The organism is Celeribacter sp. PS-C1 (genome assembly GCF_019429625.1).
Taxonomy (GTDB): domain Bacteria; phylum Pseudomonadota; class Alphaproteobacteria; order Rhodobacterales; family Rhodobacteraceae; genus Celeribacter.
This window is the reverse complement of record NZ_JAHXRW010000013.1, coordinates 57,672-103,702: the sequence shown is the minus strand read 5'-3', so window position 1 is coordinate 103,702 and position 46,031 is coordinate 57,672. Positions and strand designations below refer to the sequence as shown.

General features: G+C 59.0%; 45 protein-coding genes and 1 tRNA gene (1 of these 46 only partly in view). 30 read left to right on the top strand and 16 right to left on the bottom strand.

Annotation, left to right across the window (positions count from 1 at the left end):
- Positions 1-429 precede the first annotated feature (429 nt).
- Positions 430-1,686, top strand: coding sequence for a PLP-dependent aminotransferase family protein (locus J5Y17_RS16530; RefSeq protein ID WP_219786675.1), 1,257 nt, complete (start codon positions 430-432; stop codon positions 1,684-1,686).
- A 68-nt stretch (positions 1,687-1,754) separates the two neighbouring features.
- Here J5Y17_RS16530 and J5Y17_RS16525 read toward each other — a convergent pair whose 3' ends face one another.
- A complete protein-coding gene (locus J5Y17_RS16525) occupies positions 1,755-2,318 on the bottom strand; it encodes a hypothetical protein (RefSeq protein ID WP_255572161.1) in 564 nt (187 codons plus the stop codon).
- A gap of 147 nt (positions 2,319-2,465) precedes the next feature.
- Between J5Y17_RS16525 and J5Y17_RS16520 the strand changes: the two genes are divergently transcribed.
- From J5Y17_RS16520 to J5Y17_RS16505, 4 genes are all read left to right on the top strand, one after another.
- Positions 2,466-2,858 carry a hypothetical protein gene (locus J5Y17_RS16520; RefSeq protein WP_219786673.1) on the top strand — a complete coding sequence of 131 codons (393 nt, stop codon included), beginning with the start codon at positions 2,466-2,468 and terminating at the stop codon, positions 2,856-2,858.
- A gap of 86 nt (positions 2,859-2,944) precedes the next feature.
- A complete protein-coding gene (locus tag J5Y17_RS16515; RefSeq protein ID WP_219786671.1) occupies positions 2,945-3,211 on the top strand; it encodes a hypothetical protein in 267 nt (88 codons plus the stop codon).
- A 10-nt stretch (positions 3,212-3,221) separates the two neighbouring features.
- Positions 3,222-3,854 (top strand): DUF1523 family protein, encoded by a 633-nt coding sequence (locus J5Y17_RS16510; protein ID WP_219786669.1) that lies wholly within the window; start codon positions 3,222-3,224, stop codon positions 3,852-3,854.
- Positions 3,851-4,378, top strand: coding sequence for an isoprenylcysteine carboxylmethyltransferase family protein (locus tag J5Y17_RS16505; protein WP_219786667.1), 528 nt, complete (start codon positions 3,851-3,853; stop codon positions 4,376-4,378). The genes J5Y17_RS16510 and J5Y17_RS16505 overlap by 4 nt, the downstream gene beginning before the upstream one ends.
- 49 nt (positions 4,379-4,427) lie before the next feature.
- Here J5Y17_RS16505 and J5Y17_RS16500 read toward each other — a convergent pair whose 3' ends face one another.
- The 3 genes from J5Y17_RS16500 to J5Y17_RS16490 all read right to left on the bottom strand — a co-directional run bounded on the left by J5Y17_RS16500 (position 4,428) and on the right by J5Y17_RS16490 (position 8,732).
- On the bottom strand, positions 4,428-6,758 hold the full coding sequence (locus J5Y17_RS16500; RefSeq protein ID WP_219786665.1) for an aldehyde dehydrogenase family protein: 2,331 nt from the start codon (positions 6,756-6,758) through the stop codon (positions 4,428-4,430).
- A gap of 46 nt (positions 6,759-6,804) precedes the next feature.
- On the bottom strand, positions 6,805-7,818 hold the full coding sequence (deoC, locus tag J5Y17_RS16495; protein ID WP_219786663.1) for a deoxyribose-phosphate aldolase: 1,014 nt from the start codon (positions 7,816-7,818) through the stop codon (positions 6,805-6,807).
- 71 nt (positions 7,819-7,889) lie between these two features.
- The gene (locus tag J5Y17_RS16490) at positions 7,890-8,732 is read right to left on the bottom strand and encodes an AraC family transcriptional regulator (RefSeq protein ID WP_219786661.1); all 843 of its coding nucleotides are present in this window, start codon (positions 8,730-8,732) and stop codon (positions 7,890-7,892) included.
- 228 nt (positions 8,733-8,960) lie between these two features.
- Here J5Y17_RS16490 and rpe point away from each other — a divergent pair, with 228 nt between their 5' ends.
- On the top strand, positions 8,961-9,671 hold the full coding sequence (rpe, locus tag J5Y17_RS16485; protein WP_219786659.1) for a ribulose-phosphate 3-epimerase: 711 nt from the start codon (positions 8,961-8,963) through the stop codon (positions 9,669-9,671).
- Between the two features lie 15 nt (positions 9,672-9,686).
- Here rpe and J5Y17_RS16480 read toward each other — a convergent pair whose 3' ends face one another.
- The 3 genes from J5Y17_RS16480 to J5Y17_RS16470 are packed head-to-tail and all read right to left on the bottom strand — an operon-like array spanning position 9,687 to position 13,829.
- The gene (locus J5Y17_RS16480) at positions 9,687-10,598 is read right to left on the bottom strand and encodes a hypothetical protein (protein WP_219786657.1); all 912 of its coding nucleotides are present in this window, start codon (positions 10,596-10,598) and stop codon (positions 9,687-9,689) included.
- The gene (locus J5Y17_RS16475; protein ID WP_219786655.1) at positions 10,595-12,820 is read right to left on the bottom strand and encodes a glycosyltransferase family 2 protein; all 2,226 of its coding nucleotides are present in this window, start codon (positions 12,818-12,820) and stop codon (positions 10,595-10,597) included. Before J5Y17_RS16475 ends, J5Y17_RS16480 begins: the two co-directional genes overlap by 4 nt.
- A gap of 1 nt (position 12,821) precedes the next feature.
- A complete protein-coding gene (locus J5Y17_RS16470; protein ID WP_219786653.1) occupies positions 12,822-13,829 on the bottom strand; it encodes a glycosyltransferase family 2 protein in 1,008 nt (335 codons plus the stop codon).
- Positions 13,830-14,026: 197 nt separating this feature from the next.
- Here J5Y17_RS16470 and J5Y17_RS16465 point away from each other — a divergent pair, with 197 nt between their 5' ends.
- A complete protein-coding gene (locus J5Y17_RS16465) occupies positions 14,027-15,031 on the top strand; it encodes a hypothetical protein (RefSeq protein WP_219786651.1) in 1,005 nt (334 codons plus the stop codon).
- 15 nt (positions 15,032-15,046) lie between these two features.
- On the opposite strand, the gene J5Y17_RS16460 is transcribed toward J5Y17_RS16465, so the two are convergent.
- Complete coding sequence (locus J5Y17_RS16460) at positions 15,047-16,105, bottom strand: AbrB family transcriptional regulator (RefSeq protein ID WP_219786650.1); 1,059 nt, start codon at positions 16,103-16,105, stop codon at positions 15,047-15,049.
- A 238-nt stretch (positions 16,106-16,343) separates the two neighbouring features.
- Here J5Y17_RS16460 and phnC point away from each other — a divergent pair, with 238 nt between their 5' ends.
- The 5 genes from phnC (at position 16,344) to J5Y17_RS16435 (ending at position 21,111) form a co-directional block, all read left to right on the top strand.
- Positions 16,344-17,183, top strand: a complete 840-nt coding sequence (gene phnC / locus J5Y17_RS16455) for a phosphonate ABC transporter ATP-binding protein (RefSeq protein WP_219786648.1) — start codon at positions 16,344-16,346, stop codon at positions 17,181-17,183.
- A gap of 55 nt (positions 17,184-17,238) precedes the next feature.
- A complete protein-coding gene (gene phnD / locus J5Y17_RS16450) occupies positions 17,239-18,138 on the top strand; it encodes a phosphonate ABC transporter substrate-binding protein (RefSeq protein ID WP_219786646.1) in 900 nt (299 codons plus the stop codon).
- A gap of 78 nt (positions 18,139-18,216) precedes the next feature.
- Positions 18,217-19,080 carry a phosphonate ABC transporter, permease protein PhnE gene (gene phnE, locus J5Y17_RS16445; RefSeq protein ID WP_219786644.1) on the top strand — a complete coding sequence of 288 codons (864 nt, stop codon included), beginning with the start codon at positions 18,217-18,219 and terminating at the stop codon, positions 19,078-19,080.
- Entirely contained in the window at positions 19,077-20,402 is a 1,326-nt protein-coding gene (gene phnE, locus J5Y17_RS16440) for a phosphonate ABC transporter, permease protein PhnE (protein WP_219786642.1), read from the top strand. The genes phnE (J5Y17_RS16445) and phnE (J5Y17_RS16440) overlap by 4 nt, the downstream gene beginning before the upstream one ends.
- A gap of 94 nt (positions 20,403-20,496) precedes the next feature.
- A complete protein-coding gene (locus J5Y17_RS16435; protein ID WP_219786640.1) occupies positions 20,497-21,111 on the top strand; it encodes a chloramphenicol acetyltransferase in 615 nt (204 codons plus the stop codon).
- A 9-nt stretch (positions 21,112-21,120) separates the two neighbouring features.
- Here the strand turns inward: J5Y17_RS16435 and J5Y17_RS16430 are convergent, their stop codons facing one another.
- Together J5Y17_RS16430 and phnF are read right to left on the bottom strand one after the other, a co-directional pair.
- The gene (locus J5Y17_RS16430; protein WP_219786638.1) at positions 21,121-22,299 is read right to left on the bottom strand and encodes an alpha-D-ribose 1-methylphosphonate 5-triphosphate diphosphatase; all 1,179 of its coding nucleotides are present in this window, start codon (positions 22,297-22,299) and stop codon (positions 21,121-21,123) included.
- Between the two features lie 107 nt (positions 22,300-22,406).
- Positions 22,407-23,120 (bottom strand): phosphonate metabolism transcriptional regulator PhnF, encoded by a 714-nt coding sequence (phnF, locus tag J5Y17_RS16425; protein WP_219786637.1) that lies wholly within the window; start codon positions 23,118-23,120, stop codon positions 22,407-22,409.
- 135 nt (positions 23,121-23,255) lie between these two features.
- Here phnF and phnG point away from each other — a divergent pair, with 135 nt between their 5' ends.
- From phnG to phnN, 9 genes are read left to right on the top strand one after another with little or no spacing between them, the layout of a single operon-like run.
- Positions 23,256-23,720, top strand: coding sequence for a phosphonate C-P lyase system protein PhnG (gene phnG, locus J5Y17_RS16420; protein WP_219786635.1), 465 nt, complete (start codon positions 23,256-23,258; stop codon positions 23,718-23,720).
- A 14-nt stretch (positions 23,721-23,734) separates the two neighbouring features.
- Positions 23,735-24,316 (top strand): phosphonate C-P lyase system protein PhnH, encoded by a 582-nt coding sequence (gene phnH, locus J5Y17_RS16415; RefSeq protein ID WP_219786633.1) that lies wholly within the window; start codon positions 23,735-23,737, stop codon positions 24,314-24,316.
- A complete protein-coding gene (locus J5Y17_RS16410) occupies positions 24,316-25,404 on the top strand; it encodes a carbon-phosphorus lyase complex subunit PhnI (protein WP_219786631.1) in 1,089 nt (362 codons plus the stop codon). Before phnH ends, J5Y17_RS16410 begins: the two co-directional genes overlap by 1 nt.
- Positions 25,401-25,724 carry a hypothetical protein gene (locus tag J5Y17_RS16405; protein ID WP_219786629.1) on the top strand — a complete coding sequence of 108 codons (324 nt, stop codon included), beginning with the start codon at positions 25,401-25,403 and terminating at the stop codon, positions 25,722-25,724. The genes J5Y17_RS16410 and J5Y17_RS16405 overlap by 4 nt, the downstream gene beginning before the upstream one ends.
- A complete protein-coding gene (locus J5Y17_RS16400; RefSeq protein WP_219786627.1) occupies positions 25,717-26,592 on the top strand; it encodes an alpha-D-ribose 1-methylphosphonate 5-phosphate C-P-lyase PhnJ in 876 nt (291 codons plus the stop codon). The genes J5Y17_RS16405 and J5Y17_RS16400 overlap by 8 nt, the downstream gene beginning before the upstream one ends.
- Positions 26,593-26,594: 2 nt before the next feature.
- Entirely contained in the window at positions 26,595-27,365 is a 771-nt protein-coding gene (phnK, locus tag J5Y17_RS16395; protein ID WP_219786684.1) for a phosphonate C-P lyase system protein PhnK, read from the top strand.
- A gap of 3 nt (positions 27,366-27,368) precedes the next feature.
- Positions 27,369-28,322: a CorA family divalent cation transporter gene (locus tag J5Y17_RS16390; RefSeq protein WP_219786625.1), complete on the top strand. Its 954-nt coding sequence runs from the start codon at positions 27,369-27,371 to the stop codon at positions 28,320-28,322.
- A 4-nt stretch (positions 28,323-28,326) separates the two neighbouring features.
- A complete protein-coding gene (gene phnL, locus J5Y17_RS16385) occupies positions 28,327-29,010 on the top strand; it encodes a phosphonate C-P lyase system protein PhnL (RefSeq protein ID WP_219786624.1) in 684 nt (227 codons plus the stop codon).
- Between the two features lie 3 nt (positions 29,011-29,013).
- Positions 29,014-29,556, top strand: a complete 543-nt coding sequence (phnN, locus tag J5Y17_RS16380) for a phosphonate metabolism protein/1,5-bisphosphokinase (PRPP-forming) PhnN (protein ID WP_219786622.1) — start codon at positions 29,014-29,016, stop codon at positions 29,554-29,556.
- On the opposite strand, the gene J5Y17_RS16375 is transcribed toward phnN, so the two are convergent.
- Entirely contained in the window at positions 29,538-30,221 is a 684-nt protein-coding gene (locus J5Y17_RS16375; protein ID WP_219786620.1) for a DUF1045 domain-containing protein, read from the bottom strand. The two genes, phnN and J5Y17_RS16375, sit on opposite strands and share 19 nt — an antisense overlap.
- A gap of 78 nt (positions 30,222-30,299) precedes the next feature.
- On the opposite strand from J5Y17_RS16375, the gene J5Y17_RS16370 reads away from it, so the two are divergent.
- The 9 genes from J5Y17_RS16370 to J5Y17_RS16330 all read left to right on the top strand — a co-directional run bounded on the left by J5Y17_RS16370 (position 30,300) and on the right by J5Y17_RS16330 (position 41,600).
- Entirely contained in the window at positions 30,300-31,445 is a 1,146-nt protein-coding gene (locus J5Y17_RS16370) for an alpha-D-ribose 1-methylphosphonate 5-triphosphate diphosphatase (protein ID WP_219786618.1), read from the top strand.
- 324 nt (positions 31,446-31,769) lie between these two features.
- On the top strand, positions 31,770-34,223 hold the full coding sequence (gene nirB / locus J5Y17_RS16365; RefSeq protein ID WP_219786616.1) for a nitrite reductase large subunit NirB: 2,454 nt from the start codon (positions 31,770-31,772) through the stop codon (positions 34,221-34,223).
- On the top strand, positions 34,220-34,540 hold the full coding sequence (nirD, locus tag J5Y17_RS16360) for a nitrite reductase small subunit NirD (RefSeq protein WP_219786614.1): 321 nt from the start codon (positions 34,220-34,222) through the stop codon (positions 34,538-34,540). Before nirB ends, nirD begins: the two co-directional genes overlap by 4 nt.
- A 132-nt stretch (positions 34,541-34,672) precedes the next feature.
- Positions 34,673-35,515: a formate/nitrite transporter family protein gene (locus J5Y17_RS16355; RefSeq protein ID WP_219786613.1), complete on the top strand. Its 843-nt coding sequence runs from the start codon at positions 34,673-34,675 to the stop codon at positions 35,513-35,515.
- Between the two features lie 60 nt (positions 35,516-35,575).
- The gene (locus J5Y17_RS16350) at positions 35,576-37,291 is read left to right on the top strand and encodes a bifunctional protein-serine/threonine kinase/phosphatase (RefSeq protein WP_219786610.1); all 1,716 of its coding nucleotides are present in this window, start codon (positions 35,576-35,578) and stop codon (positions 37,289-37,291) included.
- Positions 37,292-37,304: 13 nt separating this feature from the next.
- On the top strand, positions 37,305-37,772 hold the full coding sequence (gene cynS / locus J5Y17_RS16345) for a cyanase (RefSeq protein WP_219786608.1): 468 nt from the start codon (positions 37,305-37,307) through the stop codon (positions 37,770-37,772).
- Positions 37,773-38,300: 528 nt separating this feature from the next.
- Positions 38,301-39,869, top strand: a complete 1,569-nt coding sequence (locus J5Y17_RS16340) for a hypothetical protein (protein ID WP_219786606.1) — start codon at positions 38,301-38,303, stop codon at positions 39,867-39,869.
- A gap of 110 nt (positions 39,870-39,979) precedes the next feature.
- Entirely contained in the window at positions 39,980-40,678 is a 699-nt protein-coding gene (locus tag J5Y17_RS16335; protein WP_219786604.1) for a hypothetical protein, read from the top strand.
- Positions 40,668-41,600: a lysylphosphatidylglycerol synthase domain-containing protein gene (locus J5Y17_RS16330; protein ID WP_219786603.1), complete on the top strand. Its 933-nt coding sequence runs from the start codon at positions 40,668-40,670 to the stop codon at positions 41,598-41,600. The genes J5Y17_RS16335 and J5Y17_RS16330 overlap by 11 nt, the downstream gene beginning before the upstream one ends.
- Positions 41,601-41,613: 13 nt before the next feature.
- On the opposite strand, the gene J5Y17_RS16325 is transcribed toward J5Y17_RS16330, so the two are convergent.
- The 5 genes from J5Y17_RS16325 to J5Y17_RS16305 all read right to left on the bottom strand — a co-directional run.
- Positions 41,614-42,666, bottom strand: a complete 1,053-nt coding sequence (locus J5Y17_RS16325) for a glycosyltransferase family 2 protein (protein ID WP_219786601.1) — start codon at positions 42,664-42,666, stop codon at positions 41,614-41,616.
- A 516-nt stretch (positions 42,667-43,182) separates the two neighbouring features.
- Positions 43,183-43,257 (bottom strand) — tRNA-Gln (locus J5Y17_RS16320).
- A 169-nt stretch (positions 43,258-43,426) separates the two neighbouring features.
- Positions 43,427-43,969: an EF-hand domain-containing protein gene (locus J5Y17_RS16315; protein WP_219786599.1), complete on the bottom strand. Its 543-nt coding sequence runs from the start codon at positions 43,967-43,969 to the stop codon at positions 43,427-43,429.
- Between the two features lie 109 nt (positions 43,970-44,078).
- The gene (locus J5Y17_RS16310) at positions 44,079-45,872 is read right to left on the bottom strand and encodes a capsule biosynthesis protein (RefSeq protein WP_219786597.1); all 1,794 of its coding nucleotides are present in this window, start codon (positions 45,870-45,872) and stop codon (positions 44,079-44,081) included.
- Positions 45,856-46,031, bottom strand: the end of a protein-coding gene (locus tag J5Y17_RS16305; protein ID WP_219786595.1) for an ABC transporter ATP-binding protein. Its footprint extends 478 nt past the window's final position; 176 of the gene's 654 nt are visible here — the last part of the coding sequence; the start codon falls outside the window, past its right edge; it ends in the stop codon at positions 45,856-45,858. The genes J5Y17_RS16310 and J5Y17_RS16305 overlap by 17 nt, the downstream gene beginning before the upstream one ends.

Genomic DNA, 46,031 nt, shown 5'->3' with positions numbered 1-46,031 from the left:
CCGGCGCCAACACCGACGTCAAAGTCAGCCTCTCCTCCGCTCCGCGCTCCAACATCGAGTTCGTGCTCGTCGGCGCAAACGGTGCTGACCTGGCCGAAACCAACGTGAACAACATCCAATAAAGCGTCACCGTACTTCTTCGGAAGTGCTTCGTGTCTCGAAATTGAGTCCCTCCAGTTTCGAGATGCGCTTTAAAGGGTGGTCCAATCCGCTCTGATCTGATCGGGTGGATGAGAAATGTCGCCGGAGGGAACTCCGGCGGCATTTTTTTGGCTGTGAGATCGCTCCAATCATGCGCCTGGAACAGCTGGACGGTTTGAATAGCAGCCTGTCCTGCGACCGGGCCAATCACATTTGAAATTCCGCAAATCCTTTTGGTGGATTTCCCAAATTAAATGTGTGACATCGGGGCGCTGAATGGAGAATGTGATGAGTCTGCCAGAGAACTTTGCCGAGAACACATTGGAAAAAACAAACGCGCGTCTGACCAAACTGTTTGCCAACCGCACCGGGCGGATGCGGGCGTCTGAGATCCGCGAGCTTCTCAAACTTCTGGACCAGCCGGACATTATTTCCTTTGCCGGCGGCATTCCCGATCCGGCCTATTTCCCGCGCGAAGCCTTTGCTGAGGCGATGACCAAGGCACTGAGCGAGCAGGCGGCGGCGGTTGCGCTGCAATATTCCACGTCTGAGGGCTATACGCCGCTCCGCGACTGGATCGTCGGCTATATGGCGCGTCATGGTGTGACGTGCTCGCGCGACAACATTCTGATCACGGCTGGCTCGCAGCAAGCCTTGGATTACCTCGGGAAAATTTTTCTGAATGCGGGTGATACCGCGCTTGTGACCTGGCCGACCTATATGGGGGCGCTGGGCGCGTTCAATGCCTATGAGCCGCGGTACGATCGGATTGACCCGCAGACCAACCGTCCCACAGAGGACGTCTTGGCAGATGCCAAAGCCGCAGGTGGCGAGGTCAAATTCGCCTACCTCTCGACCGATTTCGCGAACCCCACCGGCGTGACCCTGACCGAAGATCAGCGCCGCACGGTGCTGTCCCGCGCCGAGGCGCTGAATTGCGCGGTTATCGAGGATGCGGCCTATCAGGAGCTGCGGTATCGGGGCGACGCGATCAAGCCGATCCTCGCTTTGGAGATCGAAGAGAAGGGCGATATCGATGCCTGTCGCACGATCTACCTTGGCTCTTTCTCAAAAACCCTGGCGCCGGGGCTGCGCGTCGGTTGGGCCGTGGCCGCGAAATCTGTGATCAGCCAGATGGTGCTGACGAAACAGGCCGCCGATCTTCAGACCGCAACAATCAACCAGATCGCGGTGAGCGAAGTGGCGAACGGTGTGTTCGAGGATCACGTCGCCAAGCTGCGCGAGGTTTACGGCGTGCGGCTGGATGCAATGTTGGCGGCGCTGGAGCGTCACATGCCCGAAGGTGTCGAGTGGACGCGGCCCGATGGCGGCATGTTCGTCTGGGTGACCCTGCCGCGGGGTATGGATGGGGCGGAGCTTTTGAAAGAGGCGCTCAAAGCCAACGTGGCCTTTGTGCCGGGTGGGGCGTTTTATGCCGATGGCTCGAACCGCAACACGCTGCGCCTGAACTTTTCGATGTCGGCGGCGGCGAAGATCGAAGAGGGCATTGCGCGTCTGGGTGACGTCATCCGCACCCAGATGTGAGGCAGCTCTAAACGGAATAAATAGAGGGACGAAATGGCCCCTCTTTTTATATCTGGTTCTGAGGTCTCTCAGTAACCGAAGCGGCCCAATTCGCGGTAGTCGATGCTTTCCAAAAGCGGCAAGACAACATCGCGCGGCTCGCCCGAGGCCTGCACCAAGACACGACCTTCAACCAGCGCAGTCAGGTCGCCCTCGTTGTCGAGGAATTTCTCACGCCCCACGCGCACGGTTTTCATGCCCATGGCGCCAGCGTTCGAAATCATGCCGCCCATCATAGCGATCATCGGGCTGTCGACGACGATGGAAATGGTGAATTCTTCGCCCGACTCGTTAGTGTAGCTTTGCGCCGCCGCCGTGCCGCCGCCCATCATAGCGAAGCCTGCCACGGTGGCTGTGTCCTCTTCGGCTGTCCAGCCTTCGGGGGCGGCGGGCAAGAATGCGGCCAGCTCGCCGGTTTTCATTTCTTGCATCAATTGCTTGGCGTAATCCAACTCCTCGAGCGCGTAGGTCACATCGCCCTCTTCATAGGCCGAAAGGGCGCTTTGTAGCGTGTCCGTGACCTCATCTGCCATCACGCCTGTGGTCATGAGGAGGCAAAAGCCGGTGCCGAGTATCGTGGTTTTGAGTGTCATGGGGTCCCCTCCGATGGTGATAAGTTCATAGAAGACCCGCGGGACTTCTGTCACAAGGGGAAGAATAGGGTTCGGACCTCATTGCTGTTGAGGTGTATTTGACAAGGTTGATTTTGCGGCGTGCGCCAAGTCGTGCGCCGGGAGGCCATGAGTATGATCGACATGGGTGTGATAAGCGGCATCGCGATTCCGGTGGGGCTGATCGGTGTGGCGGCTATCGCGTTGCCACTGGCGCTGACCCCGCGCGGCACCCGGTCGCAGAAACGTCTGACCGTCTCGGTCCTGTTGAGCGCTCTGGGGCTTTTCGTGCTGGGTGGGGCCTTGTTTGCCTTTCTCTACGAGGTCGATGGCGTGCCGGTGATCCAGGCGATGCGCGACGCGCCGGGGCAAATGCTTGGCTTTCTCGCTCGACGTGCGGCCATGGCCAGTCTGATCTGGCTGCCGCTTCTGGGGCTGGCTTGGCTCAGCCTCGCACGCCGCGTCGAACAGATCAAATCCGACGCGGCGATGCGCCAAGGTTTTCCGGACCAAGACACATAACCCCGTCAAATCCCTCGCGCTTTCGCGGCGCTGCAGCTAAGCTAGATATAACGGCCGGACGACCCCGGCGCGACAGGGGACACCCCATGCTGGGCTTTTTGCGGTTTCTGATCATCGGCTTTGTCGTCATGACCCTGTTCTATGGGCTCTTGACGATCTACGTCCGCTCTCTCACCCGTGAACGTCTTGAAGAGGATTGGGAAAAAGAGGGTTCCATTGGCGAGAGGGACGCTTATGTGGAGGAGGGGATCAAAGCCTATGAACGCTCCTTCCGCCCGAAACTGTTGCTCTTGGTTTATATCCTGCCGCTGATCGTCTTTGCCGCGATCTTTTATGTGACGAATTTTCTGTGAGGCCTCTCCGATGCGCTATGTGAAATGGACCCTGATCGCCCTGATCGTTCTGATTGTCGGAGGCTTTGCGCATTACACCTTGCCGCAGCATGACATCGTGCGGATCGTGAACACCTATGAGGAACGTCAGGACATTTCCGGCTGGACCACGATCTTTTGGCAGGAAGCGGGCAATGGCACCGCGACAGAACAGAGCCGCGACGTCCAGTTCATTCAGGCGGTGCGTCCGAATGGCAAAGCTGTCGTGTATCGAAACGAGGACACCGGGTGGGGTTGGCCGCCCTATTTCAAATTCGACACGGCAAACCTCTATACCGAAGCTGCGGATGCAATCTCGACCAAAGCCGCGCCGGAATGGGTTTCTGTTACCCATTACGGCTGGCGCTCGCGTCTTTTGTCCAGTTTTCCGAACGCCACCGCGATCAAACCTGTCGCGGGACCTGATGTGACCTTTATCCCATGGGCCAATATCATCATCCTGACGGTCCTGTTCCTCTTTGTGGTGACGCTTTACCGCATGTGGCAACAGTTCCGCCAACGCACCATTGAGCCGCTGGTCGATGATGTCGAAGACGTGCTGGAACTGGCTGACGAAAAGAAAGACAGCGCGGTCGATAAGGTCAAAGGGTGGTTCGGTCGATGAGCCTTGTCACTTGGCTGGTCAGCGCGGGCTATGTCGCCGGATTTCTGGCAATGACGGCGGCGGTCTCACGCCGCAGCGGGCAAAAGCTTTGGCTGTTTGACGCAGGCCAAGCCGGGGCGGCCTGGGGCTTTCGCATTGCTTTCGCCATTCTCGTACTTTGGCCTGTGGTGACCAGAGCGGAGGGTGCGCCGATCTGGATCGTGCCTTCGGTTTTCGCCGCCGCTTTCGCGCTCTATGCGCAGGCCTATATGGGCCGCTCTTGGCGTATCGGCACTAAGGAGGGCGTGATCGGCGAGATCGTCACCGGCGGGCCGTTTCGGTTTTCCCGCAATCCGGTCTTTGTCGGACAAATCGCGCTCAGTTGGTTTTTGACGCCGCTTGTGGGCCTGCCGATGGCAGTGGCCGCAGTGATCATGACGGCGTCTGCGGTGATGCAGGTGCGCTCCGAAGAGGTCGTTCTGGGCCAGAATGCCGATTGGCGACGCTACGCGGAGAATGTGCCGCGCTGGATTGGACGGGTCTGAAAGCGGATATGAAAAAAGGGGCCAAGCGGCCCCTTTTTTTGTTCTGCGGTTATTCGCCGTAAGGCACCCAGATCGTCTTGACCTCGGTCGCCTGCGCCAACCAATCCCGCGCCGGATATGCCCGGCTTAGCCCATTGTTGACCCAAGTGCGCTTCAAATTCCCGGCGCTTTCTTTCTCGATCACAGCGGAAATCTCAGTGGAGGAGAAACTCCACACCGCTTCAACATCCATATGCCCGGCCATGGTCTTGGCCAACTCAGCGTGCGGTCCGGTGAGGATGTTGACCACACCCGCGGGCACGTCGGAGGTGTCGAGCACCTGATAGAAATCCGTGGCAGCCAAAGGATAGGCCTCCGACGCCACGGCGATCATCCGGTTGCCCATGGCAATCGCGGGGGCGATCACTTCGATGAGGCCCATGAGAGGCCGGTCATCACAAAACGCACCGATCACGCCGACAGGCTCGTTCATTGCCAAAGCCACACCACGCATCGGCACAGGTTTCGCGGCGCCATCAAGCTTGTCGCACCAGGCGGCATAGGTGAAGAGCGTGTCGATCGCCTCCGCCACTTCGGCCTGGGCTTTCGCCTCGGTCGTGCCGGTCAAATAGCGGATGCGCGTGGCGAATTCATCCGCGCGGGCGGAGAGGTTTTCGCCGACGAAATACAGCACCTGCGCGCGGTTGTGGGCGGTCGCTTTGGCCCAACCTTTGGCACTCTGCGCGGCCTCGACGGCATTGCGAATGTCCTTGCGGCTGGCGATGGAGCTATGACCCAAAAGCTTGCCCTTAGGGGAGTAGATCGCCTGAGAATAGCCGCCATCGGGCCGCGCCTGTTTGCCGCCGATATAGAGCTTTGCGGTGCGATCAAGACCCAAAACCTCGACTTCGTCGGGTTTCACATGCGTCTTCGCGGGTTTCACCGGCGTGGCTTTGCCCGCAGGTTTGGTATAGGCCATCAAACCTTCCCAACCACCTTCGCGGCCAAAGCCGCTCTCGCGCACACCGCCAAATCCGGCCGCCGCATCAAACATGTTCGACCCGTTGACCCAGACGACACCGGCGACGAGTTTCGGCGCAATATCCAACGCCAGATTGACGTTCTCGGTCCATACAGAGGCCGCCAATCCATAGCGCGTGTTGTTCGCCACCTGTACCGCCTCGGCGGGCGTGCGGAAGGTGGTGGACACGAGAACAGGCCCAAAGATTTCTTCCTGCATCAAGAGCGACGAGGGCTCCAGCCCCGACACCAAAGTCGGCGGGTAGAAACAGCCCTCCGGCGCTTTCACGGGTTGATGCACGGTGCCTTCCGCGCCGCCCTTGGCCACGAGGGCTTCGATCCGTTGCAACTGCACCGGGTCCACGATGGCCCCCACATCAATGCTCTTGTCCAAAGGATTGCCGATGCGCAGATTGCCCATGCGCGCCACAAGCCGCGCGTGGAAATCCTCGGCAATGCCCTCCTGAACGAGCAAACGCGATCCGGCACAGCAGACCTGACCCTGATTGAAGAAAATCGCATCGACCAGCCCTTCGATGGCGCTGTCGATGTCGGCATCTTCAAAGACGATGTAGGGCGATTTGCCACCCAGTTCGAGCGTCAGCGATTTGCCCGACCCGGCGGTTGCCTCGCGAATGCGGCGGCCCACGGCGGTCGATCCGGTAAAGGCAATTTTGTCCACGCCCGGATGCGTCACGATCATTTCGCCCACCGCGCCGTCGCCGGTCACGATGTTGACGACCCCTTTCGGCACACCCGCCTCCTGGCAAATCTGCGCAAAGAGCAAAGCGGTCAGCGAGGTATATTCCGCCGGTTTCAACACCACCGTGTTGCCCATCGCAATCGCGGGCGCGACCTTCCACGCCAGCATCAAAAGCGGGAAGTTCCACGGTATAATCTGGCCGCAAACGCCAAGCGCCTCACGCCCCGGCAGTTCTTCGTCCATGAGCTGCGCCATACCCGAGTGGTAGTAGAAATGCCGCGCCACCAAAGCCACGTCGATATCGCGGCTCTCGCGGATCGGTTTGCCGTTGTCGAGCGTCTCCAAGACGGCAAACAAACGCGCGTGTTTCTGCACCAGACGTGCCAGCGCATAGAGTACCTTGGCCCGCGCTTTGCCGTCCTTCGCCCATTTGCTTTGCGCCTTGCGGGCGGCGGCCACTGCGGCGTCTACATCGGCCTCGGTGGCCTGCGTCAGATGCGCCAAAACCTCGCCCGTGGCCGGGTTCTTCGCCTCGAAGATATGCCCCGGCTCTGTCATTTTGCCGCCGATGAACATCCCGAATCGGTCGCCGCCATCCACCAGCCAAGCCAAGGCTTCCGCCGCGCTTTCGGGCGCTGTGCCATAGTCCATCGTGTCGAAAATCTCTTTCACGCTCATTGCCCGCGCCCCTGCTTCTTCTTGGCAAAAATACTCATGTCCGACCTCATCCGATGGCGTGACGCCACGAGGCAGAATACTGCCCGGTCACATGGTGTTCCAACTGCCGCTCAATGTCGCCCAACAAAGACGAGGCGCCAAAGCGGAACAGATGCGGCGACAGCCAATGATCGCCAAGCTCTTCTTTGATCAGCGACAGGTAGACCAAAGCATCTTTCGCCTTGGAAATCCCGCCTGCCGGTTTGTAGCCGATGCGGTAGCCGGTGCGGGTATAATAGTCACGGATCGCGCGGAGCATCACCAAAGAGACGGGCAGGGTGGCGTTGACGCTTTCCTTGCCGGTCGAAGTCTTGATGAAATCCGCGCCTGCCATCATGCAGACCTGCGAGGCTTTCGCGACATTGCGCAGTGATCCCAGCTCGCCGGTGGCGAGAATGGCCTTCACATGCGCCTCGCCACAGGTGGCGCGGAACTCGCGCATCTCGTCGTAAAGCGCCTGCCAATTGCCGGTCAGGACGTGACGCCGCGAGATCACGATATCGATCTCTTTCGCACCTGCCTTGACGCTTTCCTCGATCTCCTTGACCCGCAGATGATAGGGCGAGAGACCCGCCGGGAAGCCGGTGGACACGGCGGCGACAGGAATGCCCGTGCCGTCCAGCGCCTCCACGGCGGTTTCGACCATATCGTGATAGACACAGACCGCGCCTGTGGTGATCGCGGGCATCCCCAGCGCATCCAGAAGATCGGCGCGCACGGGATGGGCGGCCTTGGCACAAAGGCGGCGCACGCGGCCCGCTGTGTCATCGCCCGCCAGCGTTGTGAGGTCGATCATTGTGATCGCTTTCAGCAGCCAGGCCGCTTGGTGATCTTTCTTCACGCTCCGCCGGCCAGGCAACGTGGCGCAGCGCCGCTCCACGGCGGAGGTATTGACGCGTTGGCGTTCGACGATATCCAAATCCAGTTCCATGCCCGGATTGCGCGGTTCATGCACTTGCGGCAATTGCGCCTTTTCCGTCACGAGGCCTGTGGCATGCGCGGTCATATCGGGTGTGCTCATCTGCAAGCTCCGTTTTAACTTGGGTGCAAGCTTGCATGCTTAGAGGGATTTGGCAATCATTGACCATTTGGTCAAACGGGCTGAACGACGCCCTTCTGATGTTTGACGCGATACTGACGCGGCGTCATGCCGAAACGCGCCCGAAACAAGCGGTGAAAATGGCTCATGTTGTGAATGCCAATGTCATCGGCGATCTCAGCGAGCGAATCCGGCGTGCCCTTGAGTTGACGCGCGGCGAATTCCATGCGTCGCGCGTTGATGTAATCCGACGGTGTCTGCCGCAAATGCATTTGCATGGTGCGCGCCACATGTGCGTGGGCTTTGCCACATTGCGCCACGAGACCCGAGGCCCCTTCGCGGAACACAGAAGGGTCTTCGGCGCGGATCAAAGCCTCGCTGAGCCAGACGGGCATGGTGGCGTTTTCATCGCGCGCCTCGAGCAATAACTCGGCCACCAGCGGCAAAAGAAAGGCCTCGAGATAAAGCGAGCTGCGCGGCGCGGCTTCGAGTGCCTTGGCAGAGGTCGAGAGGCGCGACAAATGACGCATGTCGCGGTGGATTTGGACCGGAAGCGATCCGGGGGGCGGGAAATATTGCGCCACTTCTGGAAAGCGGTCGGTCAGTTCCTTGATCCGTTTGCGCTTGAGGATGATGTTAACGATATGGCTCTCTTCGCCGACGCCCTGAAGCGCATGAGGAAACCCCGGTGCGAGAAATACCAGATCGCCCTCGGTCAGCTTCATCTGGGAGGTCTCGGTCACAAGGCGCGCGCGTCCGTTGTGCAGCCAGAACAGCTCATAATAATCCTGATCGTGCAGTGCCTTAGGGCGCGCACGCGACAGGACGGAGCGGGAGAAGTGAAACTGTTCTCCTTTGCTCAAAATGTCGGACTGCAGCAATTGGGTGATATCCATGACGGAAAGCTAGCACATGTTTTCGGATGATTCGTGACCTTTCCTTTATTTTTGAACGGGAAATGAGGGGTGGGGGAGGATTTGCTGCATTCGCGAGCATGGCTGGCAAGAAGTCGCCGGTCACGGGCTCTGACGCCGGCTCTTCCGTGCCGAAACAGAGGAAAGGTGACAGGGGGCGGCAAACGGGTTAGATGCTGCGCGAAGACTGCCAGTTTGAGGAATCGCCCCATGTCCAGCACGACGACCAGCCAGAGCTTTGAGCGCTCGATCAAGATCGCCCCTTCCATCCTTGCCGCCGATTTCGCGAATTTCGGACAAGAGATCGAAGCTGTCGAAGCCCAAGGTGCCGACTGGATCCACGTCGATGTCATGGACGGACATTTCGTGCCGAACCTGACCTTCGGCCCGGCGATGTGCAAGGCGATCCGCCCGCATATCAAGACGGTGATGGACGTGCACCTCATGATCGCTCCGGTCGATCCGTATATCGAGGCCTTCGCAGAGGCTGGTGCCGATTTCATCACCGCCCATGTTGAGGCGGGCCCGCACATTCATCGCACCATGCAGGCGATCCGCGCCAATGGCGCGAAAGCGGGCGTAGCGCTCAATCCGGGGACGCCTGCGGAAGGCGTCGAGTACCTGTTGGATATGGTTGATCTGATCTGTGTGATGACCGTGAACCCCGGCTTTGGTGGGCAAAAGTTCATCCATTCCCAGATCGAGAAGATCAAACAACTGCGCGAGATGATCGGCGACCGCCCGATCCACATTGAGATCGACGGTGGTGTGGACCCGAGCACGGCGCCTTTGGTGGCCGCTGCGGGTGCCGACGCGTTGGTCGCGGGTTCTGCGGTGTTCAAAGGCGGCTCGGTCGTGAACCCGATCCCCTACGGCGACAACATCCGTGCCATCCGCGCCGCCGCAGAAGCTGCACGCTGATCGAAGTCCAGACGTTTATGAGACAGGTTGGAGGAGGGTGATACCCTCTTCCTGAGCCAGCGCTTCGAGGTCTTCCTCGTAGTGAGCGGTCAAAATATCGATGTCTTCGGCATCCCAGCCGGGGATGTCGCAATGCGGCGACAGAGCCTCTTCTCGGCCGTATTTTTCCATGAACGCCATGATGACATGTTCATATTGCACCGGTGTTTCCGGCGGGTGGCTGGTCAAAGAGGATTTCAGCTGCTCAAAGCCTTCTTGTGAAAGCAAGGGCTTCAGCGGCAGAATGCGTCCGGCCACCGGCACCTCCGGCGGCAGATGAAACAGATGCCTCATGACGGTCGGCCAAATCAGCGGAGCGTCCTCTTCGGCCCAGATCAGCAAGGGCACATCGGGCACGGCGGCGCGCAAGGCCGCCACTGTGTCGCGCCAACGCAGGCTTTCCGGGGCGACCTGGTCCACGAACGTACTGAGCAGACGCGGCGCAGTGCCCGACGCAAAACTGTTGTGCAGAAAAATCGCCGGATTGATCAGCGCCAGACTGATCTGAAGCTCTGCTTCGGAGAATAGCTCTGCCACGGCAGCGACGCGGTCCCCGATGCCCGGGTAGAGTATCTCACCATCGACAGATTCGCGCAGCGGCGCGGCCCAGCGGGCGTCGGCCAGAAACAGATGCTGCGCCTCTGATGTGCCCAAAAGGGCGCTGCGCACTTGCGCCTCTTCCGCAGCAATCGGCGGCAGGCCGTCGAGGGTTTCGAGCATCTTGGAAATCACTCTCCAAGCGTGGCGGGGGGCGGGGACATGCACGCCATGTTTCTTGAGCTGCGCGTGGTTCGCGGAGACGGAGCGTTGGAGATCTTGAGTGGTGGCAAAATGCACGCCGATGTGCAGCGTTACACGCGGTTTTTCGGTCTCTGTCGCGTCATTCAATGTGCCGTCTCCCCGCGTTCTACGGTGAAAAAGAATTTCTCCTCGCCCGCGCGCTCAAGAACCTCGTCAGGCACACATTCCGGGCCGGTGAGAAAGACGTTGGCGCCGAAATGGCGGTGCATGCGGCTGAGTTTCTCCATCCGTGGTCCGGTTAGCTCAGTGTAGAAATTGCTGTAGTTCTCGGTCGCGCGCAGCTCTTTGATCTTTTCCTTATGGGCCTGCACACAGGCCTCATGCATGGCGCGAATGTCGGGATCGGCCAAAAGTCGGTCGAATTCGTCCTGAAGTTTCGGGATCATCCGCTGGATCGAGCGTTCTTCCTCGAAGTTGTTGTTCATGCGGAACCAATAGGCGAGGCCTTGGTCGCGGTCCACGTGGTTCACCCGGCCCCGGTCGCGTTTCACGAGGAAACTCTCGGCAGAGCGCACAGCGTAGTGATTGAGTTGCACCACGTCATAGCCATAGGTCGAGGCATTCGAACGCCATGCGTTGCGGTATTCGCCCTCGGGCATGGGTTTGGCGGAGCCATTGTACCAGCGGATCTTGTCCCAAATCTGTGGCTTGAGGCCTTTCGGGCGATGCACGCCCAGTTTCTTGAACAACCCGACGTTTTTAAAGAGGGTTTTGAACCCCCAGGCTTGATGCGGTTTGTTGGCAAATTCAGGCGCGCAGCGGAAGAATTGCTCGATCAGGAACCGGTCTTCGTACTCATGCACATCGTTGTTGCCAAAGAGCCGCCAAGTGCAGGAAATCAGGTTCGCGTCTGGCACCACATCGAAGAGCGCTGTCATCGTGCCATCGCCCACCTTGATGTCGATGAACTCGTCCACATCCATGGAAATCGCCCAGTCGCTTTCCATGATCACCGGTTCTTTCTCGGCCTGCTGAAGCGCATGGTGCTGCGGTTTGAGGCCCGTGCCGTGAAACTTGTTGTCGCGGTGCTGGACGTAGCCTTTGTCTTGCAACAGATCGAGGAAGGTGTCGGTGCCGTCCGTGCAATCGTTGGTGTAGACCAGAAAACTCTCGATCCCGATGGCGCGGTGATAGGCCAGCCATTCGAGGATGAACGGCCCCTCGTTTTTCATACAGGTCACGATGGCGACCGAGTTGTCGCCCTTGGGCGGCTGTTCCACCTCTTCATGCGGCATGAGGATCGGTTTGTGATCCCATTCCGTCTCCGACATTTTGATCAGCGGCGCGTGTTCGATCAGCGAGGCCTTGGGCACGATTTTCGACACGGTTGCTGCGCGGTGGCGAAGCGCCATAAAGCGGTAAAACGGATAGGCCACCTCCGGTTCGACACCGCCGATCCGCACCAGTCGGAATACGGCCTGATCGTCAAGTGCCGCCATCGCGGCGCACCAACGGCCGCGGCGTTTCTTGGCGTCGAACTGGACACAGATATGATCGGCAAAGCGCACCGGATCGTCGTCACGCACCCGCCACGGGTAGCATTGCTGGCCGACGAGTTGAACCACGCCGCCCTTGGCGGTTTGCACCAGATCGAACATCGTGCCGCGCGGATCGCGGGGCACAAGGTCATAGACCTCGATATTCGCTACCGCGCGAGCTTTGGTCAGAAAGAGGTGCCGGAGCATCTCATAGATCAACACATCGCCCAAAGGCGCGGACCACGGGTCGGGGGGCGGCACTTTCATTCGGTCTTTGCCCGGTGCGCCCGGAGTGACAAAGGGGTGGTGCTCCGGCGCGTTGTCGGCCTGTCCCAAGGGCACATCGCAATCGACCAGAAGCACGGCGAGATCGCCGAAGTTTTTCAGGCCGCTTTGCAGTGCTTCGGCAAACCCCTCATCTGTGCCCGGTTCTGCACGATCCAGAATGACCGCGCCTGTCAGGCCCTGATGTTTGACGTGATAGCCCAGCCAGTCCAGCACCGTCTCCGCCGTCTCGCCATTGCGCGTGGCCAGCGCCACATTGCGCCCAGCCATCAGCGAGGGTTTTGGTGCCTCGGGGGCGATGTCCTTCAATTCGCTGTTGAAAAACGCCTGAATGCCGCCCGCTGGGATGCGCCCGGTGAGCCACGGCGCATCGCCTACGCTGCGCGTTTCTGCTGTGTCCAAAAGCTTCTGGGCCACAATGGGGCTGACCTCGGAGCCTTTGGTGAAAAACAGATGCGCGCCTGCGTTCCCCGTCTGAACGGCGGCCAAAAGCACCGCCATGCCGAGGTCGCGCGACTGGATGTGATGTCTCTCAAACTGCGCCATATCAGGCCTGTCCGTCCTCGGTCTTGAGCGCCTTGAGCCGCGCCAGATGCGCTGCCAATTGGGTCGGGCCGGGAGCGACCGAGCTTCCCATGAGCGTCAGTTGCCACATCAATTCGATCACCTCGCGCCGCAATGTCAGGCGTTTGAGCGCCGCGCGGTGATAGGCCACCGTCTCCGCATGCAGATCGTCGAACTCCGACAGCGCGGCACGGGCTATTGCTGCAGCCTCTCGCATCGGTGCGATCCGGGTATCCTCGAGGGTGTTAAAATTCCGCTCCGCCCAATAGCCCGCACCCACGGGTTTTTCCATATGATTGGGCAGACCGCGCTGGGATTTGAGAAGGAATTCCTCGATGGAGCGCGTGGAATAGTGATTGATCCAAGCCTGTTCGCCTTTGGAGGTCAGGCCAAAGAGATTGATCTTTGATTGCTGCGCGGCGAAATCCGGCGCCATGGGGCGGCCTGCGGCGGTGATCCAGCGCGCCTCTTTGCCTTTCGGGCGATGCACTCCGAGATCTTTAAAGGCTTTCGGCCGGTGCAGGGTTTTGAAGAAATGCGCGAGCGGCAGAGAGACGTCGTCTGGCGCCGCCATTGTAAAGCGCTCGGTCACCGGACGCTCGTCCCATGTGCCAAGCCCGCTGTTACCAAACAGATGCCATCTGAGCGGCATGGCGTCGGCCTCTTCGGGCAAGAGTTTCGTAAGCGGCACCTCCAGCACGAGATACTCATCGACATCGAAAAACAGCGCCAAATCTGCCTCTTTGTAGAGCGGGTGCTTGGACAGCTTTTTCATCGCCTGCCACTGTACGGCTTTCTCGCCCTCGGGGATAAACGGCAGGTGGCTGACCACCCCCGCAGCGTCCAGCGCGTCGAGCAATCTGTCGGTGCCATCCGAACAATCATGTGAGGCGATGAGGAAATGTGTGAACCCTGCCGCCCGATGGTGGGCGATCCAATCCAGAAGCCAAGGCCCCTCGTCGCGGATGCATGTGATCGCGAGTGTGTTCAAACCAACCTGTCCTCATACGCGTCTCAAGCGACCTTCGCGCTTGATTTCGTTGCAAAAGGGGTCTCACATGGCCCAGTATGTGTCAAGTTTGCCGGGTATCCTCTCATGGCCTTTCCGCCATGCATCTGGTATCGACCCGAGAGAGGCACACAGGCGTTCCGCCTCACGCGTTAGAGATAGAGCAGGTATCAGTCAGAATGGATAAGTTACCCGAAATTGCGTCGCTTTGGATCGGCGGCAAGTTGAGCTGGCTTGAACAGCTTTGCCTGAAAAGCTTTGCCGATCAGGGCCATCACATCACGCTCTATTCCTACGAGCCGATCCCGAATGTTCCGCCGGGGGTGCATACCGCCGACGCCGCCGAGATTTACCCCGGCGAGCCAATGTTGCGCCACGCGCGCACCGGCAGCCCGGCGATCCATGCCGATATGTGGCGGCTCAACCTTTTGAAGAAGACCGACAAGATTTGGGTCGATGCGGATATGTATTGCTACAAACCCTTCGACTACAGCTCGCCTTATGTTTTCGGTTGGGAGAAGCCGGGGCTGGTGTGCAACGCGGTTCTGGGTCTGCCGTCGGATAGTAAAACGCTCAATGGGCTGTTGGAGTTTTTCGAGGACGAATATGCCATCGCCCCCTGGCTCAAGCCCGAACAGATCGCCGAACTTGAGGCCGAACGCGATGCGGGCACGCCGGTGCATATGACCGAGCAAACCTGGGGCTTTACCGGGCCGTCGTCTGTGACGCATTTCTTGATCGAGACGGGCGAGATCGAACATGCGCTTCCCGAAGCCGCCTTTTATCCGGTGAGTTTCAAGGAGCGGAACCACCTGATCCTGAGCCGCTTCAAACCCGAAGAGCGCTTTACAGACGACACGCGCGGCGTGCATTTCTGGGCGCGTCGGATGAAGCCGCGGCTTGAGGAAAAGGAAAACAACACGCCCCGGCGCGGGTCCTTCATGGACGGGTTGATCAAGCGGCACGCGATTGATCCCGGCGCTGCGCCTATTCCGGCCAAGAAAGCCAATGCCAATGCCAAAGCTCCGGTGGACGATCCGGCGTTTCAGGCGCAGATCGGGCTAGAGGCGCTCAAAGGCGAGTTGTCGATGGACAAGATTTGCCGCGAGTTCCTTGTGGACAAGAAATTCGTCAAGGAATGCCGCGCAGTGATCGAACAAAAGGCAGTGACGCTTTTCGAGTGACCATGCGAGTGTGGCTCAGTATTTGAGCCGCTCCGCCACGCGGGTCAGCAATGAGGGCGCAACGGCCACAAGGATCACGATCCGCACGAGGTGGTGGATCGAGATATAGGCCACCTCCGCGTGCATCGCCAAAGCGACGAGTGACATCTCCGTCAGCCCCCCGGGTGCATAGGCCAAGAGCACCTGTTCCATGGTCTGGCCGAACACGCCGTGCAACAGCATCGCAAATCCCAAAGACAGCCCCATGGTGATCAGGGTGCCGCCCAGCGTCAGCAGAAGCATCTCCCCCACGAGCTTCGGTTTGGCACCGCGAAAGCGACAGCCCATTGTCGTACCGAGAACCACCTGCGCGATGATCACCAAGAGACCCGGCGGCGACGAATGCGTTAGACCCGTCATATGCACGGCGCCCGACAAGAGCATCGGCCCCAAAAGCCCTGGTGCAGGGAATTTGAGCTTGGTCCCGATCAAGTTGCCCAGAACGGCACAGGCCAAAAGGATGGCGCCGCTGAACAGGGTGAGGCTCTCCCCCTCCGCGTGGAGCGGCACGCCACGCACGTCATAGCCAAGAACGACGCGAAACCACAATGCGATGATCGAGATCGTCACCACGATGCGACCGGCATGCGCCAGAATGATCCGTTTTTCATCACCCCCCAAAGCGCTGCCGATCACTGTCATCTCACTGAGGCCGCCGGGCATGGCGGAGAAGAACGCCGTGACAGGATCAAGGCGCCCGATCTTCATGTAGAAGGGCACGACCAGAACGGCGGCGAGGACGAGATAGACCGAAAGCCCGGCCAGCGAGAGGCCCCATTGGCTCAGGTGGTGAAAGGTTTCCGTGTCAAAGCCTGAGCCCAACATGACCCCGATCACCGGGATTACGGTGGGCCGAAATCGCCCGGAAGTCTCAAGCGGCGCGCCAGCCATGACACAGACAAAAATCGCCAACATGGATCCGAGCATCCACGGCAGGGGCAGTCCCGCGATATAAAACCCGGTCCCGCCCAATGCGCCGATGAGCAGCGTGAGAATGTTGCGGGTTGCGCGTGTCTTATTGGAGACTTGTGTCAAAACTGATCCCGGAGAGGCCTATCGTCGCGTCAACATAACGTGGCTGTTCGCAAGGGCAAGGCAGAGAGATTTGGGATTTTGCACATGACATGCGCAGCCTGTCTGAGGTTTGCAGTCGTGAGAGGCTTTTTCCCCGGCGATCTGCCAAAGACCTGACGTCACAAAAGTTTTTCAGACCTGTCACACAGTGGTTTCAGACCCTGTGCTTTATCCCCGCCGAACACGCGAGGGGACAGATATGCTTGATGTGAAACATTTGACGAAACGGTTTGGCGAAAACACCGCCGTGGACAATGTCAGTTTCACCGTCGACCGATCGATGATGATCGGCATCATCGGCCGCTCGGGCGCGGGTAAGTCGACCTTTCTGCGGATGATGAACCGTTTGACGGATGCCACTGAGGGCGAATTGAATTTCGAGGGCCGCAATGTCCTGTCGCTCACCGGTAAGGACAAGCGCGACTGGCAATCCGATTGCGCAATGATTTTCCAACAGTTCAACCTCGTGCCGCGCATGGATGTCGTCTCAAACGTGCTGCATGGCACCTTGGGTCGCCGTTCCACGCTTGCGACCATGTTCAACCTCTATCCCGAAGAGGATATTCACAAGGCGATCGATATTCTCGGTCGCCTTGGCATTTCCGAACATGCCACCAAACGCGCCGAGGCTTTGTCAGGCGGTCAGCAACAGCGCGTCGCCATCGCGCGTGCCCTGATGCAGGACCCGAAAGTCATTCTGGCCGATGAACCCATCGCCTCTCTCGACCCGATGAACGCGCAAACCGTGATGGAGGCGCTCCGCCGCATCCATGACGAGGACGGCCGCATGGTCATCGCCAACCTTCACACGCTCGATACCGCGCGGCGCTATTGCGACCGGATCATCGGCATGCGCGACGGGCGCGTGGTCTTTGATGGCACACCTGCTCAGCTCACCACTGGGGTTGCGCGCGACATCTACGGCGCTGGTGCGGATTTTTCCGAAGCCGCCACATCCACCGAAATTCGCGATCATGAGGTTTTGGCCCAGGAAGCCTTGGAAAAGGCCGAAATTCGGGCCGCCGAAGTCGCGATCTAACGACCTTTCATCCCCGCATTTGAACATCCGCGGGAATAACCAACTGGAGACAGAGATGAAAAAACTGCTTGCTGCCGTTCTGGCCACCACTGCCCTCACGGGTGCTGCTCAGGCTCAGGAGTTCACCGAATTCCGTCTTGGCATCCTCGGCGGTGAAAACGCCCAGGACCGTGTGGCGTCGAACTCCTGCTTTGCCGACAAACTCGCCGAGGCTCTGGGCGTCGAAGTGAAAATCTTCACCCCGGCCGACTACAATGGCGTGATGCAGGGCCTTCTGGGCGGCACCATCGACGCCGCATGGATGGGCGCGTCCTCCTACGCTGGCACCTATATCGCCGACGCGGAAGCTGTCGAACCAGTGCTCGTGAAACAGAACCTCGACGGCTCCATCGGCTACTATTCCGTGGGCTTTGCCCGTAAGGACAGCGGTGTCACAACGCTCGACGACCTGAAGGGCAAGAACTTCGGTTTCGGCGATCCGAACTCCACCTCCGGCTACCTGATCCCCTCCATCGAGATCGCCGAAGCAGGCTACCCGATGGTGCCGGGCGAGTTCTTTGGCGATGTCGTCTTCACCGGCGGTCATGAGCAAACCATCGTCGCTGTGAACAACGGCGATGTGGACGCAGGCGTGACCTGGGCCGACGGTCTGGGCGAATGGGAGGACGGCTACAACTCCGGCGCGCTGCGCAAGGCTGTGGATGCCGGCCTCGTCGACATGAACGACTTCGTGCAGATCTGGCAATCCAACATCATCCCGGAAGGCCCCTTTGTGCTCCGCAAGGCGCTGCCGCAGGACGTGAAAGATATGGTGACCGAGATCACCGCGAACCTCTGGGAAGAAGATGCAGATTGCGCCTACGGCGTGGCTGCGGGCGACGCGAAAGACTTTATCCCGGTCGATCACGACACCTATGCCTCCATCGTTGCGGCGCGTCTGGCGAAATCTAACTAAGCGCCTTTGACATGAGACCCCGCGCCCTTTGTCGCGGGGTCTTCCCTTTTTGACGACTTCCCGACAGGACCACCCGACATGGCCGATTTGACTGCGGCGTCTTTGGACGTCACGCGCGCTCATTACATGGCGCTCACCCGCCAACGCCGCCTTTACGGCGGGCTCATGCTTTTGGTCTTTGTCCTTTTGATGGCTGCTGGTTTTGGCATCGCCAACGACCGCAACGCCGGAGGCTTTTTGCCCGGTCTGCCGCATATCTTCGACTTTCCCGCCGATGTGATCTCGGAAGCCTGGGAAAAGCGCGCGAACCTGCCGGGGCATCTGCTGCGCGCGTTGCCGGCTCTGATCGAGACCATCAACATCGCCGCTGTGGCGACGCTCTTGGGCGCTTTGGGGGCGGTGCTTTTGTCGATGCTTTCGACCCAGGGTCTAGCGCCTTGGCTGCGCCTTATCCCGGTGTTCCGTCGCATGATGGACCTGATGCGCGCTATGCCTGAGATCGTGATCGCCTTGGTGCTGATCTTCATCTTGGGCGGTGGCCCTGTGCCCGCCGCCATCGCCATCGCCTTTCACACCGTTGGTGCGCTGGGCAAGCTCTTCTCCGAAGTGAATGAAAACGCCGATCTCAAACCGCTCGAAGGCCTCGCTTCCGTCGGCGCCACATGGCCGCAGCGTATGATGCTGGGCCTCGTGCCGCAGGTCGCGCCGAACTGGTTCTCCTATGCTTTGCTGCGCTTTGAAATCAACATCCGCGCCTCCGCCATCCTCGGCTTTGTTGGCGCGGGCGGCATCGGCTATGAGCTCAAGAACGCGATTTCTTGGGGCAAGGGCAAATTCGATGAGGCCGCCGCGGTTTTCATCCTCCTGTTCCTCACGATCATGGTCTTTGATCAACTGTCCTCTTACGTGCGCAACCGCATGACCTACGGAGCCGCCAAATGAGCCTTGCGACCGCCGCCACACCCGTCGAAATGCAGTCCAAAGCCACGACGCTCATCGCCCGCAAACGGCTCGTCACTCTGGCCGTGCCTTTGGCGATCTTCGCCTATTTCACCTATATTTTCTTTGCCTTCGACATCATCGGCCTGCGCGAGCGCGCTCGGCTTGATAATGCCGTCGCGCTGGTCTCCGACACCTACAGCTACAAGACCCATGTCGAGCGCAACAACCGCAATGGCGAGATCGAGATTTCTGTCGAGGGCGAGCGTAAAGGCACCTATGACGCCACAAACTACCCCTCCTGGGTGACAGTGGGCGAGGAGGTAACTCAGATCGCGCTGGATGACGGCGGAAGCATCGAGATCGCGGGCGATATCGTGCGATTTGATGTTCCCGGCTTTGGCCTGATCGAAGCCATGCAATCGCGCTCGGATGGCGTGTCGTTGAACCTCGACACCGCCGATCTGCCCGACTGGATTTCCTATTCGAAAAACCGTCTGACCGTGGCGACGGATGCCGCCCGACTGACCTTGACCAAGGCGCGCACCGAGGTTTTCGTCTATGAGTTCGGTTGGGAGCTGTTCTGGTTCACGCTGGACAGCCCTTATTACGACCACAGCTTTTCCGAGATCGCCTTTGGTGACCCAATCGACCCGACCCGATCGAACTTGACCGGCGCGTGGCAGGATTTCTGGAATAACTCGATCTGGCGTCATAGTGACGTGGCTTGGGCCCTGTTTGAAACCGTGCTTATGGCCTTCCTCGGCACCTTTGGCGCCGCCATTATCGCGCTGCCTCTGGCTTTCCTTGCCGCCCGTAACTTTGCCCCCCTCGTGGCGATCCGTATGGCGGCGCGGCGGTTGTTCGACTTCCTGCGCGGTGTCGATGGGCTGATCTGGACGATCCTTCTGTCGCGCGCCTTCGGGCCGGGGCCGATGACCGGCGCGCTGGCGATCCTCTTCACCGACACCGGCTCTTTCGGCAAACTCTTCTCGGAGGCGCTCGAAAACGTCGACGGCAAACAGATCGAAGGCGTCGCCTCCACCGGTGCCAAACCGCTGCAACGCTACCGCTTCGGCGTGATCCCGCAAATCGTGCCGGTGCTCCTGTCGCAAGTGCTTTACTTCCTCGAATCCAACACCCGCTCCGCGACCATCATCGGCGCAATTACCGGCGGCGGCATCGGGCTTTTGCTGACGCAGGCGATGATCACCCATAAGGACTGGGAAGAGGTGTCGTATTACATCATCCTTGTCGTTCTTCTGGTGATGGCGATGGACAGCTTTTCGGGCTGGCTGCGGCGCAAGTTGATCAAGGGCGAGTGAGTATTTGCTGCTGCAATGAAGACATCCCTTGTCCTTTTCATTGCAGCGGCAATACTCCCGCCGGAGGCGACACAAGATTTCTGACAGGTGAGACATGCCGAAACTGAGCGCGACCGAGCCCTTTGTTCATGAGGGCGCAGAGGTGCATAATGCCACCTTTGGCGCCTATTGCGAGGTGGGCAAGGGCGCACGGGTGTTGAATTCAGACTTCCTGGATTACGCCTATTGCGATCAATTCGCGGACATTGCCAACACGACCGTGGGCAAGTTCGCCAATATCGCCGCCTTCACCCGCATCGGGCCGACGGATCATCCCTATCAGAATGCCTCCCTGCATCACTTCCTCTATCGCTCGTCCTATTATTGGGAGGATGCCGAGGACGATCCGGCGTTTTTCAAAGCGCGATCTGCGCGGCGGACCGTGATTGGCCACGACACATGGATCGGCCATGGCGCGATCATCAAGCCGGAGGTCACCATCGGCAATGGCGCCATCGTCGCCTCGGGGGCCATCGTCACGAAAGACGTGCCGCCCTATATGATCGTCGCAGGTGTGCCGTCGCAGCCGATGCGTCCGCGCTATGCAGATGGCATTGGCGAGCGGATCGAGGTGCTTGGCTGGTGGGATTGGGATCACCAGCGGCTGAGGGCAGCACTTGAGGATTTTCGTAGCCTGAAGGCCGAAGCCTTTCTCGAAAAATACGAATAAACGCCGCCGCTATTCTGCAGCCAGTGACATCCGGTGATCTGCCTGCGCCAATCGCTGCCCGGCTTGTCCGCTCATATAGGCAATGCGCCCGCCTGCGACTGTGGCTTCGATCTCACGGGTGGCTTGGTTGACCACGACAAAATCCGCCCGCTTGCCGCGCTCCAGAGTGCCACGATCCGACAGACGCATGATCTGCGCCGGGTTCGCCGAGACCATCGCCCAGGCCTTGGGCAGGGCGCAGAGCCCTTTGTCGACCATGGCCCAGACCGCGGCGATCATCGCCGGGTAGTGATAGTCCGACACCAGAGCATCGCAAAGCCCGCGTTCGATCAGTTTCTGTGCCGAGATATTGCCGGATTGCGATCCGCCACGGGCCACATTGGGCGCCCCCATCAGCACCGGATCGCCCATCGCCTTGGCGGCGGCGGCGGCTTTCTCGGAGATCGGGAATTCGGCCACACGGGCGCCCAGGATGCGAAACTGCTCCCGGGTTTCTGCGTCCGGATCATCGTGGCTACCGTAGGTGACGCCCAGGGTGTCGAAGGCTTCGGCGAGTTGCCAAAGGTGGCGCGGAACTTCGGATTTCCGTTCTTTGGCCTCGCGCAGCACCTTGATGAACTCTTCCGGCGTGCGTCCGCCGCGCTTCGCCCAGGCGGCAAATTCCAGTGGTTCTTTCTTGGCAATCTCTATGGCTTCGGGAAGGTGGTTGTTGAAAATCACGTAGTCCACGCCAAAGCGCCGGATCGCCGCCAAAAGCCGATCCCGGCTGTCGATCATATGCGTCTCGCAGCGGATTTGCAGACGTATGTCGATGGGCGCGTGGGCCTCGAAAGCCTGCATTTCCGTCAGCAATTCCTCGGCATAATCCGGGCCGCGCAAGCCGCCCTCCCAAGACCAGCATTGCGCGAACCATGCGGTGGTCACGCCGTGGGCCGCGGCATCGCGCGCCGCCGACGAGAGACCAGAGCGTATCGGGAAGGGCGCGCGCGGACGTGGTGCGATGTGACGCTCGAAGGCATCGCCATGCAGGTCGATGATGCCGGGCAGGATCATGTAGCCCGACAGGTCCACCTCTGGAAAGCGCCCGTGACCGATATAGCCGTCCTCAATGCTGAGCGGCTGGAGGCGGAGCGTGTCGTCACAGAGCACGGAGGCCCCTGTGAAACTGAGCGGCGGAAGAAGAGCCATGATGGATACCTGCGAGAAGACCTTTGGCGTTTTGCCATTGCAGGTTGTTTTACGCAGGCAATGTATCGTCCGCGTGACGACTGAAATCTTTCACAGAATTGCGAAGGTTATTCATCGGGCGTGACCAAAAGCGTGACCCGTTCGCCGGCAAACCAAGTCAGGCCCCGCTCAATCGGCACGCCTTCGGGCGTGGTGTTGAGGCTCACGGTGCGCAGCATCGGATCGCCTTCGCGCAGGCCCAGATGCAGGGCTTGGGTGGCGCTGGCGCGTTCGGCGCTGACGCGGGTCTCAGAGCGCAGGTAATCTTCGATGCCGATGGATTTGAGCGCCTGGGTGACCGAGCTGATCTCTTCGAAAGCGGCCATAAGGCCCGGCGTGCGCGCCTCGGGAAAGATCGAAATGAAATGTGCAACAGGCGCATCCCCCGAGAGCGATAGCCCTTCATAGACCAAAACGGGATCCCCCAAAGTGAGCTGAAGCGCCTCTGCCTCTGATTGGTCGCAGGGCCGGGTTTCCATGCGCAGCACTTTCTTCTGCGGTAGGCGCCCTGTGGCGCGGATGTTCTGGTGAAACCGCACACGTTTGCCGATAGGGTAATCCACCGGCGCGCTTTGCACAAAGACCCCCGCACCGCGCCGCGAGCGGGTGATGCCGCGTTCGGTGAGATCGGAAAGCGCATGGCGCACCGTGTGGCGATTGACCCCGAATCGCGACGACAGCTCGGCCTCCGTCGGGAGCTTGTCGCCGGGCCGGTAATGCCCTTTTGCGATTTCCTCAGACAGCGTTTCCGCGATGGATTTCCAGACTGGCGTGCGTGGCATGAGCGTCCCGTCACCAAAGTTTCACGAAATTACCCTTGCCGAACAGCAAAGGATCAGCAATGATTTGTCTAGTTGTATAGTAAATTAGACAACTCTGCAAGATGTCTAGACAACGCAGGATGAAAAGAGGCGACGATGGGCAAACCCGAGGCTGTACTCTCTCCCGAACAGGAGGCGCGCAAGGCGTGGATGGGGCTTTTGGCCAAGTCCGACGCCGCGCTTTTGGCCGAGCGTCTGGGCGCATTGGACCAGCCGAAGTTCGAATGGCTGCGCCGTCCCGAAGTGGGTGGCGTCATGGTGCGGGGCCGCATGGGCGGCACCGGCGCGCCGTTCAATCTGGGCGAAATGACCGTCACGCGCTGTTCTCTGCGGCTGGCGACGGGCGAGGTCGGTCATGGCTATGTGCAGGGGCGCGACAAGCGGCAGGCGGAGCAAGCCGCACTCGTGGATGCGTTGATGCAAGGGCCGCGCGCCGATGAGCTGCGCGACGCGGTTCTGGCGCCTCTGGAGGCGGCTCAGGCCGCTACCCGCACCGCACGCGCCGCGAAAGCTGCTGCGACGAAAGTGGACTTCTTTACGATGGTACGGGGAGAGGATTAATGCTGGAAAAACAAATGAGTGAGCGAAGCCTGATCGGTGCCTTCGCGACCCCGCCGCAAGACGCTGCCCGCGCGTTTCGCGCCGCTTTGGAGGCCCTCGCGCGCCCCGGCACTATCCATGAGATCAAAGGCGGTCAAGCGCCCGCGCCCGTGTCCGAAGCGGCGGCGAGCCTTTTGCTGACGCTCTGCGACCCGGAAACGCCGCTTTGCCTGATGGGCGCGCATGACACGCCAGAAATCCGCGACTGGATCGCCTTTCAAATCGGCGCGCCCATTGTTGGCCCCGCGAAAGCCATGTTCGCGCTGGGCACTTGGGACGCGTTGCAGCCGGTGACAGCTTTCCCCATCGGCACGGCGGAATATCCCGACCGCTCGACGACGCTGATCGTTGAAATGGACGCGCTGTCTCAGGACGGTGCGCAGCTCACGGGGCCGGGGATCGAAACCACGGCCAGCCTGTCATTGCCCGCCTTGGAGCCGTTTCAAATGAACGCCATGCTCTTCCCGCTGGGATTGGACTTCTATTTCACCTCGGGCACGCAGATCGCGGGTCTTCCGCGCAGCACGCAGGTCACTGACATGATGGAGGCCAACTGATGTATGTTGCCGTCAAAGGGGGCGAGCGCGCCATCGACAATGCGCATGCCTGGTTGGCCGAAGAGCGCCGGGGCGATGTCACGGTCGCGGAACTCACGGTACCGCAAATCCGTGAGCAACTCGCGCTGGCTGTCAATCGTGTGATGACCGAAGGGTCTTTGTACGATCCCGATCTCGCCGCTCTGGCGATCAAGCAGTCGCGCGGCGATCTGATCGAGGCGATTTTCCTCATCCGCGCCTACCGCACGACCCTGCCGCGCATCGGCCATTCGCATCCGGTCGAGACCGACAAAATGGCCTGTGACCGCCGGGTGTCGGCGACGTTCAAGGACGTGCCGGGAGGACAGGTTTTGGGGCCGACTTTCGATTACACGCATCGTTTGCTGGATTTTAAACTCATGGCGGAAGGCGAGGTGCCCAAGGCGGCAGAGGCTGATCCGCGTCTTGAACCGACGCCGCATGTGACGTCTTTCCTGAACAAGGAAGGGCTGATCCAGACCGAGGCAGAGGGGGACGAGATCCCGCCGGACCTCACCCGCGAGCCGCTGGAGCTGCCCGCCAACCGCGCGCTGCGGTTGCAGGCGCTGACGCGCGGCGACGAGGGGTTTATCCTGTCGATGGCCTATTCCACCCAGCGCGGCTACGGCAACAGCCACGCTTTCGTCGGCGAGCTGCGCATCGGCAAAGTCGCGGTGGAAATGGACATCCCCGAACTGGGCTTTGCCATCGAGATCGGCGAAGTGGAACTGACCGAATGCGAAACCGTGAACAAATTCGCGGGCTCGAAAGTCGAACCGCCGCAGTTCACGCGCGGTTATGGGCTGACCTTTGGCCAGACGGAGCGCAAGGCGATTTCCATGGCTCTGGTCGACCGCTCGCTGCGTTCGAAAGAGCTTGGCGTCGAGGTTTCGAACTCCCCGGCGCATGATGAGGAATTCGTCCTATATCACTGTGACAACATTCAGGCGACCGGATTCCTCGAACATATCAAATTGCCACACTATGTGGATTTTCAGTCCGAGATGGAACTGGTCCGCAAAATGCGCGCGGAGATTGCGAGCGCAAGTGCGAAGGAGGCGGCAGAATGAAGTCAGTCAAAACCGCCGTCACCGCCACTATCAAACCCATCGAAACCAGCGTTGGTGTGACTACCGGAATCTCCGAGCATAGAGTTCCGGGACTTTGGCTTGTGGCTCGCGTTATGAAAAATCAGCCCGATGATGCCAAAGCCCAAACCGGTCAACAGCACGAAAAGGTTCGGATGCGCGTAAATTTGCTCGCACATGAACTGACTGAGAATTTTAGTGTCCTGACAGACAAGTTGGTCTGGAAGGTCGTTCATAAAATACACCGTAAGCAGAAATATATGCAGTGCGCGGCTTCGCGTTTGGGAGGCGCCTATGTCTGACTATAACTTCGCCTATCTCGACGAGCAAACCAAACGGATGATCCGTCGCGCGATCCTCAAAGGCATTGCTGTGCCGGGCTATCAGGTGCCTTTTGCCTCGCGCGAAATGCCGATGCCTTATGGTTGGGGCACCGGCGGGGTGCAGGTGTCCGCCGCCTGTTTGATGCCTGAGGACGTGCTCAAGGTGATCGATCAGGGCGCGGATGACACCACGAACGCTGTCTCGATCCGCAAGTTTTTCGAGAAGACCGCAGAGATTGCGGTGACCGAGAAAACCCGCGAGGCGACGGTGATCCAGACCCGTCACCGCATTCCCGAAGAGCCGCTGACCGAGGGACAAATCCTCGTCTATCAGGTGCCGATCCCGGAGCCGTTGCGCTTTCTGGAGCCGCGCGAGACCGAGACGCGCAAGATGCATGCGCTCGAAGAATACGGGCTGATGCATGTGAAACTCTATGAGGACATCGCGAAACACGGCCATATCGCCACCTCCTACGCTTATCCGGTCAAGGTCGAAGGGCGCTATGTGATGGACCCTTCGCCGATCCCGAAATTCGACAATCCAAAGATGGAGATGGCGGCGATCCAGCTTTTCGGGGCAGGGCGCGAGCAACGGATTTACGCCGTGCCGCCCTACACCAAAGTCGTGAGCCTCGATTTCGAAGACCATCCGTTTGATCCCTCAAAAGCCAACCACCCTTGTGATCTCTGCGGGGCGGAGCACACCTATCTCGATGAGGTGATCATCGACGATGACGGCGGGCGGATGTTCGTCTGTTCCGACACTGATTATTGCGCCGAGCGGCAGGCTTTGGGCCATCGCGGGCGACTCTCCCCCTCTAATGATTTAGAGAAGGCCGCAGAATGACAATCCAACCGCTTCTTTCCGTCAAAGACATACGCAAAACCTACGGCGACAGGATCGGCTGTTCCGATGTGTCCTTTGATCTCTATCCCGGCGAGGTGATGGGCATCGTGGGCGAATCCGGCTCCGGCAAATCGACGCTTTTGAATTGCATGGCGGGGCATTTGCCGCCCGACAGCGGGCAGGTTCTGTTCGACACGCGGGATCGGGGCATGGTCGACACGCTCACCATGTCCGAGCCCGAGCGCCGGATGCTGTCGCGCACTGATTGGGCTTTTGTCCATCAACACGCGCGCGACGGGCTGCGCATGGGCGTGTCGGCTGGCGGCAATGTCGGCGAGCGTCTCATGGCGGTCGGCGCGCGGCATTACGGCAATATCCGCACGCAGGCGATTGATTGGCTCGACCGGGTGGAGATCAATGAGGATCGGGTCGATGACAAACCCAGCGCGTTTTCCGGCGGGATGCAGCAACGTCTGCAAATCGCGCGGAACCTTGTGACGGGCCCACGGCTTGTTTTCATGGACGAACCGACAGGTGGCCTGGACGTCTCGGTGCAGGCGCGGCTTTTGGATCTCTTGCGCGGATTGGTGCGGGAAATGGGATTGTCGGCGATCATCGTCACCCATGACCTTGCTGTCGTGCGGCTTTTGGCGGATCGTCTGATGGTGATGAAATCCGGCCATGTCGTCGAACATGGTCTTACCGATCAGGTGCTCGATGACCCGCAACATGCCTATACGCAGCTTCTTGTCTCCTCTGTTTTGCAGGTCTGAGACATGATTTTCGCCTATCGATCCCTTGGCGCAGGCCTCGAGAAATTGCCCAATGAGGTCGATCTTTCCGATGCTCTGTGGATCGATCTTTTGAGCCCGCAACCGGCACAGGTCGAGGCCGTGGAGGCGCTTGGCGTCTCCGTTCCGACGCTCGCGGATATGCAGGAGATCGAGGTGTCGAACCGGCTCTACCGCGAGGGCGACACCGAGGTTCTGACCATCGTGCTGCCGGGGCTCGACCGTAACAAGGAGCCGTCTTTCGGCCCCGTTGCCTTTCTGATCACGCCGGAACGGCTCTTTTCCGTGCGCTATCACACGCCGCGCCCGTTTGAGACCTATGCCATCCACGCAAGCCAATCGAGTGCGGGCTGTTCTGGGCGGCGGCGAGTGTTTCTGGGGCTGATCGAAGAGATCATCGCCCGCCTTGCCGACTTGCTCGAAGGCGTTGGGGTGGCGGTTGATCTGCAATCGCATATCGCCTTTCGCAACCCCGCGCCACGAGGTGACGAGTTGGCGGATGCTCTGCGCGCGCTTGGCAAACAAAGTGAACAGGTCGCGAAGTACCGCCATGCACTCTTGACGGTGGAACGCGCTCTGTCGAGCTTCGGGCTTGGTCTTGAGGCCGAAAAGGACAAGCCGCTGACGAGCATTCTCAAGGCGCAGGTCAAGGATTGTCAGGCGCTCACCGTGCATGGCGATTTCCTCTCCGGCCGGATCGCGCAGCTGACCGATGTGATGCTGGGTCTCATCAATCTGGAGCAAAACGACACAAGCCGCATTCTCTCGGTCGTGGCCGTTCTGTTCCTGCCGCCCACTTTGGTGGCCTCGGTTTACGGGATGAACTTCCCCTTCATCCCCGGCCTCGACAGCCCCTACGGCTACCTGATCGCCACCGCTCTTATGATCGGATCGGCGCTTGGCACTTACCTTCTCTCGAAATGGAAAAACTGGCTGTAATCTCATGATCAAGATCGACAACCTCTCCAAATCCTTTACGCTCCACAATCAGGGCAGCGCAGTGATCCCGGTCATGCAAGGCGCCACATTCGAGGTCGCGCCAGGTGAATGCGTCGCGCTCACCGGCAATTCGGGCGCCGGGAAATCGACGCTGATGCGGATGATCTACGGCAATTACCTCTCGGCCTCGGGCCATATCTGGGTCGGGGATACGGATGTCGCCACGGCTGAGCCGCGCGAAATCATCGCTTTGCGCAGGGCCACCCTGGGCTATGTCTCGCAATTCCTGCGCGTCGTGCCCCGTGTGCCGACGCTTGAGGTGGTCGCTGAGCCGCTGCTCACGGTTGGCGTGGATAAGGAAACGGCCTTTGCCAAGGCCCGCGATCTCTTGGCGCGTTTGAATATCCCCGAAACCCTCTGGGGCCTTTCGCCCACGACATTCTCCGGCGGCGAGCAACAGCGGGTGAACATCGCGCGCGGCTTTGCGCATGACTATCCGGCGATGCTATTGGACGAACCCACCGCCTCCTTGGATGCCACCAACCGCGAAACGGTGCTGAGCCTGATCGAAGAGGCCAAGGCACGCGGGGCGGCGATTATCGGCATTTTCCACGACACCCCCGCCCGCGAGCGTGTGGCGGATCGGGAGATCAACGTCTCCGATTTCACCCCCGCACAGGCGGCCTGAACGATGGTCGGGCGTCTCTATGCCATCGTCGGCCCCTCGGGGGCGGGCAAGGACACGTTGATCGAGGCCGCATTGGAACGGCGGCGCGATTTGGCTGTCGCCAAACGCGTGATCACTAGGCCCACCGAAGCGGGCGGCGAGGATTTCGAAGGCGTCACCGTCGAGGAATTCGACCGCCGTCTGGAGGCCGGAGAGTTCGCACTTCATTGGGAGGCGCATGGATTAAAATACGGCGTGCCACTCGCGATTGAGACTGCGCTGAACGAGGGCCGCGATGTGCTGTTCAACGGCTCGCGCGCGATCCTGCCAGAGGCTTACGCGCTCTATCCCAATATGGGGGTTCTGCTGATCACCGCCTCGCCTTCGGTTCTCGCAACCCGTTTGGCGGCCCGTGGTCGCGAAAGCCGCGAGGAGATCGAGAAACGTCTGGCCCGCGCCGAATACGACATCGCGCCCGGCCTGCCGGTCAGGCGCGTCGAAAACGATGGCGCACTCGATGAGGCTGTGACGTCGTTTCTCGCAGCACTTCAGCCGGAGAGGGTGTAACGGTGCAGCAAATGAAACCGGCCATCCTCCGCCTCGCCGAACAGGCACAGGTCCTTGATCTCGAAGGGCCGGGGCAGGAGCGAGGTGATCACCGGGGTGAGGGCTTTGGCTGTGGCCTCGGCCTGCGCTTCGGTGAGTTTGCCGGTCAGGGTCAGGTGGAATTTGAATTCCTCCATCACGTAAGGATAGCCCCATTGGCTCAGCAAAGCCTCCTGCCGCGGCGAAAGCCCCGCCGCGCGGCGACGTGCCAATTCGGTCTCAGACGGCTGCGCGCGATGCGGGTCGAGCGTAGCGACCACCTCTCCGGCCAGCGTCTCCAACGCGCTCAGATCGCCCACAGGCGTCAGCGCCAGAAAACCGCCGATGCGGGTGAGCGTGAGACCCTCCAAAACGACAGGCTTATGCGCCGAAGCGAAGGCTTCGAGATCGGCCATCAACTCGGCGCGTGTGCCGGTCAGGCGAAACGGTGGTTTGAGCGTGCCGTGAAACCCGTATTTGCGCGGCGTCGCGGTGATCTCGGAGACGGGCAGGGGCAGGCCGTCCACGATGGGATGCGGCAGCTCTATGCCGTCGAAAGCATCCCAACCCAGCCAATGCGCACAAAATGCGGCAAATTTCCCCGGCGGCGGGGCGTAATAGACCGCGTATCTTTTGAATTCATCCATGGCGCTGTCCTATCTGGTCCCTGTCACATCCATGTGACATGGATCGGGCAATGAAGCGCCTCTGACAAGGACGATGTGATGACCGATTTTACTTTGACCAATGCAAGGATCGTTTTGGAGACGGAGGTGATCCAAGGCACTCTGCGTGTCGAAAATGGCAAAATCAAAGATGTGAGCGCTGGCGGCACAGCGGTGCCGGGCGCCGTCGATGTGGGCGGCGATATGGTGATCCCCGGCCTCATCGAGCTTCATACTGACAACCTCGAGCGCCATATCGAACCGCGCCCCAAGGTCGACTGGCCGCATCAGGCAGCGATCCTCGCCCATGACGCCGAACTCGCCTCTGTGGGTATCACCACCGTGTTCGATGCCATGCGCGTGGGGTCCATTCACCGCCGCAAGGGTGACGCGGGCTATCACAAGTACGCCCGCAGCCTGTCGAAAGAGGTGATGCATCTGCGCGATCTGGGCGCGTTGAAGATCAGCCATTTCCTGCATCTGCGGGCAGAGGTCTGTTCGGAAACCTTGGAGGCCGAACTGGCTGAGTTTACGCCGGAGGATCGTGTGGGTCTTGTGTCCCTCATGGATCACACGCCGGGGCAACGGCAGTTTCGCGACATTGAGAAACTGCGTGATTATGTCCAGAAAAAGCGCGGCATGACGGACACCGAGTTCGACGACCATGTCGAGCACCTCTATGAACTGCGCGACACCTATGGCGCACGGCATGAAAAGGTCGCGGTCTCCGAGGCGCGGCGTCTAGGGGCTGTTTTGGCCTCCCATGACGATACCACGGCGGATCACGTCGAGGTCTCGCGCAAGAACGGCGTGCGGGTGGCGGAATTTCCGACCACGGTGGAGGCGGCGCAGGCCTGTAAACTTCATGGCATCGCGGCGATGATGGGCGCGCCGAACCTCATTCGCGGCGGCTCGCATTCCGGCAATGTCGCGGCGCATGAGCTGGCGGAGCGCGGGTTGCTGGACATTGTCTCCTCGGATTACGTGCCCTCCGCGCTGATGACTTCGGCGATTTTGCTGGCGGATCTGTGGGACGATCTGCCTCGTGCGATCGCCACCGTGACCGCCAATCCGGCGGAGGCCGTGGGCCTCTCGGATCGTGGTCGAATCGCGCTGGGGCTTCATGCTGATCTGGTGCGGATCACCCGAATCGAAGGCACTCCGGTGGTTCGGGGCGTCTGGTCGCATGGGCGTCAGGTCGGCTGATCCGCTGCGTTTCGGCACATTTCCAAGAGGCGGAGCCTTGTCGTTTCGCCTCTTAAATCGCAGCTTTTGTGGAAATCCTGCGTAAAGTTTAATCAAACCATGCTGCATCCGCGAAAAAACTGAGGGTAAGGCCACATAAGGGGCTTGCCGGATCACGCGGGTTTCCTAAAAGCTGACTTCAACGAGTGATGCACTCGCATGTCGCAAGGACGCGACGTGACCCACATATGCCCCTCTGATCCGGGGCCCGCAGCAACGGCGCTGCATTCTCACCAAAAGACAATCTGGCTCATGTGAGCCGAGTTTCTGAGAGGAAGTGCCGCTATGACTGCTCAAAAGCAAAAACTTGTTATCGTTGGAAATGGCATGGCCCCAGGCCGGATGCTCGAGCATCTGTTCGAAGTGAGCGACCACTATGAGGTCACCATCTTCAACGCCGAGCCGCGTGTGAACTACGACCGCATCATGCTCTCGCCGGTTCTGTCTGGCGAAAAGACCTATGCCGACATCATCATCCATGGCGAAGGCTGGTATGCCGAGCATGGCATCACGCTGCATCAGGGCGACAAGATCACCGAGATTCGTCGCCATGAGCGCAAAGTGATCTCCGAGAGCGGGATCGTGGCCGAGTACGACAAGCTTGTCATCGCCACAGGATCCAACCCCTTTATCATCCCCGTGCCGGGATCGGACTTGCCGGGTGTTCTGGCTTACCGCGATCTCGATGACACCGACGGCATGATTGCCGCCGCTGAAAAGGGCGGGCGGGCTGTCGTGATCGGTGGCGGTCTGCTTGGCCTTGAGGCGGCTGCGGGTCTGAAACTGCGCGGCATGGAGGTGACTGTCATTCACCTGATGCCGACGCTGATGGAGCGTCAGCTCGACACCGCCGCCGGGTATCTTTTGCAAAAAGAACTGGAGAGCCGTGGCATCGAAGTGCTCTGCGAAGCGAACACCAAACAGATCATCGGCTCGAAGAAGGTCGAGGGTGTGGAACTTGCCGACGGTCGTGTGATTGACGCCTCCCTCGTGGTGATGGCCGTCGGCATCCGTCCCAACGTGACGCTGGCGCAAGAAGCGGGCCTTGAGGTCAATCGCGGCATCGTCACCGACGCGACGATGAAAACCTCTGACCCGAACATCTATTCCGTGGGGGAATGTGTGGAAGTGGGCGGCATGGTCTATGGCCTTGTCGCCCCACTTTACCGCATGGCCAAAGTGGCCGCCGAGCATTTGGCCGGCCCCTCTGATGCCGCCTTTGCCCACGCAGAGACGCCGACAAAACTCAAAGTCACAGGCTGCGACCTTTATTCCGTCGGCGATTTTGCCGAAGGCGAAGGGCGCGAAGACATCGTGCTGCGCGATGCGCAACGCGGGACCTACAAACGGGTCATCCTCAAAGACAATAAACTTATCGGAGCAGTGCTCTACGGCGATGTCGCCGATGGGGCGTGGTACAACCAGATGCTGGTCTCGGGCGACGATGTCTCCGAGATGCGCGAAACCCTGATCTTTGGTCAGGCCTACCAAGGCGGCGGTTCGGTTGATCCACTGGCGGCGGTTGCGGCCCTGCCGGATGACGCGGAGATCTGTGGCTGTAACGGCATCACCAAGGGGATGATCGTCAAGGCCATCACCGACAAGGGCCTGACCTCTCTGGCCGATGTGCGCGCGCATTCCAAGGCCTCTGCGTCTTGCGGCACCTGCACGAACTTGGTCGAAGGCATCATGGGCATCACCTTGGGCGATGATTTCGTCATCCCGGCGGCGCAGGGCATGTGCGGCTGCACCAGCCATAGCCACGGCTTTGTCCGTCGCATGATCAAGGCGAAGGGCCTCAAATCCATCCCCGCCGTGATGCAGGAGCTGGAATGGACGACGGCCGAGGGCTGTGCCAAATGCCGCCCGGCGCTGAACTACTATCTCGTGGCCGACTGGCCGGGCGAATACAAAGACGATCAGCAGTCGCGGTTCATCAACGAACGCGTTCACGCCAACATCCAGAAAGACGGCACTTATTCTGTCGTGCCGCGGATGTTCGGGGGCATGACCACGCCCGATGAGCTGCGTGCGATTGCCGATGTGGCGGACAAATACGACATTCCGACCGTCAAAGTGACCGGCGGTCAGCGCATCGACTTGCTCGGCGTGAAAAAAGAAGACCTGATCCCGGTCTGGGCCGATCTTAACGCGGCGGGCATGGTCTCGGGGGCCGCATATGCGAAAGGTCTGCGCACCGTGAAAACCTGTGTCGGAACGGATTGGTGCCGCTTTGGCACTCAGGACTCGACGGGTCTCGGTATCAAACTGGAGAAAGCGCTCTGGGGCTCGTGGTCTCCGGCAAAACTCAAGCTCGCTGTCACCGGTTGCCCGCGCAACTGTGCCGAGGCGACCTGTAAGGACATCGGCATCATTTGCGTCGATAGCGGCTATGAAATCGTCTACGGCGGCGCTGCGGGCCTTCATATTCAAGGCACGACCGTGCTGGGCAAAGTCGCAACCGAAGAAGAGGTCATGGAGACTGTCTGCGCGCTGACGCAATATTATCGCGAGACCGGCTTCTACCTTGAGCGCATCTACAAATGGGCGGATCGGCTTGGCTACGATCACATCAAAGAGGTGATCTACGACAATCTGGACGAGCGCAAAGCCTTCGCCGAACGCTTCCGCTACTCGCAAGAATTCGCGCAGGTCGATCCCTGGGCCGAACGTGTTGCGGGCGCCGAAGCCCATGAATTCAAACCCTTGGCCACCCTCAATCTGGAGGCAGCAGAATGAATATGCAGAGCAAAACCTGGATTGAAGTCGGCACATTGAACGACATCCCGCGTCAAGGCGCGCGCTGTGTGAAGAATGGCGAGATGACCATCGCCATCTTCCGCACCACGGACGACCGCCTTTTCGCCCTCGAAGATAAATGCCCGCATAAGAACGGGCCACTGAGCGATGGTATCGTGCACGACGGCTGTGTCACATGCCCGCTCCACAACTGGGTCATTTCCCTCGAAACCGGCGCCGCGCAAGGTGCCGATGAGGGGATGAGCCTGACCTTCCCGGTCAAACTGGACGGCGAGACCGTATTGCTCGGTCTCTGAACTTTATCACGGTACGGGCTCTCGGGCTCACGGAAAGACTGCACGCATACTCAATGCGCTGCAAACGGTCTCCTCATGCCTGATGAGGTGAAGGGGCCAACATCAAAGAACAAACCAAACAGGGACAATTCAATGGCTTATGTACAACCCAAGGAATTCGCCGCCAAAATGGTCGATGCGGGCGAATCCAAGATCTTCATGGCGACCAAAGACACGCTGATCCGCGCCTATATGGCGGGCGCAATCCTCGCACTGGCCGCCGCTTTTGCCGTGACCATCGCGGTCAACACCGGCAACTTCCTCGTGGCCTCTCTGCTCTTCCCGGTGGGCTTTTGCACGCTCTACCTTCTGGGCTTTGACCTTTTGACCGGCGTCTTCACGCTGGCACCTCTGGCCGTTATCGCGAAGCGCCCGGGTTGCACCTGGAAAGGCGTGTTCCGCAACTGGGGACTCGTGTTCGTTGGCAACTTCGCGGGGGCGATGACCACCGCAATCCTGATGGCAATCATCTTCACCATGGGCTTTTCTCAGGAACCCAACGCCGTCGGCCAGAAAATCGGCTCCATCGGCGAAGCCCGGACGCTTGGTTACGCCGCTGCCGGTGGTGCGGGTCTCCTGACTGTCTTCGTCCGTGCGATCCTGTGCAACTGGATGGTGTCCACCGGTGTCGTTGCCGCGATGATGTCCAACTCCGTGTCGGGCAAAATCATGGCCATGTGGATGCCGATCATCGTGTTCTTCTATCTGGGCTTCGAGCACTCCATCGTGAACATGTTCCTCTTCCCCTCGGGCATCATGCTGGGCGGTGAATTCACATGGGGCGACTACTTCATGTACAACGAGATCCCGGTGGTTCTGGGTAACCTCGTCGGCGGCCTGACCTTTGTCGGCGGCATGATCTACGCCACCCACTTCAAGGAATCGCCGAAGCGCAACGCCTCGACTGCTTCCGTGCAGGGCGTGCCGGCTGAGTAATCGGACTTCCCCGAACAGGCTCCGCGACAGCGGGGCCTGTCTTTTTTGTGAGGCCATACCATGCCGAAAGACGCCGCATCGACAAAGCTCACGGTTTCGATTGGTCAGTTTTCGGAGGCTGGTCGAAAACCTGAAAATCAGGATTTTTGCGGGTTACGGGTGCCCGAAGGCAGCGCGCTTTCTCTCAAAGGGATTACACTGGCTGTCGCCGATGGCATTTCGTCGAGCGCCACAAGTGCAGAGGCCGCCGAGGCCAGTGTCACCGCGCTTTTGACAGATTACTACGCCACCTCGGACGCCTGGACCGCACGCACGGCGGCGACCACTGTGATCTCCGCCACCAACGCCTGGCTCTACGGTCAGAACGCCGCTTTGGGAGACATGAATGCGGGCAAGATTTGCACGCTCTCCTCGCTGATCTTTAAAGGCCGTGACGGGCATATCTTTCACTTGGGCGACAGTCGGATTTACCGGCTGGTTGGCGAGGCGCTTGAGCCTTTGACCACAGATCACCGCGCGGTGCTGTCCAACGAAGAAAGCTATCTCGCGCGCGGCATGGGATTGGACGCTCAGGTTGCGGTCGATTATCGGCGGGTGTCGCTGACCCTCGGTGATGTCTTTGTGCTTGCCACCGATGGGGTGCATGAGGTGATCGAGGCGGCGGATGTGATCCGCGCGCTGGAGGCCTCCAGTCTCGATACGGCGGCGGCGCAACTCGGCCAAATCGCCTATGAGCGAGGCTCTAAGGACAACCTCACCGTGATGTTCGCCCGCGTCGAAAGCCTGCCCGAGGCGGAGCTGGAACTGGACCTCGCCAAACTGCCCCTGCCGCCCCTGCCCAAGGCGGGCGATGTGATCGACGGGTTTCGCATCCTGCGTCCGGTCAATTCCACCGCGCGCTCGCATGTCTTCCTCGCCGAGGGGCTTATGGGTGAAAAAGTCGCGCTGAAAATACCGACCGTGGAAATGGCCGAAGACCCCGCCTATCTCAACCGCTTCGTCTTGGAAGAATGGATCGCGCGGCGTCTGACGTCCTCTCACGTGCTGCGCGCCGCCACGGCTCCCGCAGAGCGCAGCGCGCTCTATGTGGTCACCGAATGGGTCGAGGGCCGCACGCTTCGGCAGTGGATGGACGACCATCCTGCGCCCGATCTCGACAAGGTGCGCGACATTATCAGCCAGATCGTCGTGGGCCTGCGCGCTTTTCACCGCAAGGAAATGTTGCATCAGGATTTGCGGCCCGAGAACATCATGATCGACGACGCGGGCACGGTGAAAATCATCGACTTGGGCTCGACATCCGTCGCCGGGGTGGAGGAGGCCACTGCGGGAGTTCTGGGCCATATGCCCGGCACCTTTCAATACACGGCACCCGAATATTTCTCCGGCGATTTCGTTACCTGGCGGTCGGATCAATATGCCTTGGGCGTCATCGCCTATGAGATGCTGACCGGGCGTTTGCCCTTTGGTGCCGAGGTGGCGCGCATCCAGACCCGGCGCGATCTTTTGCGCCTGACCTACCGCCCGGTGCGCGACGACGACAGCCCCGTGCCCGCCTGGATGGACGCCGCGCTAAAACGCGCGACCCAGCCCGACGCCGCGCGGCGCTATGAGGCGCTCTCGGAATTCGTGGCCGAACTGAAACGCCCTGGGCAAAGCTGGGATGCCGCGCGTCATGTGCCGCTGATGAAAAAGAACCCTGTGCGGTTCTGGCAAGGGGTCTCCGCCGTATTGGCGGTGATCGTGATCATCCTCACAACACTCATCATAAACTGACAGGAGAGAGACTATGAAAGACATCGTGACCGACGCCTTGATGACCAAAGAAGACGTGACCGCCCTCATCCTCATCGCCAAGAAGAAACAGGGGCTGAGCTGGGAAGGCATCGCCGCGACCATCGGCATGTCACCGGTGTTCACCCATTCCGCCTGCATGGGGATGAACACGTTTCCGATGGAGAAAGCCGAGGCCTTGGTCGCCGCGCTGAACCTGCCCGCCGAGGCGGCTGAGATTCTGGCGGACAGCCCGACAAAAGAGTGGACGCAAACCGTGCCGACCGATCCCTGCATCTATCGCTTCTACGAGATCGTCGGCGTCTATGGCCCGACGCTTAAGGCGTTGATCCATGAGAAATTCGGCGATGGCATCATGTCAGCGATTGATTTCGACATGTCCGTCGAACGAATTGAGAACCCGAAAGGCGACCGGGTCGAGGTCAAAATGTCCGGCAAATACCTACAATACAACGCGTGGTGAAGGGGGCAGACTTTCCAGGTCGGTCACAGCGCGCACAGTTACGTCTCACGGCCAACGGGGGGGGACTAGGGCCAGAGAACAGTGTCGCTAAGAAAGAAGATGGCTGGGGTGGTAGGAAGCCTTAGAGGTCGATGAACCTCTTCGGCTTTCTCGAACCGCTATGGTCTCTGGGGACTCTTCTGGGGCAGTTTAGGTATCTCGGGAGTCCTTTTCTGGAGATCTCGCTGCTTGGCCTCGTCCACGAAAAAGAAAGTAAAGTGTCCCCCCGGCGAACCCTGAGGCCCGCCGAGGAGTGTGTTAGCGGGGGATCCGATTGTAAATCACATAGTCCGCCAACCACGCCCAGTAGGCGGCAGCATCAGTGAACCCTTGGCGCTGGGCGGCGAGGTGTGTCAGTCACAGAAAAATTCATAAATGATCAAATATGATGTATCTGTTGGTAACTATGCGTTTTGAACAAGCAGATTTACGCCACATAGGGTTGTGAGTATGAGATACAAAGGGACGGGCAGAAACAGTCATTTGATAATGTCTGTCGCATACTTTGTAGCATCCGGGCTCTCGTTAATCGTCATTGCAAGAGTGTTCTACGAACCTGCGGCTGTTGTGTCCTATGAAAGAGACATCTGGCATCACTTGTCTGTTTTTCGAGAGCTAATTGCCTCTCCATTTCATGCGGCCAATCCGCATGTCGATACGATGGATCCGTCCCGCTCCTATACGCCTTGGTCCATTCTCGTTGCGATTATCACCCGCTCATTCGGCGGTGATGAATTCGATGCCATGCGTGTATCCGCCCTTGGGGCCATCGCGGTTATTTTAGGCGGAATACAGGTTTTTGCGCGTCAATATTGGAAAACACCCGTCGCACCCTTGGTCTTACTGGTCGCAATATTTGGCACATGGATAGAGCAAGTCGATCACACGGGATACACAACAATAAGAACCACGCTCTTTTCGGTTGCCTATCCTTATGCCCCCGTTATCGGGCTGTCGTTCTGGACATGGTGGGTTGCCTTGAAAAGCCTGAGGGGCAGCGTGCGGCTTCCAGTTCATATGTTCGCATTGGCTACTCTGACATTCATCATGTTGATTTCGCATCAGCTTCAGGGGCTGTTTGGTATTGGCATGACAGGTGCTTTTCTTCTTTTTGCACCCGGTGAAGCAACGTGGCGACACCGTTTTCTACTCAGCGCTAGCGTCTTCATTGGCTTGCTCCTGACACAGGTCTGGATCTATGGAAATCCTATTGCTTATGTGTTGAATGAAAATGTCCGTCATGGCCACGATGCAGTGCGCTTCCTGTCCTATGATTTTTCGTACGCTACCAAAATATTGTGGGTTCTGGGTCTCGGTTTAGTCGGGATATTGGGGTTCTTCGACTGGCATCGACGCCGCCTTAGATTGGAGCTCTTTCTACCCTTTCTCGTCGTCGGAACAGGCTTTGTAGTCCTGACATATGTTGAGAGTTGGGTTAATGTGCGCGTCCTTCCTTTTGTCGCGATTATTTTACAGCTAGGGCTGGTTTCTGCGATCCTCACGCCTTCCTCGAAGCGATATGTCACGATCTTCAAGAACGGAATATTAATCATTCTTCTTGGCACGCTCATCTATGGAATTCTGTACGGCACACACAAATATAATCGTGCGCGGACATTTCTTGAGACCGGCGAAGTTTCTCGACAACCCAAGACGTGGAGCGCGACAATCCTTAAAGCCACAGCTTTCGCCGAAACTCTTGTGCCCCGGGACAGCGTCGCGATCGCGCATCTTCAAACTGCGTTTCCAATCGAAGCCTCCTCTCTTTCCGTTGTCGCAATCCCGAGACTCTTTGCCGAAGTGCCTGACATGGCTGAACGAAAGGATGCCAATACGACCTTCTTTGATCATGGGATTTCTGTCGAAACCCGTTGCGCAATTTTGAAAAAATACGATGTGCGGCTGATTGTTTGGCGTGATGTGTGGTTGGAACCCGACATTTCTAACGATTTGGCGCTTTTCGGGAATGTGAGGGCCTATAACGACCTTCGCTTCATTGCCGCCGAAGAAAATGAATTTGCTATATGTGGCCAGGACGGCAACCATGACAACATGTGATCTAATTTCACGCATTTAATGCGCGACCAAGTGCATGTGTTGAGGGCGAGAGGGCGCAGTTGGGTTCAGAAGCATATTATTACGTTCTGTCCGCAGGAAGAACCGGGACCATGTTCTTGGAGACCCTGATCACGCGGCATTGTCCAGGCGTCACAGTTGAGCATGAGCCATCACCCTCGCGTTACGTGATGATGATGGGAAATCTTCGAAATGACTGGGGGATGCTGAAGGAGGCAACACGTTGGCTTGCCCGACATCACCAACAAAAAAATCACGGGAAAACTGGTAAGTATATCGAGATCAATCCGTTTTTGTGTCCCGTGACGGACCTTGTCGCGGAAAGTCCCGTTCCATTGCGCATCGTCCACATGATACGCTCTCCGGGCGCGTGGTCACAATCCATGACAACATTCAAGGCATCGGCACGTTACCGAAATGTTATTGACTATATTCCGTTCGCGAAACCCTTTCCTGTGCCTCGCCCGGAGGGATGGGCGCAACTGACTCCCTTTGCTAAAAACCTGCATCGCTGGAATTGGTGCAATGAACGTATTGCGGCGCTGGAGGCTGTTGCAGAAAGCTACATCCGCGTTCGGTGTGAAGATCTATTCTCTTCCAATCCCGAGATCAGCCGTCATACGACCTCACAAATATTCGACACTTTGGACATATCCCTCACGCATGAAATCTCTGCAGAAGAGTTTCGGCATCGTGTAAACATAGCGCCAAAGGGCGATGATCTTCGAGACCGTCGGCTCGAGCAGGCGATATGCGGAAAGACAGCTGCGGATTTAGGGTATGACCTCTAAGGGTGCACAGCTTTTGAAAGGAGGGGCGGTCAGCTTCACTTTGTTCGCCGTTCTGATGTGGCTCGCCCTACGGCAAGACCTTAATGTCGAGGAAATAAAACCCGTCTTCCTTCTCCCGTCAGTCGCGGCCTATGTATTTGTTTTGGTTGTTCGGGCGGCGATATTTTTCCTTACGGCACCAAAAAACACGGTTTTTCCTTTTCCGATATGGTTGTCGCTAACGGCTCGTCACCAGCTGGTGTTTATGTTTGCTCCCTCTGGTTTTGGGGATCTGTCCTTTCCTATTCTGGCCAAAAAGATGTTGGGACTGGATATGTTGCAGGCATCTCGCCTGATCGCAGAAACACGATTGCGAGACATCTGTGCGGTTTTGGGTTTCGGATGCCTAGGACTGAGTGCGACCGGTCACTTTGCTATTTTTACCTTTGCTGCGGCTATGGTCTGTTTGGTCGCTCTTTATTGGTCAGATCTATTCGCATCGACTGTCATAACCGTCCTTCAGCGATTTTGGCCGAGTGGAAAAAGGCGCAATGACACAGAAACGGTCTTTGGCGTCACCCAACCCTCAAAGAGCGTTATGGAACGCTTTCGCCTTATGGGACTGACGCTGGTCCTTTGGGGAAGCGCATCTCTCGGTATACTCGCGGGGTTTCACGCTGCTGGATATGCCATTGGGCTCCCAGAAAGTTGGATAATGTTGGCAGGTCTCAATGTCGCTGGCGCAATCGCAATTTCTCTGGCAGGTTTCGGCGTGGCGGAAGCAGGCGCGACAGGTGTATTGGTTTTTCTCGGCCTCCCACTTCCCGTTGCGGCGGGAATTGCGATCATCGCGCGGCCTCTGCTTTTAATCTCGAACAGTCTCGCGAGTGTACTCATTGAAATCATGACCAGAATGCTGGGAGTGAGCCAGTACAACAAATGATCCTAACCACTCTCTATCGCGTCACATCATCTGCTTCGGCCTTCTCCTTGGTGTCATCAACGCGATGTGCAGAACGGGAGCGCAAAACCTTAACTCGCGAAATTTGAGGGTAGATTGCGTTCCTCCTTGAAGCGGCAACATCGTGGTGAAGGAAACTCAAGAGCAGCTGAAAACCAATCAGGATTGGAAACGCACTAAGCATGACGGTTCCCGCCGTGGCCGGAATTCCAAGTCGTGCACTATCAATCCAATGCATGACACCAAAGATGGTACCCCAAAAAGAAAGGCAAAGGCCGAAGATGAGGCTCAGAGACGCTGTGCTGAAGTCTCGAAGGAAATAGTTATAGAATATCCTCTTTATCAGATTCCTCAGATGCAGGCCGGGAAACTTGAAAAGGGCATCCAATTCACTGAGCCCGCTTTGTTCTTCCCCATAGACGGCTTCCATCGGGACGTCCTGAACGCAGGCGCCCAATGTCCCAAGGCGGAACAAGATGTCACTTTCGAAAAAGTAGCGTTTGTGGAGTTTGTCTAGTGGTAGAATTTCTGCAACCGTCGCATGGATTGCCGTGAAGCCATTCGTCGGATCGAACAGGTGCCAGTGCCCCGAAGAAAGCTTGCTTAGAAACGACAGTCCCGCGTTGCCTATCAAGCGCACCGTCGGCATGCGCTGTACGCTTGAAATATCGAAAAAGCGATTTCCCTTAACATAGTCCGCTTTCCTCTGAACAATTGGCTCAATGAGTGCGGGGATCAAGCGAGGATCCATCTGGCCATCACTGTCGAGTTTGACGATAATTTCAGCGCCATTCGCAATCGCGGCTTTGTAGCCTGTTATCGTTGCCGCTCCGACCCCGCCATTGATCTCATGCGTCAATACTTGAACACGTGTGTCAGTTGAGGCGACAACCTCCAAAACCTCGGAAAGCCGATCCGGACTGGCGTCATTTACGCAAAAAATGTGACCTACACATGAGGGAATAGTCGCGACCACATCTGCAATAGTTTCAGCAGACTTGTAACAGGGGATTACAACAGCCACTAAAGGGAGCGCGTCATTGTTCATAATTCGAGTTTCCTTCGAATATGGGTACATCGAACTGTGCGTTCACATGCTCCGCACTCATAAGATGGCTGTCTTTCTATGCCGTCAACAATTTTGATCCCATGAGGGAAGGCTCGCCGACCTCAAATGATCGCATCTTTTTGTTGCATGTATCTTTGTTGAAACTGTGACCGAGAGAACAAAATGTCTTGACCAAAAATGAGCCCCTTTTGCCATTTGCAGAAAAAAGCATTTGGGGCCTGATCCAATGAAACATCTACGCGCCCTCGGCAGCCTTGCCGAGGGGGGCTTTATCTCCGCCACCAAAGGCCGTTATTCGCGCGCTAATCTGGATTGTGTCACCTAATCACCAAGTGGTTGCGGTGATCAACATGCTCTAGCGGCCCGTTAACATGGCCCGCCTTAGATCAGCAGCCCGACACGCTCGACACCCGTAGAAGGCACAGGGGCATAAAACAGGGGCATTTTCCGGCGGGGTTGGTCCGTCGGGTCTTGCTTCATTGATCTAGAGAAAGATGGCTGGGGTGGTAGGATTCGAACCTACGGTACACTGTACCAAAAACAGTTGCCTTACCACTTGGCTACACCCCAACGTGGGGCGCTAATTAGTCCGTCCCTGCGTCCTGTGCAACCCCTTTTTCGAGCCTTTTGTGAAAAACCTGAAAGACGGGGTTGCGAGGTAGGCTTGGCGGGGTGGGGCGCATGCTCTGACCGCCTGAAAAGAGAGGTGAAGACCTTCAGTTGTGCGCCTGTTCGGGGATCAATTTCCGAAATCGGCCAATGTGACGACGCCATCGCGGTTGCGGTCCATCCGAGCGAACCACTGTTTGCCGTTGTTGACGAATTCGTCGCGAGTCACGGTTCCGTCGCCGTTCAGATCATTGGACAGACGGGTCATCGAACCCTGCACGGCGTCTATCCCGGCGGCCATGCCCTTGCCGCGTTCGGGGCCCATTCCCTGACCTCTGCCGCCCTGTTGCGGGCCTTTGGGGGCCGCTGCCTGTCGGGCCGCCTGACCGGGGGTCATTCCGTAGTCTTCCATGTGCATTTGGCGGTCAAGCGCGCGGGTCTCATCGAACATTGCATACTCTTCGTCGTTGAGGTGCCCGTCTTCATCCGAGTCGAACATGTAAAACAGGTCTGCGCGCCGTTCCAACACTTCGGCGCGCGTCACTTGGCCGTTTTCGTCCAAGTCCCAGTTGGTCATGAATTGCGGTCCAAACCCCTGCGCAGACCCGACCTGTGCCTGAACAGCGAGGGGCAGCGCGGCAAGAAGACCGAGAGAAAAAGCAAAACGTTTCATCGTCCGTTCCTTTCGCATGTCATATGCAGATAGAACGGATCGGCGGCAGGTTTCCGTTTCGCCAAATTGTCGCAGGGGGAGCCGCGCTGAAACTGGGCGCGGCTGTGTGTCAGGCGGAGACCTGTTCGCGCAACACGGCTGCGGTGAGCGAGGCCAGAAGGTAGATGCCGGAAAACACCAGCATCGCCAAAAGCGTGTTCTCGAATTTGCGCGGATAGGTTGGCTCGTCGGGCGCGACGGGGCGCGAGGACAGCGACAGGTAACGCACCTGACGGTTGGCCTCCACTCGCGCCATCTCAAGCGCCTGAATGGCGGTGGCAGCCATCGCTTGACGCGTCGCCAGATCGACCTCGGCCATGCGCAATTCGGCGGTGATCCGGGCCAGAGAATCGGCGCCTTCGTTGGCTTGGGTCAGTTGCGCCCGCAGATCGGTGATCAGGTTCTCAAGACGGCGGATGTCCCCCTGTGTGCCCTCAACACGCGCCTGGTTCGGGCGGGGGTTGTCCAGAAGTTGTTGGAGCTGCAGACGCTTTTGTTGCACCTGCGTCTCGAAAGCCGAGACTTGCGACATAATCGAGGCGGTTTCCGCATCCGGCGAGATGATCCCCAGCTGTTCCTGCAGCCGCACGATCTTTTCCTGCGCCGCGATCATCTTGGCCTCTGTGTCGTCAAGGCTCTCGCGCGCACCCTTCATCTGATCTTCGCGCAGGCGCTGGGTCATCTGGTCGACCTGTTCCTCCGCGTAGGCGATCAGGTGATCGGAGAAGTCCTGCGAGACCTGCGGATCGGCGGCAACGACCTCCATCCGCAACAGGCCCTCTGTCGGGTCATAGCCGATGGTCACACGATCAAGATATACCTTGTAGGCCTCTTCATTGGTCGGGTTTTCCGGCAAGCGTTGCAGCGGGTCGATGGCGTCAGAGGCGAAATGTGCCTTGAACCCGGTGTCAGCATCGAGGCGGAGCATCGCATCGCGCGAGGTCAGGTAGTCCTGCACGGCGATGGAGTCCTGTGATGTGGCCAGAGGGCTTCCGGATAGAATGCCACCGAGGCCACTTCCAGCGGCAGATGGGGCTTCGGACTGCTGAATGATGAAGGCCGATTTGGTCGCATACATCGGCGTCGCCATGGTGTAGAAATAAATCCCTGCGAGGATCGTCGGAATGCCGACGAAAACCGCAAGTCGGGCGGCGAGCAGAGCCATCTTGCGGCGACGGCGTCGGGCGATGTCTTGCTGGATTTGCGAAATCTCGCCCTCGCGGGTCAACCGGTCGAGGATGTCTTTCGAGGGCAGGTTGGGTTTGTTGTCCACGGTCTTGGGCAGCTTCGGCCCCTCCGTCGTGGTCAATTCGCGCGACGGTTCCTTGCCCTCCGTGGTCACGAGATCGAGCATGGCACCGCGTTGGAACGGATCGATTCCGGCCTTGCGCAAAAGCCGCACTGCGTCGAAATCTGAGGTCGCCGCCAGCCCGTGTTTCTGCGCCACGCGCCGGGCGAGCCGCAATTGCCGTCCCGTCAGCCCCTCACGGCGGATTGCATCAATGTCCGCGTCGATGGCCGTTTCGTCGGCGGGGGTGATGTCACCATTGAGGACGTTGTCCTCAGTGCCTTGGCCGAGAGAGCGGGCCACGGATCCGCGCGGCGCCGTGCGGCGCCGGGGCTGGGCGCTGGTGTCTGCGGCGGCAGAGCCGGGAAAGGGCGCATCGCCAAATCCGTCGGCGCTGGCGCCCGTGTCGAACAGTTTGTCGTCATCGAGAATGTCCCCGGTTTTTACCTCGGAGGGGGCGGGGCTCTCGAGGCTCGGATCGTTCTCCCGCACAGAGGCTGCGCTCGTCTGAGACGAGGCGGCGGCGCGCGGTGTCCGGCGGACGCGGAATTTCTGGGCTTTAACCTTCGTAGTCATAGAGTGCCTTTGCCTCTTCCAGCGTGTCGAACATATAAAGCTGGCCGTTTCTGAGAACGGCGGCGGAACGACAGAATTTTTCCAATGTGGCGGCCTGATGAGAGACCACCACGATGGTGGTGCGCTCAAGCCGCTCGCGCAGGATGCTACCTGCTTTGC

Coding starts and splice junctions, on each gene's coding strand:
- J5Y17_RS16390 (WP_219786625.1), top strand. CDS start 27,369: ATGATTTTCGCCTATCGATCCCTTGGCGCAGGCCTCGAGAAATTGCCC.
- phnD (WP_219786646.1), top strand. CDS start 17,239: ATGAAAAAACTGCTTGCTGCCGTTCTGGCCACCACTGCCCTCACGGGT.
- J5Y17_RS16405 (WP_219786629.1), top strand. CDS start 25,401: ATGAAGTCAGTCAAAACCGCCGTCACCGCCACTATCAAACCCATCGAA.
- J5Y17_RS16525 (WP_255572161.1), bottom strand. CDS start 2,318: ATGACACTCAAAACCACGATACTCGGCACCGGCTTTTGCCTCCTCATG.
- phnC (WP_219786648.1), top strand. CDS start 16,344: ATGCTTGATGTGAAACATTTGACGAAACGGTTTGGCGAAAACACCGCC.
- J5Y17_RS16520 (WP_219786673.1), top strand. CDS start 2,466: ATGAGTATGATCGACATGGGTGTGATAAGCGGCATCGCGATTCCGGTG.
- phnL (WP_219786624.1), top strand. CDS start 28,327: ATGATCAAGATCGACAACCTCTCCAAATCCTTTACGCTCCACAATCAG.
- J5Y17_RS16340 (WP_219786606.1), top strand. CDS start 38,301: ATGTCTGTCGCATACTTTGTAGCATCCGGGCTCTCGTTAATCGTCATT.
- deoC (WP_219786663.1), bottom strand. CDS start 7,818: ATGAGCACACCCGATATGACCGCGCATGCCACAGGCCTCGTGACGGAA.
- J5Y17_RS16375 (WP_219786620.1), bottom strand. CDS start 30,221: ATGGATGAATTCAAAAGATACGCGGTCTATTACGCCCCGCCGCCGGGG.
- J5Y17_RS16500 (WP_219786665.1), bottom strand. CDS start 6,758: ATGAGCGTGAAAGAGATTTTCGACACGATGGACTATGGCACAGCGCCC.
- J5Y17_RS16505 (WP_219786667.1), top strand. CDS start 3,851: ATGAGCCTTGTCACTTGGCTGGTCAGCGCGGGCTATGTCGCCGGATTT.
- nirD (WP_219786614.1), top strand. CDS start 34,220: ATGAATATGCAGAGCAAAACCTGGATTGAAGTCGGCACATTGAACGAC.
- phnG (WP_219786635.1), top strand. CDS start 23,256: ATGGGCAAACCCGAGGCTGTACTCTCTCCCGAACAGGAGGCGCGCAAG.
- J5Y17_RS16325 (WP_219786601.1), bottom strand. CDS start 42,666: ATGAACAATGACGCGCTCCCTTTAGTGGCTGTTGTAATCCCCTGTTAC.
- J5Y17_RS16370 (WP_219786618.1), top strand. CDS start 30,300: ATGACCGATTTTACTTTGACCAATGCAAGGATCGTTTTGGAGACGGAG.
- cynS (WP_219786608.1), top strand. CDS start 37,305: ATGAAAGACATCGTGACCGACGCCTTGATGACCAAAGAAGACGTGACC.
- nirB (WP_219786616.1), top strand. CDS start 31,770: ATGACTGCTCAAAAGCAAAAACTTGTTATCGTTGGAAATGGCATGGCC.
- J5Y17_RS16410 (WP_219786631.1), top strand. CDS start 24,316: ATGTATGTTGCCGTCAAAGGGGGCGAGCGCGCCATCGACAATGCGCAT.
- J5Y17_RS16510 (WP_219786669.1), top strand. CDS start 3,222: ATGCGCTATGTGAAATGGACCCTGATCGCCCTGATCGTTCTGATTGTC.
- J5Y17_RS16400 (WP_219786627.1), top strand. CDS start 25,717: ATGTCTGACTATAACTTCGCCTATCTCGACGAGCAAACCAAACGGATG.
- phnE (WP_219786642.1), top strand. CDS start 19,077: ATGAGCCTTGCGACCGCCGCCACACCCGTCGAAATGCAGTCCAAAGCC.
- J5Y17_RS16335 (WP_219786604.1), top strand. CDS start 39,980: ATGTTCTTGGAGACCCTGATCACGCGGCATTGTCCAGGCGTCACAGTT.
- phnE (WP_219786644.1), top strand. CDS start 18,217: ATGGCCGATTTGACTGCGGCGTCTTTGGACGTCACGCGCGCTCATTAC.
- J5Y17_RS16310 (WP_219786597.1), bottom strand. CDS start 45,872: ATGACTACGAAGGTTAAAGCCCAGAAATTCCGCGTCCGCCGGACACCG.
- J5Y17_RS16465 (WP_219786651.1), top strand. CDS start 14,027: ATGGATAAGTTACCCGAAATTGCGTCGCTTTGGATCGGCGGCAAGTTG.
- rpe (WP_219786659.1), top strand. CDS start 8,961: ATGTCCAGCACGACGACCAGCCAGAGCTTTGAGCGCTCGATCAAGATC.
- J5Y17_RS16355 (WP_219786613.1), top strand. CDS start 34,673: ATGGCTTATGTACAACCCAAGGAATTCGCCGCCAAAATGGTCGATGCG.
- phnH (WP_219786633.1), top strand. CDS start 23,735: ATGAGTGAGCGAAGCCTGATCGGTGCCTTCGCGACCCCGCCGCAAGAC.
- J5Y17_RS16350 (WP_219786610.1), top strand. CDS start 35,576: ATGCCGAAAGACGCCGCATCGACAAAGCTCACGGTTTCGATTGGTCAG.
- J5Y17_RS16475 (WP_219786655.1), bottom strand. CDS start 12,820: ATGGCGCAGTTTGAGAGACATCACATCCAGTCGCGCGACCTCGGCATG.
- J5Y17_RS16530 (WP_219786675.1), top strand. CDS start 430: ATGAGTCTGCCAGAGAACTTTGCCGAGAACACATTGGAAAAAACAAAC.
- J5Y17_RS16435 (WP_219786640.1), top strand. CDS start 20,497: ATGCCGAAACTGAGCGCGACCGAGCCCTTTGTTCATGAGGGCGCAGAG.
- J5Y17_RS16430 (WP_219786638.1), bottom strand. CDS start 22,299: ATGGCTCTTCTTCCGCCGCTCAGTTTCACAGGGGCCTCCGTGCTCTGT.
- J5Y17_RS16315 (WP_219786599.1), bottom strand. CDS start 43,969: ATGAAACGTTTTGCTTTTTCTCTCGGTCTTCTTGCCGCGCTGCCCCTC.
- J5Y17_RS16490 (WP_219786661.1), bottom strand. CDS start 8,732: ATGGATATCACCCAATTGCTGCAGTCCGACATTTTGAGCAAAGGAGAA.
- J5Y17_RS16330 (WP_219786603.1), top strand. CDS start 40,668: ATGACCTCTAAGGGTGCACAGCTTTTGAAAGGAGGGGCGGTCAGCTTC.
- phnF (WP_219786637.1), bottom strand. CDS start 23,120: ATGCCACGCACGCCAGTCTGGAAATCCATCGCGGAAACGCTGTCTGAG.
- J5Y17_RS16515 (WP_219786671.1), top strand. CDS start 2,945: ATGCTGGGCTTTTTGCGGTTTCTGATCATCGGCTTTGTCGTCATGACC.
- phnN (WP_219786622.1), top strand. CDS start 29,014: ATGGTCGGGCGTCTCTATGCCATCGTCGGCCCCTCGGGGGCGGGCAAG.